Raw genomic sequence first — 56,311 nt, 5'->3', positions numbered from 1 at the left:
TCGACGACAACATCCACCAGGTGCTGCAGAACGTGGCCTTCTTCTCGTCGATGGCGAACACGCTGGTGGTGGCGGTCTCGACGACGCTGCTGGTGCTGTTCTTCGACTCGCTGGCGGCGTTCACGTTCGCGAAGTTCCGGTTCCCGGGGCGGAACGCGTTGTTCGTGATCCTGCTGGCGACGATGCTGCTGCCGGCGCAACTGGGCGCAGTGCCGCAGTTCCAGACGATGGCGGCGTTCGGCTGGGTGGGATCGCTGAAGGCGCTGGTCATTCCGGCCTCGGCCAACGCGTTCGGGATCTTCTGGTTGCGGCAGTACTTCCAGAACTCGATCCACGGCGAGCTGGTCGAGGCCGCGACGCTCGACGGGTGCAGCTTCTTCGGGATCTACCGGAACGTGGCGCTGCCGTCGGCGCGGCCGGCGCTGGCGTTCCTCGGGATCTTCACCTTCGTCGCGTCGTGGAACGACTACTTCTGGCCGTTGATCGTGCTGACGAATCCGGATCACCTGACGCTGCAGGTGGCGTTGTCGTCGCTGAACCGAAGCCACGGCGTCGACTTCAGCATGGTGATGACGGGCGCGCTGATGGCGATGGTGCCGCTGATCATCGTCTTCGTGATCTTCGCCCGGCAGTTCATCAAAGGCGCGACCGAGGGTGCGATCAGGGGTTGAGGTCCAACTGCGGTCAGAGCCTCGCGGCGAGCTGGTCGGCCCCTGCACCGGTCAGCTCGTCGCGGGAGGTCTTCCGGCCGTTGAGGATCCGCAGTACGGCGTCGCCTTGCGCATGTACCTCCGGACCTTGCCCGTACGACCAGTTGTAGCCGTCGGCAACCAGCCGTACGCCGGTGAGCCGCTTGCGCGCGCTGCCACCGACCGACACCGTCATCGGCCATTTCGTGCCGACCGAGAAGTCGGCGACCTGCTCGAAGGCTGCATCCGGTACCCGCCGACGGCTGTTGAGCGGATGCCGCATGTCGATCGCGTGGATCACCGCGTCGACCAGGCCGGCGACGAGCGGTACGCCGGTGGGCTTGGCGCCCGACTCGGCGTTGGCGCGGAGCTGGGTGAGGATCTCGGCCGGGCCGCGCCGGGCGTACTGCTTGGCGATGCCGGCACTCGCCTTGTTGATCCGGAAACCCGACTTGGCCAGCGGAACCATGATCTCCAGCGGGCCCATCACGGGAGCCCAGGCGATGTGCGCGGCAACCTCCTGCACGGTCCACTCACCGCACAACGACGGCGTCGCCCAGTCCGCCGGGCCGAGGGTCTCGAGAAACTCGATCAACGCCAGGCGCTCGGTCCTGATCAGCTGCGGCAGGTCGTTCATGGGTCGAGTCTGTCAGCTCGGGCTCTACGTCGGTAGAGGTTTCGGCCGCCGGGTTGCGACGCCGGTGATGACGAGCAGGTTGCCGAGCAGGCCGGTGAGCAGGGCGGCGACCGAGCCGCCTTCGGTCAGGGCGGGGACGACGGCGACCATGCTGATGAGCGCGTAGGTGATCGTGGTCGCGGTCAGCCAGAGCCTGGCGCGGAGGTCGGTGGCGGCGATGGCGAGCCAGCCGAGCGCGACGGTGACGACGGGTTCCAGCAAGGCCCACTTCGTGACGGTGAGGAAGGAGATCCCGTCACTGTGCTTGATCATCGCGCTGATCACCAACACGATGCCGCCGGCAACAACCAGCGCGGCGGAGGTGGGCGGTACGGGGCGTAGTACCGGGCGGGGTGGTTTGAGCGTCACCAGCAGGACAACGGTCAGTACGAAGACGATGAGCCCGGCCATCAACCACTCCGCCGTCTCCTCATCAGCCAGCCCACCAGCCAGAATCAGCAGCCCGTCCTCACCGATCGACCCGGTACACCCAAGCGCAACCCCCAACAAAACAAGGCTCCAGCGCCCCGCCCAGCGCCCAACCAACCCCGCCCCGAGCACCACCACCGACGCCACCATCTCCGGATCCCCCCAACTCCGGAAGGTCCGCCATCCGCTATCAGAGTCATCCGACCAAACCCGCCGAGACTGCACACCCCCCGGCCAGTTCACGATCACCAGCAGCACGCCCCCCACCACCAGTACCACCACCACCCACCACGGCACGACCGCCCCCAACCCCGAGCCCGGCCGAGCGCTCACCGACTCCCGCCCAGAAACAGCCCCCGGTACTACCGGGGCCGCCGCCACAGGCCGCGCGATCGACCCAGCCACACCCCGCTCCGACGCAACCCGGCCGGGCACCTCAGCCCCAACCCCCTCCAGCGCAACCCGCTCCACCTCCTCCGGCGCACCCCGGTCCGGCACCTCAGACGCAACAGCTGCCGGCGCAACCCCCTCTGGCGCAACCGCCTCAGGCGGGCTGGCCGCAGGAGCGGACTCGACCGCGGCCGGCTCGTGCGCAACCCGCCCGGGGAAGGCGGTCGTAGCCTTCGGCCCCACACCGTCGGGCACCTCGAGCGCTAGCTGCTCGGGCGCAACGCGGTTGGCCGCCTCGGGCGCTGGCCGCTCGGGCGCCTCGGGCGCGACCCGGTCTGGTGTTGCCGGTTCGGGTGCCGGGTCAGGTTGACGGAAGGGTGCGGGCTTCGGTTGCGGGCGGGCGGGCGCAGCGGGCAGGCGTTTCTGGTTGCGCTGGGGGGTCGTGTGCTGCTGGGCGGCGTACGAAGGTGGTGTTGCGGGCGGAGCGGCGTTGGGCTCGGTTGCCGGCTGGTCGGGCGCGTTGAGCTTGGCTGAGCCTCGTACGAGGTCTTGGAGACCGGGTGGGGCCGTGGCCAACGCGCGGCTGGCAGCATCGGAGACCTTGCGGCTGTCGTCGGTGGTCATCTGGGTGAGGGCTTGGTAGGCCGCGTAGGCGAGGCCCTGGTCTTCGCTGGTGAGGCGTTCGCGGAGATAGTCGACGACGCCGAAGCGGGCCGCTGGCAACGGACTTGCCATCGCTTCGAGCAACTCGGGCGCCAAGGCCCGCGGGGTGATCCGGTGGGAGCGAGCGATCAGCAGTTCGCCCTGGGAACCGAAGGTCCACATCTGGGGGTTCTGGTTGGGGGTGATCCGGTGGACCTGGTCCGTGACATAGCCGACCAGCTCAGTGAGGCCGACCCAACCATCGCCGTCCTTGTCTGCGTCGCCGGACTTGAGGCCGTCCACCACCGCACTGGTGAACACGGACGGTTTCGGCGTACCGGCTGAGGCCAACTGCCCCCCCTCGAACGCGTACTCCATCGCGCTCGACGCCGTCACCACCACCCGTCCGCGTCCCCCGCCCACGCCGTCCTGCCCGGCGAACGCATCGCGCACCTGCGCCTCACCCGCCGCTCGCACGACCAGCCCGCGCGGGAACGCACCGCCATAGCAACAGTCGAGGAACAACGCGATCCGCTGCGCCCGGCTGTCCGCCATCTGCCGATTGACGAAGTCCGCCGCGACCGCCGTCGAGGCCAGCCGGGTCGGCTTCGTATCAGCAACCGCCAGGAACAGCTCGCCGGCCGCGTTCTTCAACCCATGGCAGGAGAAGTGCAGCAACAGCAGGTCCTCCGGCGACCGGTCCGCGAAGAAGTCCTCGACGGCGAACCGGATCTGCTGCGCCGACTCGTTCTCCAGCACCCGCACGTCGAACCCGCCGACCTCCGGATCACCCAGTACTTCGGCCAGCGCCGTCGCATCACTGGCCGGCGCCGTCAGCCGGCTCAGCCCAGGATCCGTGTACTCCGCGTTGGCGATGACCAGAGCGACCCGAGACCCGTCCATCTCACGCGTCCGTCTCCGAATGCTTGCGCACCCACGCGTCGACCAGCCGCTGCTGCACCTCGTCGGTCGCGCCGGTCAGCTCGATCGTGTCACCGTCCATCGACAACTTGATCGTGCGCCCACCACCCGATCGACGCAGCCAGTCCCGTACGACGGCCACAACCGCGCCGACCACCTGGATGCCCGGAGCAAGCGAGACGCTCAACAGGCCGGCGACCGCGGCCAGCCCACCGCGCGTACCGGGCGGCGCGTCCCCATCGCGTACCTGCTCGACCGAGCGCACGTCGAGCGTCAGCAACTCCTGCCGCAGCAGGAGCGCCAACTCCTCCAGCCGAGCCTCGTCCGCCCCGTCCTCGAGAACCCGCACCTCAACCGCCATCGAACCTCCCCCACGCCCCCAGGCCGGCACCTCAACCATGCTCCTGCGCCACCCCCGACCACAAGGCGTGACGCCCTGACCGGTCCGGGCCGGCCGAGAACTAAGCTGCGGGAACCGTTTGGTGCAGGGGAAACGTCGGAGGGGCGTCATGGTTGGCAAGCGAGGACGCGTGATCGGCCGGATCGCACCGGGAATCGTCGGCGAGGTGATGCTGCCGGTCCGCGGTGCCACCGAGGCCTTCTACGCTTACCCCGCGGCCGACGAAGTGATCGAGGTCGGCACCCCGATCGTGGTGGTCGAGTACGACCCGCCACGCACGGTCTACGTCGCTCGCGCCATCTGAATTCATTTGTTCCCTGGAGGGGAAATGCTCTGGACGTACCTGATCACCGGCGCCGTCGCGCTGGTGGTCCTCCTGATCCTGTTCCGGATGGTCTGGCGGGTGGCCGAGCCGAACGAGGCCCTGATCATCTCCGGCCTCGGCGCGCACTCGAGCCAGGAGCAGATCAACGAGACGCTCGGCTTCAAGATCGTCGTCGGCCGCGGTACCGCCGTACTGCCCGGCTTCCAGACCGTCCGCCGGTTGCCGCTCGACATCCGGGCCACGCCGCTGACGGTCACCTGCGTGTCGAGTCAGGGCATTCCGCTGCACATCAAGGGCGTCACGGCGTACAAGGTCGGTGACGACTACGGCTCGATCGCGAACGCGGCCCGGCGGTTCCTGGAGCAGAGCGACGAGCAGGTGATGAGCACGATCCACGAGCTGTTCGCCGGTCATCTGCGGGCGATCGTCGGCTCGACCACGGTCGAGGAGATGCTGCACGACCGGGAGACGCTGACCACGAACATCCGCGGCTCGCTGGCCGGCGACATGGAGAAGCTCGGCCTGGTGGTCGACTCGCTGCAGATCCAGGAGATCGACGACGAGTCGGGCTACATCAAGAACCTCGGCCGTCCGCAGGCCGCCGCCGTCGAGGCCGCGGCCCGGATCGCGTGGGCCGAGCGGGACCGTGAGGCCACCGAGCGCGAGCAGGTCGCCGAGGCGGCCAAGGCCGCCGCGGTACGGCAGAGCTCGATCGCCCGGGCCGGGTACCAGGCCGAGGTCGACCAGGCGAACTCGAAGGCGTCCCAGTCCGGCCCGCTGGCCGAGGCGCTGGCCCGCCAGGAGGTCGTGGTCGCCGAGACGGAGACCGCGAAGCTGAACGCGTCGCTGGCCGAGAAGCAGCTGGAGTCGTCGGTGCTCAAGCCGGCCGACGCCGAGGCGTACCGGCAGCGCGCGCTGGCCGCGGCCGCCCGCGACGCCCAGATCGCCGCCGCCGAGGCGCAGGCCCGCGAGGTCACTCTGCGCGGTGAGGCGCAGGCGAAGGCGACCGAGCTGAACGGTAAGGCCGAGGCACTCGCCGTCCAGGCCAAGGCGATGGCCGAGGCCGCCGGTATCAAGGCGCGGGCCGAGGCGCTGGCCACCAACACCGATGCCGTCGTCGCCCAGCAGCTCGCCGAGGCGTACCCGGAGATCGTCCGCGCGGCCGCGTCGTCGTTCGAGAAGGTCGGCAACATGGTGGTGCTGAACGGTGCCCAGGGCATCGAGGACACCCTGGTCAAGACGATCACGATGGGCGGCTCGGGCTTCGCGCTGGCAAAGCAGCTGATCGAATCGCTGTCCAGCAACGGCAAGACGCCGACCCTGGAGGCAGTGCCGGACGACACCCCGGCCTGACTCGAAAGGGAAGCCTTTCCACCACAGGTTAATCACTAACGATTCACCCGAATGATCAGTTCCTAAGTCACGAGACCTGCGCTAGCTTGTGAGCACATCACTCCAAGCGTCACGGATCTCACCATCCGTGACCGGTCGCCCCGAAGGACTGATCACCGTGCCCATCAGACGAATACTCGCCGTTCTGGCCTCGCTCCTGGTCGGTGCCGCCACCTTGGTGGCGGTACCGACCGAGGCGATGGCCGCGCCGAACTTCAAGGCCCCGTTCCCCTGCGGTCAGCGCTGGACCTACCAGCATCACTCGGCCGAGGTCCGCCGCGCCCTCGACTTCGTCCGTGCCGACGGCGGGGTCACCAACGGCACCCCGGTGCTGGCCTCTGCGGCCGGCACCGCCCACCGGTTCTCACAGCCGAGTGGAGCAGGCAACTACATCGCCGTCGAGCACGGCGGCGGCTGGAAGACCTACTACTTCCACCTCTCCTCGTACTCCGTTGCCGAGGGCGCCCAGGTCTCCCAGGGCCAGCAGATCGGCGTGACCGGTGCCACCGGCAACGTGACCGGGCCGCACATCCACTACGAGCAGCTGTACAACGGCGTCGGCCAGAACATCGTCATCAACGGCTCCGGACTCGCGTACCCGGGCTCGTACAACCAGTACTACCTGACCAGCGACAACGGCTGTGGCAGCCAGCCCGGGAAGCCCTTCAACACCTGGGGTTCCGGAGTGCGGGTCCGCTCTGACGCGTACCTGAACTCTACGGTCGTCGCCACGCTGAGTGGGCCTACCGCGGTACGGGTGCTCTGCCAGAAGCAGGGCGACACGGTCAACGCGGAGGGCTACACCAACAACTGGTGGGCCAAGCTGGCCAGCCCGGCCGGGTTCGTCAGCAACATTTACATCGACGATCCGAACGCGGTACTACCAGGCGTTCCGGTCTGTTGAGTTGACGAGGGCCGGCCCACACCCTGGGGGTGGGCCGGCCTTCGTTCTGTTTCTAGGCGGTGTGCAGTGTGAGCCCGTAGGTGCTCAGGATCTCGTTGACCGGCTGGAACCAGGTCTCACCACCGCTGCTGCAGTTGCCCCAGCCACCAGAGGTCACGCCCTGGGCCTGGTCACCGGTGATGAAGGAGCCACCCGAGTCGCCGCCCTCGGCGCACACGTTGGTCTTGGTGGCGCCGTAGAAGAGCTGGCCGTTGCCGTAGTTGACGGTCTCGTTCTTACCGGTGACAGTGCCGCAGTGCCAGTGGGTGGTCGACCCGCTGCGGCAGACCGACGTACCGATCGGGGCTTCCCAGGAGCCGCGGACCAGCGCGTCGCTGACCTGCCCCCAGCCGAGCACTACCGGTACGGTCCACCAGCCGCTGTCGATCTGGACCCAGGAGTAGTCGTTGCCGGGGAACGATGCGCCTCGGAAGAAACCCTGGTTCGACCTGTCCCAGCCCCACGTCCTGGCGCCGACACCTGGCGAGCAGTGGCCGGCCGAGACGAATCCGCCGTACACGGAGAAGCCGATCGAGCAGCGGACGTTGCCGGTGTAGTACGGGTCTCCCCCGACCGTGCCGGCGGCGAAGGTACGTGGCGCCTGGGCCGCTACCTCCCGGACAGTGACCGCTCCGGCCTTGGCGTTGGCCAGCTTGGCCACGAAGGCGTTGACGGCCTGGGATCGCTTACCTGCTTGGACATTCACGACCACACTGCCTGTACGTGGGTCAGCGGCCCAGCCACTCACTGCGGCAGGTACGGCCTTCCCGGCCAGCTTGTCGACAGCAGCCTTGCGCTGGTCGAGCTGCTTGGCAGTAGCCGGTACTACGGCAACGTCGGCGCCAGTAGCCCGTACTGCGTCCGCTACGTCCGCGCTGGTCACTCCGACGACCAGTCGCTGCCGGGCGGCGTCGTACCAGGTACCACCGAAGGCTGCTCCGGCAGCGCGCTGGGCGATGGGGACGAGCTTGGTAGCCACTGACTCGGCCTTGAGCCGGTCCTTGGCCTGCTGCTCGGTCAGGCCGAGGTCAGCCTGCATGGCTGCCTGCTGCTGAGGTACTGCGAGTGGCTGGTCGGGTGTGGCCAGCGCTTGGGACGGTACGGCCACCGAGCTTGCGACAAGCACGGCGACAGCTAGAACCTTCATCTGACTCTCCTCACCTAGGGGCGGATCGGTGCGGTGAGAGCGCTCTCGTACCCGAGAGTGTCCTAGTGGCTACAAGTCGTCAAGGTGTTGACCGGAAGTGGTCAGAGGCCCAAGTGCGCCAGAACGGCGAGGACGCGGCGGTGGCCCGAGTCGGTTGGTGGCAGGTCGAGCTTGAGAAAGACGTTGCCGACGTGTTTGTGGACGGCGCCCTCGCTGATCACCAGCTTCTGCCCGATCGCGGTGTTGCCGAGGCCCTCGGCCATCAGGGCGAGCACCTCGCGCTCGCGCGGCGTCAGGCGCTCCAGCGGGTCGCTGCGCTTCACCATCAGCTGGCTGACGACCTCGGGGTCGAGGACCGTGCCGCCGGCAGCGACCCGGCGTACGGCCTCCATGAACTCGTCGACCCGGGAGACCCGGTCCTTGAGCAGGTAGCCGACTCCCTCGCTGCCTGCGGCCAGCAGCTCGGCGGCATACACCTCCTCGACGTACTGCGAGAAGACGAGCACCGGGAAGCCCGGTCGCAGCCGACGAGCCTCGATCGCTGCCCGCAGCCCCTCGTCGGTGAAGGTCGGTGGCAGCCGGACATCGACCACCGCGATGTCCGGCTCGTGCTCGGCGACCGCCGTGGCGAACTCGTCGGCGTCACCGGCGACAGCGGCCACCTCGAACCCGGAGTTGCCCAGCAGCAGGCCGAGCCCTTCGGCGAGGATCGGGTTGTCCTCGAGGATCACTACTCGCACGGCAGGATCACCTCGACCGTCGTCGGCCCACCGATCGGGCTCTGCAGTTCCATCCGTCCATCGATAGCTTCCACCCGGTGCACCATGCCATGCAGCCCGCTCCCCCGGCCCAGTAGGTCGGCCTGCTCACTGACTCGGGCACCGCCGATGCCGTCGTCGGTGACGGCCAGGTAGAGCTCAGGGCCGCGCCGCTCGAGCAGTACGTCGACATGGCCTGCAGCGGAGTGCTTGCTGATGTTGGTGAGGGACTCGGCGACTACGAAGTACGCGGCGGCCTCTACGGGCGCGGGGACCGTGCCGAGCTCGCCTACCCGTAGCTCCACTGGGATCGTGCTCCGGGCACACAGGGCCGAGACAGCACCGGCCAGGCCACGGTCGGCCAGGATCGGCGGGTACATGGTTCGCAGTACGCCGCGTAGCTCTGTCATGGCCTGCTCTGCGCCGTCCCTGGCGTCGTCGAGGATCTTGGCGGCCTTCTCCGGGTCATCCGCCATCGCCTGCTTGGCGATACCGATCCGCATGGCCAGGGAGACCAGCTGCGCCTGCGTACCGTCGTGAAGGTCCCGCTCGATCCGCCGCAGCTCGGCGCCGTGCGAGTCGACAGCACCGGCCCTGGTCCGCGTCAGCTCCTCCACCCGCTGGTTGAGCCGCGCTGTCTCCAGCTCCTGCGCGCTAGGCGCCAGCAGGCCGAGTACTGCGTTCGCATGGCCGCGGGCGACGGCGGGGGCGACCCAGCCGAGGAAGACGAGGCCGATGAGGATCTGCAGTGGCCCGAAGACCGAGGCCTTCCAGAAGGAGTCGATCGGGACGCCGAGGATGGAGATCTCGTTGTCGAGCGGCCACAGCACCATCGAGATGATCGCGGACGGCACGGAGAAGATCGCGAAGACCGCCACGAAGAGCTCGACCATCACGACCGGCGGCATCAGCAGGAGCCGCAGGCTGCGGACGAACGACTTGTCCTTGAAGAGAGTCACCAGGTCGCCGGGCTGACGCGGCTGGGCGTCGGGCAGCGGAACCGCGGGCGGTTGCTTCAGGTAGCGCGACGCCCGGTACCGCTCGCTGTTGGCCAGCTTGACCAGCCCGGCGGTGGCACCGGGGATGAACCAGCCCAGCAGCAGGCTGATCGGGAGTGCGGCCAGCAGCGTGATGCCCTTCAGGTACCGGATGAACAGGTAACCGCTGGCCGGGCCGCCGCGGGCCAGGATCTTCGTCAGCATCACAGGAGCCTTTCCGTCGTCGTCAGTATCGATCCTGACGCAACAGGGCGGCTCACGTCGGTACAGCAGGCTCTACTCTTCACCCGGGTGCCCGGGGCCGCATGGACCCCGGGCCCGGTTGCGCTACGGGCAGACCGGAACGCCGGGGAGCTTCGGGTTCGGGTCCTGGATGTAGATGTTGGACATGTAGCCGCCCTGGTCGCGCAGCTTGGCCCACCAGTTGTTGGTGGTGCCCTCCGCGTTGACCGTGTCGCCCTGCTTCTGGCAGGTGACGAACACCTGGGTCGGGCCGGGCAGCTCGGTGATGATCGCGGCGGTCAGCTTCGGCTCCGTACGGACCCGGACGCCGCTGCCGTAGGTGGTGAAGTTGTAGGTCGGCGGGTTGGGGTCCCCGCCGTTCACCAGTTGCATGTAATAGGTCCAGTTCCAGTTCGGACCGGGGTCCGTGTGGGTCTGGTTGGGCAGCTCGGAGTGACCCTTGATGTGGGCCCGGTCCTTCGGGATGCCCCGGCGCTCGGCGATGTTCCTGGTCACTGCGGCCGACGAGCGGTACATGGCATCGGTGAACCAGGACGGCTGGTCCACGAAGCCCTCGTGCTCGATACCGACCGTGTATGGATTCTCGGACCCGACATGCCAGGCGGTGTCCTTCTCGGCCACCATCTGGGTCACCTGGCCGTCGCTGGACCGGATCACGTAGTGCGCGCTCACCTGGGCCGCGGAGTTCTTGAACCAGCTGATCGTGCCGGCGTACGACCCCTGGGTGACGTGGATGACGATAGTCGTGATCGCCTTGGTCCGGCCGACCCGGTAGTTGCAGGTGCAGGCCGGGTTCCAGATCGCGCCCGGGTAGTCGACCGCCTGGATCGACGAGGCGCTCTTGGTGCCGAGCGGAGCCACCTTGGCGTAGGCGCCGCGGTCCGGGGTGACCTTCTTCGGCTGAGTCCCGACCGAGCCGACACCCGTACCGATGATCCGGTAGACCTCGTCGGTGTAGAGCCGACCGGTCGGGGCGTCGGCGGAGTGCGAGTACTTCGCGATGACCGTGTACCACTTGGCCAGGTCTGTGCGGGCATCCCCGCTCAGGCCGGTCTGGTCGGCGTACGAGTCGAGGACGGCGGCGGCGCCGGTGATGTTGGCTGCCGAGTCCTTGGACAGCTGCTCAACCGGCAGGCCGGTCAGCTTGGCCGCCTCGGACAGTGTCCGGTTCTGCGGGTTGCTGGCGAGGTGCATGAGGCCATAGCCGTTGTCCTGGCTGGGCAGGCCGTTGTGGCCGTCCAGGTGAGACTCGGCATAGCCGATGCTGACCAGTACCTCGCGCGGTACGTCGTATTTGGCGGCGGCTACATCGAAGGCCTTCGCCAGGTCGCCTGCCGTTCGCGGGCTTGGCTGGGAGCTGGTCGGTTCGGGCGCTGGTGCTGCGGTGCTGGGGAGCGCGCCGCTGAGGGCGATGGCTCCGGCGGCAGCTGCGGCGAGCAGCGCGGTCAGTCTGGGCACTCGGGCGGTCTTACCCATCGGGGTTCGTTCCTTCCCTTGCGACGTCCGTCGCGCCTCCCGCGACGGGCGTCCCACCGAGGGGCGTCGGCGGGTGCGACTCACGGTAGGGCAAAAAGTTCCGCAGATGCCAGTAGTTACGTGAATTTTTCCCGTCACAGCGTGAAATTGTTCGGTCACTCAGCTGTTCCGCCGTGATCCTGCCACTTTCAGGGGTCAAGGGCGGTAGATGCGGCCGCGCAGGACGATGCATTCGGGGTGGCTGAGGACGGCCGGGTTGGCGCGCGGGTCCTCGGCGTACACGACCAGGTCGGCCGGGCTGCCGGGGCTGAGGTCGGCCGGGGCGCCCAGCCAGGTCCGGGCCGACCAGGAGCCGGCTGCCAGGGCCTGCTCGCCGGACAGGCCGATGGTGGTGAGCGCCTGGATCTCCTGGGCGATCAGGCCATGGCCCAGTACGCCGCCTGCGTCGGTACCCGCGTAGACGGGCACGCCTGCCTCTACGGCGGAGCGCAGGGTGTCTTGGCGACGGGCGTACAGGTCGCGCATGTGGTCGGAGTACACGGGGAACTTGCTGGCGGCCTGGTCGGCGTACTGGGGGAAGTTCTCGAGCTGGATGAGGGTGGGGACGACGGCGACGCCGCGGGCGGCCATGTCGTCGAGCATGTCGGGCAGTAGGCCGGTGCCGTGCTCGATGCAGTCGATGCCGGCGGCGAGTAGGTCGGGCAGGGCGTGCTCACCGAAGACGTGCGCGGTGACCCGGGCGTTTAGCTCGTGGGCCCGGGTGATCGCGGCAGTGAGTGCCTCTAGCGGCCAGCAGGCGGTCAGGTCGCCCGCGTCGCGGTCGATCCAGTCCCCCACCAGTTTGACCCAGCCGTCGCCACGGCGGGCCTCCTGCTCGACGTACGCGACCAGCTCGTCCGGCTCGATCTCCCAGCCGTAGTTGCGGATGTAGCGCTTGGAGCGGGCGATGTGCCGGCCTGCCCGAATGATCTTGGGCAGGTCCTCCCGCTCGTCGATCCAGCGGGTGTCGGATGCCGAGCCGGCATCACGGACCAGCAGAGCGCCGGCGTCACGGTCGACGACCGCCTGCTGCTCCTGTACGTCCTTGTCGACCGGGCCATGCGTGTCCAGCCCGATGTGGCAGTGCGCGTCCACCAGGCCGGGCACGATCCAGCCGCCCGTGTGGATGGTGGTGACGTCCGCAGTGGCGGGCCTGTCGACGACCAGCCCGCCACTGAGGTGAAGCTCCTGCTGCTCGCCACCCGGCAAAACCACCCCGGCAAGCCGTAGTACACCGGTCTCCATCGTCATACCGCGACCGTAACCGGAACGCCGCCCCACCCATAACTCGCCAATAGCTAGCGGTGCTGGGTGCGGTAGCTCGGCGTGCTGGGGCGAAGGCCTCGATGCCCTTCCATCGTGGCCTTTGCCCCAGTGCGGCGAGGTGCCGTGCCCGGTGCTGTTAGCCGTGGGTGCCGCTGCCTTCGGTGCAGGGCGTTGGGTTCGTCTCGGCGGCACACGGTGAGCCGGACGGGGTCCCGGTCGGCGTCGGGGTGTCGGTCGGGGTGGGCGTGGGGGTCGGCGTCGGCGTGGGGGTCGGCGTCGGCGTCGGGGTGTCCGAGGTCGGCGGCGGCGTCGGCTTGGTCGGCGGGTGCGTCGGACGGGTCGGGCGACCGGTCGGCGTGGCGATCGGGTCCGGGATCGTCGGCGGCTTCTCGGTCGATACCGGCACGCTCGGCTTGGCGGTCGGCGGCACGGTGGTGCCCGGGTCGTCCGGCACCTCCGGCACCTCGCGCGGATCCACGTTGGTCTCCACGTTGCCGGTCGTCTTGGGCGTGGCCAGTTTGCCGGTGAGGTTCGGCACCAGGACCGCGCTCTTGCTGTAGACGCGCATCCAGCGCAGGACGGTGGCGACGAAGTCCTTGGAGTGCTGGTAGCGCAGCAGCGAGGCGACCAGGTCGCGCGGGCGCTTCAGGTCGTCGCCCTCGGAGCACAGGTAGACCGCGACGGTGGTGACCGCGTCGTACACGTTGTTCGGGTTGCGGAAGCCGTCGCCGTTGCCGTCGGCGCCGAACTCGTTCCAGACGCCCGGCACGATCTGCATCGGGCCGACCGCGCGGTCCCAGACCAGGTCGGCGTCGTACCGGCCCTTGTCGGTGTCCTTGATCCGGCCGGTGCCGCGCTTGCCGTTCAGCACCGGGCCGAGCAGCTTGCCACGGGTGGTGCCGGCCACGTCGACCTTGCCACCGGACGCGTGGTCGGACTCGACCTTGCCGATCCCGGCGAGCAGCGGCCAGGTGAGACCGCAGTTGGGGCGGACCACGGCGAGATTCGCGGTGGCGCGACGGTAGGCGGGGAAGACCCCGCGAGGGATGCCGTTGACGGCACCGGGACGTCCCGGCCGGACCACGGACCGGCCGTCGGTGGCTCCCTGGACGGGCACGTCGGCCCGGGCAGGTTTGTCAGATCCGATCCGGCCGTCCACTCCTGGACGCTGCGGGACGATCATGGTCAGTTCGTCGAATTCACCGCTGTTCAGACCGGCCCCAGGCGAAGGGGCGACCGGGCTGTCCGCCGCGAGCTGGCCGGAGGCACCGGCTCCGCCCGAGGCGACTGTCACGATCGCCCCTACCAGCAGGGGGGCCGTGCACAGTGAAGCGATGATTATTTTGACCCGACGGTTTCCACTACGGGTTAGGCGCATAGTTCCCCCAACGACCCACGCGCCAGAAAGTTACCGAGGAACGACGGAAAGTTACCTGAGCCGATAGCCCAGCGGTCCGAGATCTGCGCCGAACGGCAGCCGGTCACGCTTAGCAGGACCCTGTCGGCCCGCTCCGATCAACCCCGGCGATGGGAAATCTTAACGTTCACGACCCGATTTCAGGTCTCACCGACCGGTCAGCAGGCCGTTTCAGGGGCGCTCGCTGGGCCATCGCGGGGCAGCTCAGCGGGTTGTTTCAGGGCGGCGCGGAGGCAGTGAGCCAGCCTAGGTCGGGGGGCTCGATCGGGCCGGGTCAGGGTGCTCGGTCAGGCCGGCGTGGAGCTCAGCGAGGCAGCCGGGGTGCCCGTCTCCTGCGGCGCCGCGGTCGTTTCCTGGGGCACCGTCGGCGGCACCGTGCACGTCGGGTTCGGTTCGTTGGGCGCCGGGACCGTCTCACCTGGCTGGCAGGCCGTCGGCTCCGGGTTCGGCGTCGGGGTAGGAGTCGGCGTCGGGGTGGGAGTCGGCGTCGGGGTAGGAGTCGGCGTCGGCGTCGGAGTGGGCGTCGGCGTCGGGGTCGGGGTCGGGGTCGGGGTAGGAGTCGGCGTCGGCGTCGGGGTGGGAGTCGGCGTCGACTTGGGCGGCACGGTCGTTGGCCGGCTCGGCGTACCGTTCGGCCCCTTGGTATTGGTGGGGCTCGGCTTCGGGGTCGGTGTCAGCGTCGGGGTCTTGCTGGGCGTCGTGGCCGGAGTGGTCGGCGCGGTGGTCGGCGGCGTCGTCACCGGCGTGTTCGGCGGCGGGGTCGGGTCGTTCTGCACGTTGCCGTTGTCGTCCGGCGGGCTGATCGGGTCGGTGCTGTCCGGGATCGTCACGGTGGTGTTGCTGTAGGTCTGCATCCAGCGCAGCACGGTGGACACGTAGTCCATCGAGTGGTTGTAGCGCAGTACCGCTTGGACCAGGCCTGCCGGGTCCTTCAGGTTCGCGCCGCCGGCGCAGAGGTAGTCACCGGCCGCGCGGGCCGCGTCGAAGATGTTGTGCGGGTCCTTCACGCCGTCGCCGTTGCCGTCGGCGCCGAAGGACTTCCAGGTGCCGGGGATGAACTGCATCGGGCCGACCGCGCGGTCCCACTTGGCGTCGCCGTCGTACACGCCCTGGTCGGTGTCGGCGATCGCCGCCATCCCCGGGCCGCCGTCGAGTACCGGGCCGAGGATCTTGCCGCGGGTGACACCGTTCGCGTCGACGCGTCCACCACTCGCATGGGCGGACTCGACCTTGCCAATGCCGGCCAGCAGTGGCCAGGTGATCCCACAGTTCGGCTGCGCCACGGCCAGATCGTTCGCGGCCTTCTGGTACGCCGCCAGCACGGTGCCCGGGATGCCCGACACGTCGCCCGGCAGACCGGTGGTCGGCTGCTGGGGGCTGTCGACGGCGCCGGTGACCGGAACCTCGATCTGGGACCTCTGCTCGGTCGGGATGCTGCCGTCGACGCCGGGGCCGGACGGAAGCTCACCGGCCAGCTCGTCGAAGACGGTGTCCTGGCGCGGCTGACTGAGCGCCTGGGCGTCGACGATGAACGTGTTCGAGGTGACCCCACCGGCCACGAACACGACGACCAGGGCCGTCGGCGGCGCAATGCAGACCCAGACAGCGGTCAGCTTGCCCCGCCACGTGTCCAGGTTCTTGAACTGCTGCCTCATCCAGACCGTCCCTCACGACGTAGTCCGCAGTACCTGAGTGCTTCGGGCGTAGTGACGATCTTAGCCGTCGGCAGGCCATGGGCAACCGGGGACGAACGGGTCCGTGTTGCTGCCCGATGGGAGACTTGCGCTCAGTGACCGATCCATGTAGAGGGATCGGTCGGCTACCTGGTGTGGTGGCCTGTCAGTTCCCGCCGAGCATCTTCTTGAGGTCGTCCGGCAGCTCGAAGTCCCCGCCCGTACCGCCGCCGAAGGCTGCCGGGAGCTGACCCGCCGCGGGGGCGGCCGGCTCGCTGGAGCCCTGGTTGGCGCGCTTGGCCGGGTTGCCCGAACCGCGCTTGGGCTTGCCCTTCTTGGCCTGCTGCTTTGCCTTCCGGCCGCCCGCACCCGCTCCCGGCATGCCAGGCATACCGGGCATTCCTGGCATTCCCTTGCCGGATGCCATCGCGGACATCATCTTGCGTGCCTCGAAGAACCGCTCGACCAGGCCGCTGACGGTGGCCACCTCGGTGCCCGAACCGTTCGCGATCCGGAGCCGGCGGGAGCCGTTGATGATGTTCGGGTCGTTGCGCTCGGCCGGGGTCATCGAGTGGATGACCGCCTCGATCCGGTCGATCTCGCGCTCGTCGAAGTTCTCCAGCTGGTCCTTGAACTGGGCCGCGCCGGGCAGCATGCCGAAGATCTTGGTCAGCGGGCCCATCTTGCGGACCGACTGCATCTGGGCGAGGAAGTCGTCCAGGGTGAAGTCCTTGCCACCCTTCTTCTGCAGCTTGGCGGCGGTCTTGGCCGCCTCCTCGGCGTCGAACGACTTCTCCGCCTGCTCGATCAGGCTCATCACGTCGCCCATGCCGAGGATGCGCGACGCCATCCGGTCGGGGTGGAAGACGTCGAAGTCGTCGAGCTTCTCGCCGTTGCTGGCGAACATCACCTGCCGGCCGGTGACCTGCGCGATCGACAGCGCGGCGCCACCACGGGCGTCGCCGTCGAGCTTGGACAGCACGACCCCGTCGAAGCCGACACCGTCGAGGAAGGCCTGCGCGGTGGTGACCGCGTCCTGGCCGATCATCGCGTCGACGACGAACAGGATCTCGTCCGGCGTGACCGCGTCGCGGATGTCCGCGGCCTGCTTCATCAGCTCCTCGTCGACACCCAGCCGGCCGGCCGTGTCGACGATGACGACGCTGTACTGCTTGCTCTTCGCCTCCGCCATCGCCTGCCGGGCGACGTCGACCGGGTCACCGACGCCGTTACCCGGTTCGGGCGCGAACACCGGTACGCCGGCCCGCTCGCCGACCACCTGGAGCTGGGTCACCGCGTTCGGCCGCTGAAGGTCGGCGGCGACCAGCATCGGCGTCTGGTGCTTGGTCTCCTTCAGCCACTTCGCGAGCTTGCCGGCCAGCGTCGTCTTACCGGCGCCCTGCAGACCCGCGAGCATGATCACCGTCGGCGGCCGCTTGGCCATCCGCAGCTCACGCGTCTCACCACCGAGGATCGTGACGAGCTCCTCGTTCACGATCTTGATCACCTGCTGCGCCGGGTTCAGCCCGCCGCGCACGTCGGCGCCGCTGGCCCGCTCCTTGACCGCCGCGATGAAGTCCTTCACCACCGGCAGCGCGACATCGGCCTCCAGCAACGCGATCCGGATCTCCCGGGCGGTGGCGTCGATGTCGGCGTCGGTCAGCTTGCCCTTGCCGCGCAGATTCTTGAACGCGGCGGACAGGCGATCAGAAAGCGTGTCGAACACGAGAACACAGTCCGTTTCTTCCGGTGGAGCAGACAGTCACCCCAACCCCCAGGCAACTCCCCAAGTCTACCGGCCCCCCAACCCTGTGGATAACTCCCACCACACCCCCACCCCACTAGCTATCGTCTTCCCCATGCCCCTGGACCTGCACGCCTTCAACAATGCGTTCCTGCGTGCCCGCGACAGGATTCGCGAGCAAGGCGCCGACATCGCCGCGGAGCAGCAGAAGCTCCGAGCCCTCATCCCCGAGGATGCCTCCGCGGACGACCTCGCCTTCGCACTCGGGATGGCCGAGGACCTGGCCAAGCCCGAGCCGCCACCACGCCAGTGGAGTGCCCTCTACCACGAGGCCGGCCAGATCCACGCCGACTCCTACCCCGCCGACGGCACCACCGAGGAAAAGATCGCCGCCCTCGAAGAAGCCCGCCGCAAGATCTGGGCCATCGCCGATCGCGCGGCGCCGGACGAGGCCCCGCACATTCGCGCGATGACACGAGCACTGGAGCACATCGAGAACGAGCTGCGCGATCCGACCTTTCCGCTGGACGGCTACACACCGCCAACGGACTGATCCATGGCCGACCGCCTCGTCCCCCGCGATTCGGCTGTCTACCAGGAACTCTCGCGGCTCTACCGACTCGCGCGGAGCCTGCGGCCGACGTCGGTCGATCGCTGGAACGGGAACCTCTACGCCACGGACTCTGAGCGCTTGGGCGCATTCGATCCGAGATCCGGCGACATCCGCCTGTCCGCAGACCGAACCCTGCTCCATCTGACCGGCTCGTCGCCCACAGAGCCGGCGGACCGGGCCCAGGCGCTGGCCACCGTGCTGCACGAGGCGACTCATGCGGGGATGGCGACCGACGCGCCGAACGAACCGAACGCCGTCCGGTCGGAGCACTCGCTGGGGTTGATGGAGGGTTTCGCCGAGGTGCGAGCACTGCAGGACTTCGGTGCATTCGCACGCGGCGCCGGATATCCGGAACTCGAACTGCCCACGCCGTCCTACCCCGGCGCGTACACGGCGACCGATGGCCTTCTTCAACAGGCCTCGGGGCCCGCCAAGGGCCGCCTCGACATCATCGATGAGGCAACCCACGGGCCAGGGGTGATGCATTTCGATCAACTCGGGGATGGCGTGCTGCGGAATCGGCTGGCCGAGGTCGTGCCGTTTCATGAGGAGCACCGCAGGCAGGTACGGGCGGCGTTGATCGGGGCGATGGCGCACCGGGCATGGCCGATGCTCAAGGACCTGTCCGCCGAGACCGGGGTGACCGTCGCGGCGGAGATTCGGCAGAAGCTGAATTCGAAGGTTGATGAGATTCGGCGGCACTACTACGCGATGCCGAATGAAGTGTTTCCGGTGGACTCTCCGAATGCGCATGCTGGGCGGGAGCCGCGGCGGCAGGTGGGTGAGGCGGGGCGGTCTGGGGGCGGGAAGACGGGGCCCGGGAAGACGAGCCCTGGGAACGCGCATCCGGAGATGCGGTTTTTGGGTGGGCAGGCCGGGGCGGCGGGGGCTGTTCGGTGGCAGCCGGTGTTGGGGGATGGGGCTCGGGGGCGGGGAGCGGGTGAGGGACACGGGCAGGCACCGGGGCGGGATGTTGGGCCTGGGAATGGGCGGAGTGCTGGGCCTGGGAAGGGGCGGAGTGGGCCAGGGCGGGAGTAGGGTCGGCTAACCGGGAGATTGTGGTTAGCGGTTAGGGAGGGTGGCATGGGGCGGGGCAGAGTTGTGGTGGATGGGCCTTCTAATTTGGGGTTGCGGCCGCCGGTGGTGGGGGCGGTGCCGGGGTGTTACAAGTTGGCGGGGGCGGTCAGGGATCAGGGGTTTTTGAAGCGGATCGGGGCTGGGGATGCGGGGTGTGTGACGCCGCCTCGGTATGACCGGGGGGATTGGCAGCCTGGGGACGGGGTGTTCAACGCGGCGGCGATGGCTTCGTATTCGGTCAGGTTGGCCGATCGGGTCGGTGCGTTGGTTGATGAGGGCAAGTTCGTGGTGCTGCTTGGTGGGGAGTGCAGCAACTTGCTCGGGCCGGCGCTGGCGTTGCGGCGGCGGGGGCGGTACGGGGTGGTTTATCTCGACGGGCATTCGGATTTCCGTACCGTCGACAACGACGCGTATGTCGGGGCGGCCGGTGGCGAGGCGCTCGCGTTGGTGACCGGGCGCGGGCAGGACGATCTCACCGATCTGGAGGGGCTGAAGCCGTACGTCCGCGACACCGACGCCGTGATGCTCGGCTACCGCGAGGACGAGGCCTACCTGGACAGCCTCAAAGCAGCGGGCATCCCCGACTGGTCGGCGCTCACCGTCATCGACAACCCGTCAGCCGCCGCTACCGGCGTACTGCAACACCTCGAGCGCGACGACCTCGACGGCTTCTGGGTCCACCTCGACGTCGACATCCTGGACGCCGAGGTGATGCCGGCGGTCGACAGCCCGGACCCCGGCGGCCTGCAACATGAACACCTGCGCGAGCTCCTGAAGCCGATCCTCGCGTCACCCAAATGCGTCGGCTTCGACATCGGCATCTTCGACCCGGACCTCGACCCCGACGGCCGGTACGCCGCCGAGCTCACCGACACCCTCGTCGCAGCCCTCACCGACTGACCACCGCACCCCTCTCCACCACCTGATGAGTTAACCCCTCAGAGGCGTCGCCAACAGCTGCAGGATCGCGCGGCGTGCTGAGGGAGGGTCTCATTCCCAGCGAACCGGTAGCCCGTGCGCGCCCGAGCTGCCCAGGATCTGGCGCGAACCGCCCGGCCAGGTCTCCAGGACGACCAGGAACTCGAGTTCCGAGTCCGGTGTACGCCGGTCGGGTTCGAGCCGTAGATGCGCAAGCGGCGCCGATTCGGTGGTCCGCTCCCCCAGCGCTGCGATCAGTGCCGTGGCCTCTGCCTGCTCGTCCGGCTTCAGGTAGAACCACATGACCGAGTGCCAGATGACCGTGACGTGCCCCTCGGACAGTTCCACGTTGCGCAGGAACGACACCGCGTCCTCACGCCGTACGTCCGCCGGTACCGACCGGGCGATCGCCAGAGCACCCCGCAGCCGCTCCAGCCGGCCAAGCTGATCCGGCCACACATAGGAGGTCAGCGTGAGCGCACCGCCCTCACTCAACGCGTCCACCGGAGCAACGTCGCTACCGACCCGCTCCGCGATCCGCAACCCCGGGGCGGCCACCACCGGCCGCCCCGACCAGGCATCCTCGAACACCACCGGACTGTCTGCCCGCCCGAAGCTCGCCCCGTCCGCCAAGTAGCGGTACTGGTCCGCCCGCAGGTTGAGCCCAGCACTGGACCCGATCTCCAGCAGTCGCACCGGCAACGGCACATCCTCGAGCAGCCGGAGCAGCCCACCGTAGAGAGCGATAGACCGCCCGACCTCGTTAGTCTGTGGCACCTGCGAAAGCAGACTGCGCAGCTCCGGCACCCGCGCGGACAGCAACTGCTCGAACGCCTCCCAGCCGAGCACTGGGTCCCACTCGCCCCCGACGCTCGGATAGAACACGGCAAGCTCGGGGGCCTCCCCTGCCAGCACCATGCGATGCACGGCGCCCAGCAGCGGCAGCGCGACCACATAGTCCTGTGGCAGGTCCTCGCAGCCGGCCAGGATCCGGCTGGACACGCCACCGAGCTCATAGTCGTCCACGACCCGCCGGAGCAGGTCGGCGTACATGGGCGAGCCGAGCTCTTCGAACTGCTCGATCTGCCGCTGGAAGTTCGCTACTAGGTCCACCTGGACGAGATTAGAAGCTCAAGCGATCCAGAACCGACTTAGCCGTCGTACGCGCGTCCTCATCCTCCAGTGGCGAGCCATCGCGGTCAGTCAGGTAGAAGACGTCCACACACTCCGCACCCAGCGTGCTCACATGCGCCGACCTCACGTCCGCCCCTGTCGCCGCAATGGCAGCAGTGACGTCGTAGAGCAGCCCCGGCCGGTCATGCGCCCGAACCTGCAGCACAGTCGCCGTCTCGGATGCCCCTGGCAACAAGTCGACTCGCGACGCCGCACTCTTGCCCCGCGATGCGTCGCGCGCGGCCAACCGGCGTACGAGGTCGCTGTCGTCGCGCAGTGCCACCGCAAGCCGGTCCCGCAGCCGCACTGGGTCAGGTGCCGCCCCAGCGACGGACCACTGCGAGATCCCCAGCCCGTCAACCGACGTAACAACAGCAGACCGTACTGCGAGACGCTCCACCGCAAGCACCCCCGCCACGGTCGCCAAAGTCCCCACCTGGTCGGGTACGGCGACGTTGACTCGAACATCCCCCCGATGCTCCGACACCGTCACGCCCAGGCGTCCCACACCGACCACCTGGTGCAACTCGGGCACCGGGATCGGCGGAGCGTCGGTCCACAGCCCGGCCCCTCCTCCGGACAACTCACCACGCACGCGCCGGGCCAACTCGCCCACCAACCGCATCCGCCACGGCGAAGCAGCCGCCGGCCCGGCAGCCCGCGCATCTGCGTACGTGAGTGCCTCCAGCAGGTCCAGCGTCTCGGTGTCGCCCACGATGCCCGCGACGAGCTCCACCGTCATCGGGTCGTCGAGGTCGCGTCGAGTGGCCACTTGCGCGAGCACCAGGTGCTGCCGGACAAGCAGCGTGATCGTGTCGACGTCCGCCTCGGCAAACCCCAGCCGGCGAGCGACTGTAGTAGCAATGACCGCCCCGGTGACGCTGTGGTCACCCTCGACCGCCTTGCCGAGGTCATGGACCAATGCGGCGATCAGCAACAGGTCAGGCCGCCGTACATCCCGGACCATCTTCGAAGCCTCGACACAGGTCTCCAGCAAGTGCCGATCGACCGTGTAACGATGCACCGCCGACTGCGGCGGCCGGAAGCGAACCAGGTCCCACTCAGGGAAGATCCGCGTGATGTACCCAGCCTGGTCCAGCGCCTCCCACACCTCCAGGAGACCCGACCCGGCTCCGATCAGCGCACAGAGCAGCCGACGAGCCTCAGCAGGCCAAGGCTCCGGCAACAGAGCAGCGGTGCCCGCCAGCCGATCACACACGGCTGGGGAGAGTACGAGGTCCCTGTCCGCGGCCACAGCCGCAGCCCGCAGTCCAAGAGCCGCATCCCGCTCAGGCCGGGCATCCGGCATCAGGACGACCTCGCCCTCGTGTTGCCCCACTCCCTCGTCCAGTGCCAGCAGCAACGGTCCACCGGTGCGGTTACGCCGCCGCGAGCGAGGCGGCCGGGCCATCAGGCTCTCGATCCGCCGCCACGACACGTCGCACACGTGTGCCAGCGTCCTGCCGGTCGCATAGATGTGCCGCAGCAGCGCGTCCCGATCCGGCAGCCCAAGCCCAGCAGCGACCTCACCGGCCACATCAGCGACCACACGGTCGGTTGCCCGGCCGGCGACGGTGTGCAGCTCGTCCCTGATGTTCAGCAGGTCCAGCCGGGCCCGCTCGACCACTGGATGCGGTACGTCGATAAGCCAGGAGGCAACCAATGCGCGCAGCACGACCGCGTCCCGCAGCCCGCCGTAGGCTTCCTTCAAGTCAGGCTCTGCGAGGTGTGCGAGCTCCCCGACCGTGTTGGCCCGGTCCCGGCACGCCTCCGCCAGCGCGGGCAGCCGTGTCTTCGCAGTACGACGCCAATCGGCCATCAACCGCGACCGGAGCTGCAGCGTGAGGTGTGAGTCCCCAGCGACATGCCTGGCGTCCAGCAGCCCCAGCGCGACCCGTACATCGTCCGCTGCGGCCGACGACGCCTCCGCAATGGTCCGCACGCTGTGGTCCAGCTTGGTCCGCGAGTCCCACAGCGGGTACCAGATCTGGGCGGCCAGTTCGTCGATCCGCGGGTATCCCTCGGTGTGCAGGAGCATCACGTCGAGATCGCTGTACGGCGAGAGCTCCTCCCGGCCGTAGCCGCCGACCGCGACCAGGGCGACGCCCTCGGCAGGAGTGCCGAGGGCGTCGCAAGCCTTGGAGAGGAGCAGGTACAGCAGCGCGTCGGCCTCTTCGGCACGCGCGCGCCGCTGTGCTGCTCGATCCACCATCTAGAGGGCGTCTCCGTCCAGCTCACCGGTACGGACCCGGACGATCGTCTCGACCGGGGTCACCCAGACCTTGCCGTCACCGATCTTGCCGGTCTGCGCGGCCTTCACGATCACGTCCACCACGTCGGCGCCGTCACCGTCCTCGACGACCACCTCGAGCCGGACCTTCGGGACCAGGTCCACCTCGTACTCCGCGCCGCGGTAGACCTCGGTGTGACCCTTCTGCCGGCCGTAGCCGCTCGCCTCGGTGACCGTCATGCCGGTCACCCCGAACGTCTCCAGCGCGGCCCGGACGTCTTCCAGCTTGTGCGGCTTGACCACCGCGGTGATCAGCTTCATGCGTTCGCACCTTCCTTGTCGGCCGTTTCGACCTCATCCTGCACGGCAGTCGTCCGTACGACGGTGCTGTGACCCCGCAGGCCCGAACCAGCGGCCAGGAAGTCGTACGCCGTCTCCGCGTGCTCGACCTGGTCGACACCGGTGACCTCGTCGTCCTCGCTGAGCCGGAAGCCGATCGTCTTGTCGATCACCTTGCCGAGGATGAACGCCACCACGAACGAGTAGACACCGACGGCCAGGTTGGCCAGCGCCTGCTTGCCGAGCTGGCTCGCGCCACCACCGTAGAACAGACCGTCGACCGCGGACGGCGCGGCCGCGCTGCCCAGGAAGCCGATCGCCAGCGAGCCGAACAGACCGCCGACCAGGTGCACGCCGACCACGTCGAGCGAGTCGTCGAAGCCCAGCTTGTACTTGAGCGAGACCGCGAAGGCGCAGATCGCACCGGCGAGCACGCCCAGGATGATCGCGCCGACCGGCGTGACCGCACCACAGGACGGGGTGATCGCGACCAGACCTGCCACAGCACCGGACGCCATCCCCAGAGTGGTCGCCTTGCCGTGCCGGATCCGTTCCACGATCAGCCAGCCGATCACGGCGGCGGCCGTGGCGACCTGCGTGTTGACGAAGGTGACCGCGGCCGTCGTACCGGCGCTCAGCGCGGAACCGGCGTTGAAGCCGAACCAGCCGAACCACAGCAGACCGGCGCCAAGGATGACCAGCGGCAGGCTGTGCGGCCGCATCGGGTCCTTGCGCCACCCCACCCGGCGCCCGAGGACCAGGGCCAGGGCGAGTGCCGCGGCACCGGCGTTGACGTGCACCGCGGTACCACCGGCGAAGTCGATCGCCTTCAGCTTGTCACCGATCCAGCCGCCGTTGCCGTCGTCCAGGAACCAGACGGAGTGCGCGACCGGGAAGTACACCAGGCAGGTCCAGCCCGCGACGAAGGCGATCCAGCCCCGGAAGGTGGCCCGGTCGGCGATGGCGCCCGAGATCAGCGCCGGGGTGATGATCGCGAACATCAGCTGGAAGGCGACGAAGGCGAGCGTCGGAATCGTGCCGCTGACCGCGTCGGGAGCGATCAGGCCCTTCAGGCCGACCGCCGAGAAGTCACCGATCACGTGCCCGTTGTCACCGGTGAAGGTCAGCGAGAAGCCGACCACCACCCACAAGATGGTGACGACGGCGATGGTGATGGCACTCATCATCATCATGTTCAGCACGCTCTTGACGCGCACCATGCCGCCGTAGAAGAAAGCCAGGCCCGGTGTCATCAAGAACACCAGGGCGGCACTGACCAAGACCCAGGCGGTATCGCCGGCGTTGATCTCCATCAACGTCATCCCTTCCATCGATCTGGGGGTGGCCCGCGTCCTCATTCGGGGAGCTTCACAACGCCGGGAAGCTCAGCAGCACGGCCACACCGCAAACGGTGTCGGCGCGCCGTTTCAGAAGATCGGTCCGGATGTTTCAGGCATGTGACAAAGCGGCTTCCCAAGTGACATCGGCGTGACATCGGCCGTCTTGTGGCACTCTGGCCTGACCACACGGCCCGCAGCCGCGCCACTGCGACCGTCCGAGCTGGGGAAGTACGAAATGGGGATCAACAGCGGGGAGAGGCCACGTCGAGGCAGGCCGCGGGACCCGGACGCCGAACCGAGGATCCGCCGGTACGCCGTGCAGCTGCTGCTCGAGCGCGGGTTCGACGGGATGACGGTCGACGACGTCGCCGAGGCGGCCGGCGTGGGCAAGGCGACGATCTACCGGCGGTGGGCGAGCAAGGAGCTCCTCGCCAACGACGCGATGGCCGAACTGTTCGACATCGAGATCCCGGATGCCGACACCGGGTCGATCGCGGGTGACCTGCGCCAGGTCTACCGCGACGCGCTGATGTTCGTGAACACCAAGGAAGGCGTCGCGCTGATCCGGCTCGCCGTCACCGAGATGAACCGCGACGAGCAGTTCACCGCGTTCTACCGGGGCTTCCTGCAGCGCCGGATCGCCTTGACGGCGGCCGCTCTGGAGCGGGCCCGGCAGCGCGGTGAGCCGATCCGGGCCGGCGCGGATCCGGTCCTGATGGTGCAGTGGCTGGCCGGCGTCCTGATCCTGCGGGCGCTGACCGGCGAGCCGATGCCTGCCGTCGACGACACCGACCACCTGGTGGAGATGACGATGAGGTCGATCGTGGACGGCTAGCGCGGGTCAGCCCCGGATGCCCGGTCCGAGAGCGAGGCCGTCGACGTCGAGTTCGGCGACCCGGCGGACCTTGCCGGTCTGCAGGTTCCAGGCCAGCAGCCAGTCGGTGACCTGGAACAACGCCGTCTGACTGTCGTACCAGCCGAGCAGGAAGCAGCAGCCCGGCTCCCGGATCCGGTCCGGGCTGGTCCGGCCAGGGGTCGGCGTCGCGGCCGGCGTCTCACCCAGGACGAGCAGCCGGTCGTCGCGCGGCTCCAGCGTCGAGATCGCCGCCAGCGCCTGGGCAGCGGAGGCGACCGTCGGCACCTGCGGCAGCCGGGCCGCGACGAACATCCGCCCGACCAAGTTGCCTGCAGCAAACGTTTGACCGATCCACCGGTCCACCGGCAGCCGCGGGCTGCTGACCTCGACCCAGCCGTTGTTCCCGGCGTACTGGCGCAGCGCGACCTGCCCCGCCACGCCGTCCAGCCGGTACGGCGCGGTCGCGTCCTCCGCGTCGTTGCTCACGGCAACCCCGCCGACGACGGGCTGCTTGGCCGTCTCCAGGTCTACGTTCAGCTGGTACGCCGTACCGGGTCCGCTGACCAGTAGGCGGGTGCTGTTGGCCAGCCAGGACACGCTGCGGATGTCCTCCACGGGCAGGGCGATCTGCCGCGCTTGCGAAGTACTGGCGTCGATCACGTACACCCCACTGGGTTGCGGGAACGCGACCAGCTTGCCGTTCGGGGCGATCGAGCCGGAGCTGAGCGGCCAGCCGGTGACGATCGGATGCAACTCGCGGGACGCCCGGGCCCAGTGCCCTTCAGCACCGAGGAACAGCGGCACATAGCCGCTCCCTTGCGCCGCGAGCGTCACGGCGGCGATCCGGTCCACCGGGTTGGTCTTGAGATCTCCCGCATCGGTCGGCAGTTGCAGCAGCTCCCCGAGCGGCGTGGTGACCCGGTCGAGGAAGCGCTCGCTGCCGGCGGGCGGCGCGTTCCAGTAGGCGATGCCCGAGATCTGGCCGGCCGGCGGCACATAGCCGGGCGGAGTCGGTGTGGTGACCGGTGGCGTGATGGCGCCCTTGCCGCCGCCCAGTGTCATCACGAGGACGCCGGTGACAACTACCAGGAGCAAGGCGATCAGGCCGGCGATGATGCTGCGCCGCTGGCGACGGCGGTGGGCGACTCCTGCTGCCCAAGCCGCGTCGGCCAGTTCGGGTTCGGGGAGCCGGTCGGAGGCCTGCCTGAGCAGGAAGGGCACGTCCTCGCGCTTCACCGCGGGTCCCGTCCGGTGACGTCGCGCCAGTCCGGCGTACCGAGCTCCAGCCGGAACCGGCTGAGAGAGGACATGCCGGCGGTGTGCACGGCGGAGCTGGACATGCTCAGTACTTCGGCGACCTCGAACTCAGTGAGCTCTTCCAGGTGCAGCAGCACCAGTACTGCGCGATCCTTCGGGGCGAGCGCCGCCAGTGCGATCTTGACCGGGTCCTCTTCGTCCTCGAACGCCTTGACGCTGCGGGACCACCGCGACATGGCCGCGTCGTACAGGTGGCTGAGCACGAAGGCGTCCGGGTCGTCCACCTTGCCCCACCGCAACGACAGCCGGGTGAAGGCGTGCAGCAGTTGCTCCTCGGCCCGCTCGAGCTCGCCGTACACGAGGTACGCCGCACGAAGCCATCTACCTTGCCGCGCATCGACGTACGCAGCGAACTCTGGGTCGACTGTGTCGCGCATCCACCCTCCCTAGGTCATTCAATACCCAATCGGGACGGTTGTGACCGCACTAGACGCCGGAGCTTCGGTTGGAGAGTTGCCAGTAGGCAGGCGGCGGCTCCACAGCCAAGCCATAAACCGGTTGGACCCACTACTGAGAGGAGTTGGGTGCCGAGCAGTGGGGCGACTGCAGTGGCTACTCCCCAGCTAAGACCGTAGGTAGCGAGGTAGCGGCCGCGGGCGTGCTCTGGGGCTAGCTCGGCGACTACTGAGAGGGCTCGGCCGATCAGGATCAGGTCGCCGAGGCTCCAGACGACAGCAGCCGCTACGAACGTGGGGAGACTGTGGGCGAGGCCATTGGCGATCAGGCCGGCGCCTAGCAACACGTAGCCCATCGTCAGCGCTTGGAAGTCGTCGAGCGCCTGCAGTCGACGGGTTCGGAGTACCGGCTGTACTGCGACCTGCGCGATCGCCGAGACCGCCAGGATGACCCCGACGCCCGACACCGACAGGCCCCGGTCGAGCAGGGTGAGAGGTAGCCCGAACACGAGCACCATGGCCAGTACTGCGAAGACAGTGCCCGACCCCAGCACCCACAGCAGCCGCCGATCCCTCCAGACCGCCGCAGCCACGGGCGCCGCCTGCACTCCGCCCGGCAACGCAACAGCCACCAGCACCGCACAAGCCAGACAACTGCCCGCATCAGCAACAAACAGCCACCGCAAGTCCCACTGCCCCAACCAGGCGGCTAATAGCCCGGCAACCACAGCGGCCACCGCCATCACCGCACCCAGCAATCCGTACGCCGCCGGCCGGTCCGCCGGCTCCGTCACATCCGCGATGATCGCCTGGCTCGGCGGCTCATAGATCTCAAAGGCCAACCCCAGCACGATCACGGCCGGTACGGCAGACCACAAGCTCCCCGACGCCGCGATCCACACCTGCCCCACCGCGCACCCGACCAGCCCGGCGACGATCGTCCACCGCCGCCCCAACCGGTCAGCCAGATGGCCACCGAAGACCCTCGACGGCAAGGTCGCCAGGCCGAAGACCGTCAGCACCAGCCCGGCCTCCGCGACGCTCGCGCCCAACTCCACTGTCAGCACCACCGCCAGGAACGGCAGCGTGAAAGCTCCGAGCCGATTGACTCCCCGCGCGATGACCAGCACCCAGACGGCGGCGGGCAATCGGTGATGACTGGCTAAACGAGTATGGTTGGTCACGACACCGGACCCTACGAACCCCGGAGTGACCGGTCAAGTGAACTTCGATAGTCACATCCTCAACACACTGACGGCTGCCGTGGCCCTGGTCAACCGACTGACCCCTGGCCAATCCGGTGGATCGCCGTACGCAGCGCCGGAAGACCTCGCGGAAGCCACAGCCGACGCACTAGGCGACGACGGCCGCCGCCGACCCGCGGTGACCCCAGCCGACGCGAAGCAGCTGACAGCAGTGGCGGGCAGGATGCGGATCATCTTCGAGGCCGCGCATGGAGGCGACACCGACCGCGCCGCCAAGGAGGTCAACGCGCTGCTGCTCGACACCAACGCCCGGCCCCAACTGGACCGCAGCGGCTCCCCCGGCTGGAACCTGCATTTCCACGGCGCCGACGACACCTTGGCCAATGGCTGGGCCGCCGGCTGCGCGGCCGGACTGGCCATGGCCCTAGGCAGCGACCTCGCAGGCCGGCTCGGAGTCTGCTCCGCGCCGGCCTGCGACCGGGTGTTCGTCGATGCCTCCCGCAACAGCGCACGGCGATTCTGCTCACCGCAATGCCAGAGCCGGGTGAAGGCAGCCGCCCACAGGGCTAGACAGAAGTAGCGGCAGCGCTGCGGTAGGCCGCTACTGCCCGGCGGGTGTCGTCCGCGATCAGATCGCCGTTGATAGCAGCACCAGCCATCAGGCCAGCGGCGGCTGAGGTGACGACCTGCCCCATGGGGTCAGTGACGTTGCCTGCTACCCAGACGCCGGGGACGTCAGTGGCCCCGGTGGGGTCGGCATCGATGGCAGTGCCGACTACTACTCCGCGGCCCTCGCGTGTAGCCGTCTTGAGGCCGAGGTCGGTCAGGAAGTCAGCGCGAGCTTCCAGCCGGGTCTGTACGGCCAGCGCTTGGCGTGGGATGACTCGGCCGCCTTCCAGCCGGACGCCGGTGAGCTTGTCGTCGGTTACCTCGAGCGAGGTGACCTTCTCCTGCACCACAGAGATCCCGCGGGCAGCGAACTCCTCCCATTGCTCATCACTGGGCTCCAGTACGTCGTTGAGAAACAGCGTCACGTCATCACTCAACTGCCGGAACAGCAGCGTCTGGTGCCCAGCCATCGGGTTGGTAGCCAGTACGCCGATCGCCCGGTCGCGTACCTCCCACCCGTGGCAGTACGGGCAGTGCAGCACGTCCCGGCCGAATCGCTCAGCCAACCCAGCTACCTCGGGCAGCACGTCCACCACCCCAGTAGTGACCAGCAACCGCCGAGCCTCCACCGCCTCCCGCCCTGCCAGCTCCACCACGAACCCGTACTCCGAATCGCCCCGCCGCACGCCCGTCGCGGTGTCGATCACGAGCTCCCCGCCGTAGCCGGCGACCTCGGCGCGCCCGATCGAATAGAGCTCGGCAGGCGGCACTCCATCCCGGCTCAGGTAGTTGTGCACGTGCTCCGCCGGGGCGTTGCGAGGTGTGCCGTTGTCGACCACCAGCACCGACCTGCGCGACCGGACCAGCGCCAGTGCGCCGCTCAGCCCGGCAGCTCCCCCGCCGATCACCACCACGTCGTACCGCTTCACGATGAACTCCTTCGTCGTCGATCTCCTGCCCCGACCATCGGCCGCTCGGTCGAAAATGACAAACTTCTTTGCCAGAATGGCAAGATGGAACCTGATCTCGGCGACGTCCTCGAAGCAGTCGGCCCCCGCCTCCGCGCCCTCCGGATCGAGCGCGACACCACGCTCACTCAGCTCTCCGAGACGACCGGCATCTCGGTCAGCACGCTGTCCCGGCTGGAGTCCGGCCAGCGCCGCCCGACCCTGGAGCTGTTGTTGCCGCTGGCCCGCGCCCACCAGGTTCAGCTGGACGAGTTGGTCGACGCTCCGCCGACCGGCGACCCGCGCGTGCACGCCAAGGCGTTCAAGCACAACGGCGCGACGATGATCCCGCTGACCCGCCGGCCCGGAGGCCTGCAGGCGTTCAAGCAGATCGTCCCGGAAGGCTGGCCGGGCGGTGAGGTCCAGCAGCGCGTCCACGAGGGCTATGACTGGCTCTATGTGCTCTCCGGCCGGATCCGCCTGGTCCTCGGCGAGCAGGACTTCGTACTCCGTGAAGGCGAGGTGGCCGAGTTCGACACCCGCGTCCCGCACTGGTTCAGCAACCCTGGACCGGGCCCGGCCGAGATGCTCTGCCTCTTCGGCCCGCAAGGCGAAAGGATGCACGTCCGCGCCCGCTCCAAATAGGTAGTACTCTTCCGCGGTCTTGACCTACGAGAGGACCAGGTCCGTGAGCGTTGCGTTGTTCACCCTCGGCGGCACCATCTCGATGGCGGGCCGGACGGCCGATGGCGTGGCCCGCTTGACCGGCGCCGACCTGACCGAGGCAGTACCCGGCCTCGCCGGCCTGCCGGTACCACTGGAGATCCAGGACATCGAGGCGGTACCGAGCGCCAACCTCACCCTCGCCAAGATGCTCGACGTCGTCGACGCGGCCTCGAAGGCGGTCAGCAACGGCGCTACCGGCGTCGTCGTCACCCAGGGCTCGGACACCTTGGAGGAGACGGCCTTCCTGGTCGACCAGGTCTGGCCGCACTCGCATCCGTTCGTCCTCACCGGCGCCATGCGCAACCCGACTCTGGCCGGCCCCGACGGCCCGGCGAACCTGTTGGCAGCGGCCCGGGTCGCCTGCTCCCCCGCTGCACGCGACCTGGGAGCACTGGTCGTCTTCAACGATCAGATCCACGCAGCACGTTGGGTGCGCAAGACCCACAGCACCAGTACTGCGACCTTCGCGTCCCCCAACGCAGGACCCATCGGCCAGCTCGTCGAGGGGCAGGTGCGCATCCTGACGCGCCCGGGCCGACAGGACGGAGTACCGGGTCGGGCTGAGCCGTCGGATCTCGATGCTGCGCAGGTGGCGCTCTACACCGTCACGCTGGACGACGACGGTCTACTGCTCAAGGGGCTGGCCGACACGCACCAGGGGTTGGTCGTAGCGGCGTATGGCGTCGGCCATGTCCCAGCAGCGTTGGCACCGGTGCTCGGGGAGCTGGCTGAGCGCATCCCCGTCGTACTGACGTCGCGCACCGGCGGTGGGTCAGTGCTGCGCAACACCTACAGCTCACCCGGCTCCGAGTCGGACCTGCTGGCTCGTGGCCTCATCGACGGCGGTTTCCTCGACCCCTACAAGGCACGAGTACTGCTGCGGTTGCTGCTGGCAACAGGTGAGGGGCAGGACGAGATCATCGGCGCTTTCGCGCAGCATCACTGACCTGCGCCGCCTTGGTGGTCAGGTAGTTCTGCTCCGGTGTGCTGGTGGTCCGCCGGGCCGCCGCGGTGAAGTGGGTCGCGGCGGTCTCGTACTGCCCGAGCATCTCGTACAGATGCCCGCGTACTGCGTCCAGCCGGTAGTGCCCGTCCAGCTTCTCGTCCAGCGGTCGCAGCAGCGCCAGCCCTGCCTGAGGACCGGACACCATCGCCTGGGCGATCGCACGGTTCAGCGTCACCATCGGATTGCCCGACAGGTCCTCCAGTAGTCCGTAGAGCCCGAGGATCTGCGGCCAGTCGGTGTCCTCCGGCCGCGCCGCCTCGTCGTGCAGGGCAGCGATCGCGGCCTGCAACTGGTACTCCCCCAGTGGCGGCTGGTTGAACGCCTCGACGGCCAGCGCGACCCCTTCGTCGATGAACTCCTTGTTCCACAAGGTGCGGTCCTGCTCGGTCAACGGGATCAGCTCACCGGCCGTACCGGTCCGGGCCAGCCGCCGGGCGTCGTTGAGCAGCATGAGCGCCAGGAGGCCGGTGACCTGGGCATTGTCGGGCAGTAACTGATGCACCATCCGGGTGAGCCGGATGGCCTCGCCCGACAGGTCGGTGCGCTGCAGGTCGGCGCCACTGCTGGTCGTGTAGCCCTCGTTGAACACCAGGTAGAGCACATGCAGCACCTGCGCCAGGCGTTCCTCGTCCTGCGCCAGCTCGAACGGCAGCCCCTTGAGCTTCTGCTTGGCCCGGCTGATCCGCTGCGCCATCGTTGCCTCAGGCACCAAGTACGCGGTCGCGATCTCCGCCGTCGTCAGTCCGCCGACCGCACGTAGCGTCAGCGCGATCGCGGAGGCCGCGGTGAGCGCCGGGTGGCAGCACAGGAACAGCAACCGCAGTGTGTCGTCGTGTTCCTCCACCTCCTCCACCGGCACCTCGCGGTGCGCCGCCAGCTCTTCGCGCTTGCGCCGCGCCTGCTCCTGCCGGATCTCGTCGATGAACCGCCGCGACGCCGCCTGGATCAACCACCCGCGGGGGTTGTCCGGTACCCCGTCCACAGGCCAGGTCCGAGCCGCTGCGATCAGCGCCTCCTGCACGGCATCCTCAGCCGCGGTGAAGTCCCCGGTACGCCGTACCACCGCGCCGAGCACCTGCGGCGTCAACTCCCGCAACAGGTCCTCGAGTCTGGTCTCCTGGGCAGTCATCTCACTCCGGATATGCTCGCGGCTATGGCTGGGGACAAGGTACGCGCATTGACGTTCGGCGAGGTCGCCGAGGAGTACGACCGAGTGCGTCCGGGCTATCCACCCGAGCTGTTCGAAGACATCCTCGGCTACTCGTCACCGAGCACGGCACTGGAGATCGGGGCCGGCACGGGCAAAGCGACGCTGGTGTTCGCGTCCCGCGGTGTACAGGTCGTGGCACTGGAGCCTGACCCCGGCATGGCTCTGGTACTGCGGCAGCACGTGGCTGCGTTGCCGGTGACGATCGCCATGGGATCGCTGGAGTCGTACGAGCCGGAGAAGCCGGTCGACCTCGTCTACAGCGCCCAAGCGTTCCACTGGACAGCCCCGGAGACCCGCTGGAACCGTACTGCGGCCGCCCTGCGCCCGGGCGGCTCGCTGGCCCTCTTCTGGAACGTCGAGCGGGTGGCCGACTCCGAGCAGCGGAGACAGGTCGAGACGATCCTGAGCGAGTACGAGCTGAAGTGGCCCGGCGAGTGGCCGGAGTCGGATCACCTGGAGCCGTACGCGGAGATGGCGGAGCTGCCGGAGTTCGGAGAACTCCGGCAGGAGATCTACCGGTGGGAGCGCACGCTGGCGACGGCTGACTACCTGGCGCACCTGGGCACCCAGTCGGCGTACCTGATGCTGGAGGACGAGGAGCGCGACGAGTTGCTCGATCGGCTGCGCGCAGTACTGCCCGAGCCGGTCACCTTGGAGATGGCGACGATCCTCTACCTCGCCAAGCGGGTCTAGCTAGTCGAGCAGGGCGTCGACGAACTGTTCGGCGTCGAAGGGGGCCAGGTCGTCGGCGCCTTCGCCGAGGCCGACCAGCTTGACCGGGACACCGAGCTCGCGCTGGACGGCGATCACGATGCCGCCCTTCGCCGTACCGTCCAGCTTGGTCAGCACCAGGCCGGTCACGTTGATCACCTCGGCGAACACGCGGGCCTGGGTGAGACCGTTCTGCCCGGTGGTGGCGTCGATGACGAGCAGCACCTCGTCCACCTCGGCGGTCTTCTCGATCACCCGCTTGACCTTGCCCAGCTCGTCCATCAGCCCGGTCTTGGTGTGCAGCCGGCCGGCGGTGTCGATCAGGACGACGTCGGCGTTCTCCTCGATACCCTGCTTGACCGCGTCGAACGCGATGCTGGCCGGGTCGCCGCCCTCGGGTCCACGGACGGTACGAGCGCCGACGCGCTCGCCCCAGGTCTGCAGTTGGTCGGCGGCCGCTGCCCGGAAGGTGTCCGCCGCGCCCAGTACGACGTGCTTGTCCTCGGCAATCAGCACCCGGGCGAGCCGGCCGACCGTGGTGGTCTTGCCGGTGCCGTTGACGCCGACCATCAAGACGACGGCGGGCTGGCCGTCAGTGCGGTCGACCTTCAGCGAGCGGTCGAGGGTCGGGTCGACGAGCGCGATCAGCTCCTCGCGCAGGATCGTCCGCGCCTGGTCGGCGGTGACGCCCTCGACGCGGACCCGGGTGCGCAGCTTCTCGACCAGCTCCTGGGTCGGCGCGACGCCGACGTCGGCCGTGATCAGGGTGGTCTCGATGTCCTCCCACGCCTCGTCATCCAGCTTGTCGCGGGACAGTAGCGCGAGCAGGCCCTTGCCGAGCGACCCCTGCGACCTGGCCAACCGAGCCCGCAGGCGGACCAGGCGGCCCTGTGCCGACTCGGGCTTCTCCAGCGTCGCCGTGGCCGACTCGGGGAGCTCGGTGTCCTCCAGGGTCCGGGTCGGTGTGTCCCGTGGCTCCTCGGCGTCGTCACCGACCTTGGGCTCGGTCAGCTCCGGGGCCGGCTGTGCGGCGGGCAGTTCCGCCTTACGGCGCCTGGAGACGACCAGACCGGTCGTACCGGCGACCAGGACGACGGCGATCACGGCGATGATCGCGATCAGGGCCTGGTCGGTGAGCAGGGTGACTAGCTGAGGGGTCGACACGGTCACCCATCTTCGCAGACGCGCGGACCGATCACGGGAGCGCCAGCGCAGGTTGCGTTGCGTGAGGAGCCAGTTCCGGACGGTGGGTCAGCAAGATGACCGTACGACGGCCTGCCGCGGCGTACAGGTCGTCGAGCAGTCTGCGAGCCGTCTCCTCGTCCAGGTGCTCGGTGGGCTCGTCCAGGACCAGTACGTCGTGGTCCGCGAGCATCAACCGGGCGAAGGCGAGCCGCTGCCGCTCGCCACCGGACAGCCGTGCCCCATGCTCGCCGACCATCGTGTCGAGGCCGTCGGGCAGGCTGGCGACGAATTCGCCCAGGCGGGCTTGGTAGAGGGCCCGCCAGAGTCGGAGGTCGCTGGCGCCGGGTTGGGCGAGCAGGAGGTTCTCCCGGATGCTCGTATCGAACACATGGCTCTCCTGGGTCAGCAGGCCGATCGCTGAGCGCACGTCGTCGCCCTTGAGGTCGGTGATCCGCGTGCCGCCCAGTGCGACTTCACCGGCGGTGGGCTCGAGGAAGCGGAGCAGCACCGCGGCCAAGGTGCTCTTGCCGGAGCCGCTCGGGCCGGTCACCACTACTCGGCTGCCGGCGGCCACGGTTAGCGTGACGTCTCGTAGTACGGGGTGGTTGTCGTAGCCCGCGTCGAGGTGGCTGATGACGAGGTCGCGGCCCACTGGTAGTTCCGACGGGGTGGTGGGCTCGGTGACTGGGGTGGGGGTGTTCAGGAGTTCCTGCACTCTGGTGAGGGAGGCTTTGACGCGAGTGGCGATCTGGGCCATCGCGGGGATGCCGCCCAGCGCGTCTGCGAGGGCGAGCGGGGTCAGTACCAGCACTGCGAACACCGGACCCGAGATGTCGGCCTGGCTGCCCAGCACCAATCCGGCGATGCTCGCCCCGCCGACACACAGCACCAGCAGTGCATTCCCTAGCCCCGCGCTCCAAGCCGACCGCCGCTCTGCCGCCGCCAGCCTCGCGTCCGCCGCCTCAAACTCCGCCAGTACGGCGTCTGTCGCGTTGAAGGCCACCACGTCGGCAGCAGTCAGCAACGTCTCCGTCGCGCCGGCCGCAACCTCTCCTCTGTCCCCCGCAATCGCCTGCTCGGCCCGCCGAGCACTACGAGCGGTCACCCAAGGCACCACCGTGCAAGCAACCGCCACCGCCACACCCACTGCCGCCCCCGCTGTCGGCAGCAACACCACCAACAATCCCACCGTCGCTGTGGCAGTCACTGCCGCCACCAGCACCGGCAACACAACCCGCAACCACAGGTCCAGCACCGCATCCACATCAAGCAACAACCGAGCCAGCATGTCCCCACTACGCACCGAGCTGAGCCCTGCCGGCGCCAACTCCTCCAACCGCCCGGTGATCCGCGCCCGGGTCACCCCCAACACCCGATAAGCAGCATCATGCGCCGCCAACCGCTCGACATACCGAAAGAACCCCCGCCCCACCCCGAACGCCCGCACAGCCACAATCGCCACCAACAGAATGAGCACCGGCGGCTGCGCGGCGGCTGTGGTGATCAGCCAGGCAGAGGTCGCCAACAACCCAACCGCCGCCCCCGACGCCAACACCCCCGCCCCCACGGCCAATCCCAGCCGCCACCGAGCCCCCCGCTCCGGCCTAACCAAGTCCAACAAACTCACTCCCCCACCGCTCCGCCCCCGGCCCACCCCGTCCCGCTCCGCCAAACCACTCACACCCGCGGTCATCGCGACGCCCCCGCAGTTGATCTGAGGCTCGGCCGAAGGCCGAGCGAGGTCTGGGGGTTGGTCTGGCTGACCTCGACCACCCGGTCAGCGGCAGCGAGGAGGGCAGGCCTGTGAGCAACCAACAGGACGGTGCGACCAGATGCGCGCAGGTGGCTGACTACCTCCGCCTCGGCTTCGGCATCGAGCCCTGCGGTCGGCTCGTCCAGCAGCAGGACCGGGGCTTCTGTGACGAGTGCCCGGGCGAGGGCGACCCGCCTTCGCTGGCCACCCGACAGCAGTTGTCCGGCCTCGCCGACTGCCTGTCCCGGATCCAGCTCCAACGCGCCTGCGTCGGCTAGAGCGCGTAGTACCTGGGAATCGGTGGCTGTGGGTCGACCCAGGCGGATGTTGTCGGCGATGGTGCCGGTGCGGAGACCGGGACGTTGTGGGACCCAGGCGAACTGCCGACGCCAGCACTCAGGGGTGAACTCGTCAGCGGCGCTCCCGCCCGCGATCACCACCCCGCGCTCAGGTACGACGAAGCCCAGCACCGCAGCAAGGACAGTCGACTTCCCAGCACCACTAGGGCCGGCAAGAGCAACCACCTCCCCCGGCCACAGGTCTAGGTCGAAGCCCTCCAAAGCAGGCTCGTCTCGACCGGGATACCGCACGGTGACGTCATGCAGGTGCAGCGGGGTCACCCGCAGATCCGGTACGTCGGTACGCTCGCCCCTCCCCGGCAGCGGCGTCTCCAACACCCGGAACACCTCTTCGCTCGCCGCCACCCCATCCGCGCTCGCATGGAAGTGCGCACCGACCTGCCGCAAAGGCAGGTAAGCCTCCGGCGCCAGGATCAGCACCAGCAGCGCCGTCTCCAGCCCCAGCTTGCCGTCGATGAGCCGCAGCCCGACACCGACCGCGACGAGCGCCACCGAGATGCTCGCGAGCAGTTCGAGCACGAACGACGACAAGAACGCCAGCCGCAGACTCTTCATCGACGCCACCCGATGCCGGTCCGTCACCTCCCGGACAGCGCGCACCTGCCCCTTCGCCCGCCCGAACAGCTTCAGCGTCGGCAACCCCGCGACGACATCAGAGAAGTGATGAGCCAGTACTGCGAGCGCATGCTGTCGCCGACGACTGTGAGCCTGCGTAGCCCAGCCCACCAACGCCATGAACACCGGGATGAGCGGCAGAGTCACCACCACCGTCCCGGCCGCGATCAGATCGCCAGTAGCCATCCACCCGACCACACCGGCCGGCACTGTCGCGGCAAGTACCAACTGCGGGAGGTACCGGGCGAAGTACGGGTCCAGATCGTCTAGTCCCTTGGTGAGCAAGGTGGTCAGCGCACTGCTCCGCTCACCGCTCAACCAGGCCGGCCCGAGCTTCAGCGAGTGCTCCAGCACCTGCCGCCGCAACGTCGACTTCACCGCGGCGGCCGCCCGCTGAGCCACCACCTCCTGCACCCACACCAACACCGCCCGCGCCCCCACGACGCCCACCAACAGCCAAGCAACCTGCCCAACCCCGTCGCCCCGCAGCACCACCCCCGCGATCGCATGAGCCAACAACACCGCCTGCACCACGATCAGGAACCCAGTAGCCACCCCGATCACCACCGACCCGACCAGGAACACCCGGGCAGCCTTGGCCCGCCGCAACAACCGCGGATCCAACGGCTTCACGAAACTGCCACCCGCTCGACACTGATCCGCTTCTTGAACACCCAGTAGGTCCACCCCTGATAAAGCATCACCAACGGCAAGAAGATCGCCGCGATCACCGTCAGCACCTTCAACGTGTACGGCGTAGAACTAGCGTTGGCAACCGTCAAACTCCACCCCGCATCAAGCGTGGACGCCATCACCGCGGGGAACATCGCCATGAACAACGAAGCAACCCCCAAGGCCACCGCCAGCGCGGTGCCGGCGAACGCCCACCCCTCCCTGCGGGAGGGGTGGGCGGAGGCAGCCGCCCCCGGAGCCTTCGCTTCGCTCGGCTGACCTGCTGGCTGCGCCAGCGGTCGGAGGTGGATCGGCCGATTGGCCGCTAGGCCTGCGAGCAGCACGATTGCCGCCAGGGCGGCGACCATCGTCGAGGCGAGGTTGCCTCGCATCGCCTGTGCCCAGGCCAGGAAGCTCGCCACCAGCACTGCTGCAGCCAGGCCTGCTATCGATGCAAGGCGGTTGGCGCGGTCTCGGAGGTCGTCGGTGGTTCTCAGGGCCAGGAAGATGGCGCCGTGGGCTACGAACAACGCGGTGAAGGCGACCCCGCCCAGCAAGGCGAACGGGTTGAGCAGGGTGCCCAGGTTGCCGACGAACTCGTGGGAGGCGTCCAGGGGCAGGCCTCGGACGAGGTTCGCGAAGGCGATGCCCCACAGCAGCGGGAGCAGCAGCGAGCTGACCGTGATGATCGTGTCCATCCGGTTCCGCCACGGAAGGTCGTCGCGTTTGCCGCGGTACTCCAGGGCCACCCCGCGCAGGATCAGGGCGACCAGGATGGCGAACAGCGGGAGGTAGAAGGCGCTGAAGAGGGTCGCGTACCACTCGGGGAAGGCGGCGAACGTCATCGCCCCGGCGACGATCAGCCAGACCTCGTTGCCGTCCCAGACCGGGCCGATCGTGGTGATCACCGCGCGCCGCTCGGGCTCGTCGCGACCGAGCACGCGGAGCAGGATGCCGACCCCGAAGTCGAAGCCCTCGAGCACGAAGTACCCGATCCAAAGCCCCGCGATGACGAGGAACCAGACCGTCGTGAGTTCCATGAAGACCAACCCCTAGTACGCGAAGGAGAGCGGTTTGGCGGCATCGTCCGGCGCATCGCCGGTAGGATCACCCGGCAACGGCGACGTGCCGGCCAGACCGGCCCGGATCGACTTGAGCATCAGCTTGACCTCGACCACAGCCAGTACGCCGTACAGCGCAGTGAACCCGATCAGCGAGATCAGCACCTCCGACATCGTGGTCCCCGGGGACACCCCGGCCGACGTCGGCAGCAACCCGAACACCAGCCACGGTTGCCGTCCCGTCTCGGTGAACACCCACCCGAAGACGTTCGCCAGCAGAGGCAGCAGCGGCAACGGCACGGCCAGCCACAGCAGCAGCCGATGCGGCGCCCGCCCCTTCCTAGTTGCCCAGAGCAACAAGACCGCGAGCCCGGCGGCGGTCATCCCGACCCCGATCATCAGCCGGAAGGTCCAGTACGTCAGCGGCACGTTCGGCTTGTACGAGCCCGGCCCGTAGAGCTTCTCGTAGGACTCCTGCAGGTTGTTGATGCCCTTGACCTCGCCGTCGAAGTGCCCGGTCGCGAGGAAGGAGAGCAGGTACGGAACCTTGACCGAGTAAATTTCGCGAGACCCATCCAAAGTTCCCACGGTAAAGATCGAGAACGAGGCAGGTTTTTCCGACTCGTACAACGCCTCCGCCGCGGCCATCTTCATCGGCTGCACCTCGGTCATCACCTTGCCCTGCTGGTCACCACTCAAGGCGACCCCCGCGCCGGCCACGATCAGCATCACCGCGCCGAGCCGCAGCGCGGTCCGGAAGGCACCGGTGTCGACACCCGGCCGGCGGATCAGATGCCACAGCGCCACCGCCGCGACGAACGCGCCGCCCACCATGAAGGCCGCGAAGATCGTGTGCGGATAGGTGACCAGGACGACCTTGTTGGTCAGCACCGCCCCGATGTCGGTCAGCTCGGCCCGGCCGCGCTCGGCGTTGTACCGGAAGCCGACCGGGTTCTGCATCCACGAGTTGGCGGCCAGGATGAAGTACGCCGACAGCTGGGTGCCGAGCACCACCATCCAGATGCAGGCCAGGTGCACCTTCTTCGGCAGCCGGTCCCAGCCGAAGATCCACAACCCGATGAAGGTCGACTCGAGGAAGAACGCGAGCAGCCCCTCGAGCGCGAGCGGCGCCCCGAAGACGTCGCCGACGAACCGCGAGTAGTCGCTCCAGTTCATCCCGAACTGGAACTCCTGGACCAGTCCGGTGACGACCCCCATCGCGATGTTGATCAGGAACAACTTGCCGTAGAACTTGGTCAGCCGCAGGTACTTGTCCTTGCCGGTCCGGTACCACGCGGTCTGCAGGCCGGCCGTGACGGCGACCAGCGACAGCGTCACCGGGACGAAGAAGAAGTGGTAGACGGTGGTGATCGCGAACTGCCAGCGAGCCAGGTCGAGCGTGTCCATCGGAGCCCTCCCGGGCGATCTACGACGTTACGTAGTAGATCCTAGCGCAGATCTACTACAACGCGTAGTTATACTGGCCACATGACCGCCGACGAGAAGGCTCCCCGCCGCCTTGGAGACCTCGAGCGGCTGGTGATGGAGCAACTCTGGGCCACCGACGGCGCACTCACCGTGCGCGAGGTCCACGAACGGCTGTCCGGCACCCGTGAGCTCGCCTACACCACGGTGATGACCGTGCTGGACCGGCTGGCGAAGAAGCAGCTGACCGAGCGCGAGCGCGATGGCAAGGCCTGGCGCTACAAGGCGGCCGCACCCCGGGAGGAGCTGGCCGCCGACCTCATGCGGGACGCACTCGACCGAGCCGGCGACAGGCGCGAGGCGCTGGTCCGGTTCGTCGGACAGGTCAGCGACGAGGAAGCAGCGCTGCTCCGCGACGCGCTGGCCCGACTGGAGGAGCGGGAGGGGTGATCACCCCGTTCCTGCTCGCTGCGCTGGCTCTGGTGCTGACCGGGCCGGTGCCGGCGTTCATGGCTCGCGCCAGTTGGCCGTACCGGATCCCCCGGGCTGCAGTCGCCCTCTGGCAGGCGATCGCGCTGGCCGCCGTACTGGCTGCCTTCGGGGCTGGGATCGCGCTGTCGTACTCGACCGCCGGAGAGCCTGGCGAGCCGCGGTTCGACCCGTCCTCGCCCAGAGACCTGGCAGCGGCACTAGTACTCGCCCTGACGGCCCTGGTCGGCATCCGGCTGCTCTGGGCGGTCGGACGCGTCGCCGTCGGGACCAGAGCGCGGAGGAAGCGTCACCGCGAACTGGTCGACGTGCTGGCGACACCCGACGGGCTAATCCCGGGCCTGCGTGTCCTGGCCGAGGAGACTCCGCTGGCCTACTGCCTACCGGCCCTACGCGGCGCGCGGGTGATCGTGTCGGTGGGTGCTCTCGACAGGCTCAACGACGGCGAGCTTCGGGCGGTACTAGCCCACGAGCAAGCGCACCTGCGGGCGCGACACGACCTGGTGCTCGAGGCCTTCACAGCACTCCATATGGCCTTCCCCCGTTTCGTTCGGAGCGACGTCGCACTCGACCAGGCACGCACCCTGGTCGAATTGCTCGCAGACGACGACGCCCGCCGCCGCAACGGCCCCCTGCCGCTAGCGCGAGCGCTGGTCGCGCTAGCGGGCTCCCCAGCACCAGAGGCCGGCCTGGCCGCTGCCAAGTCCTCCACCGTGCTCAGGGTCCAGCGACTGGCCGACCCGGCGCCCAACGCGACCCTGCTCTCGGTCGCCGCCTACACCGCGGCCGCACTCCTCCTGGTCGTCCCCACCCTCACCGTCGCGGCACCGATCGTGAAGGCTGTCGTCCACGCGGTCAGCTAGCTGCATACCGAAGCAAGACCCCGTTGGTCGCCCAGGGCCCAGCCTCGATCAGCTCCAGCGAGAACTGGCCACTGGGGAACACACTCTTGCCGCTGCCCACCACAACCGGGCAGACGCGCAACTGCACCTCGTCGACGAGTCCAGCCGTCAGCAAGCTGTGGAAGAGCGAGATGCTCCCCCACAACACGATGTCCTTGCCCTCCTCCGCCTTCAATGCAGTCACCGCGGCCACTGCGTCAACAACGACCTCACCCGGCTCCCAGTCACCCCACGGCGCCGCGCCGAGGGTCGACGAAGCGACCACCTTGCGCAGCTCGTTCAGCCGCGGCGCAAGCCGATCCGTTGCCGTCGGCCAGTAATCGACGAACAGCCGGTAGGTCGTCGCACCGAGCAGCATGGTGTCGACGCTCTCGAGCAGCGCGAGGTTGTCGTCGTCACTCTGATCGGTGACGGTGGTGAAGAAGTCGAGCGAGTCGCCCGGCCCGGCGGCGTACCCGTCGAGCGTGACGAATTCCTGGAAGATGAGTCGTCTCATCAGGCCAATCTAGAGGCCTATCTTCTTGCCCTCACCTCGTGCAACCGCCAGCAGGACGAGACCTGACAGGACGAGCAGGATGACCATGGTGAACACGAACGTCAGCACTTGCTACTTCTCCCCATTGCGTTGCGATCCCCGAACCCTCACAACAGGTGGACGTCCCTACCCGCCGAGAAGTTCCCCGAAACCTTTACTGACTTCATCAATTCGCCACTGCAGAGTCCCCGGCATCACGACCAGCTCAACCCAAGACCAGCCCGGTACGTCCGCCGCCTGCCAGGTATAGGAGAGCGACTCACGAGTCGCCTCCATCCGCAGTACGGCGGCAAGCTCCATCTCTTGAGCCGGTCGCGGCGCATAGACCCGGAACGAGTTCGTGTGCGGCGGCTCCGGGAACACCCGGAAACCCGTTCCCTGCAAGGCCTCCGCCAACTCGACCGCCCGCTGGTGAAGCTCACCCATCCGCGGCAGCACCGTCCGCAGACCCTCGCGCGCGGACACGGCGTACGGGAAGAGCGTGTAGACGTTCCCACCGAGCCGGCGCTGCCAGCGGCGTACCTCTGCGATCACGTCCTCGGGCCCGGCGAGCGCTGCTCCACTCAAGCCACCCAGTCCCTTGTAGAAGGAGACATAGACAGAAGTAGCGAGTGCAGCGACCTCTGCCAGGCTGTGCTCCAAGTACGGCGTGCTCTCCCACAGGCGAGCGCCGTCCAAGTGCAGTGGAACGCCACGCTCCTCGCAAGCCGCGGCAAACACCACCAGCTCGTCCCAGGTCGGCAGTACGAACCCGCCGTCGCGCAGCGGCAGCTCCACCGTCACCGCAGCCAGCTTCCCCGGGATGGCCGACAGCTCGTCCGGCCGAGGCTGCCGAGGCTCAGATGTCATCCGCTCCAGCCGGAGGTGGTGCACCTCCTCCAGCGCGTTCAACTCATGCACCAGCAGATGAGACAACCCGTGTACTGCGATACGCCCAGTCCCTGCCCGATCCGCGAACACCCGGAGCGCGCTCTGCTGGGCGAGGATCCCACTGGGCAGGAAGACCGCAGCAGGCTTGCCGAGCAGCTCGGCGACCTCCTGCTCCAGCAACTCGACCTCACCGCCGGTGCCGTACCCGTCCCGCTCATCCGAGGTTGCCGCGTCCGCGAGCGCCCGGAGCGCATCGGCCGGGGCAGCCCGCTGCCCGGACAGCCAACGGGTGCAGTCAGCGGCCGCTGCCTTGCGCCGCGCTCGGAGGTCCTCGGATGCATCGGTGGTCGCGTAGTTCACGCTATCCATCCTCCCGGACGAGGCAACCGAATTCAGACCGGTGTGGTGGCTACGTGCTCGCCCTCGACGGTCTTGATCTCCACCGACTTCACCTGGTCGATCGGCACCAGCACACCTCCGCCGAAGCGGCTGCCTTCCTTGGCTGCCTTCTCCGAGACGACCCAACTGCCGGCCACGTAGACCTTGCCCGTCTTGTCGGTGACGAGCATCTCGCACTTGTCACCGGCCTTCAGGTTCGTCAGGTTGACGTTGATCCAGCTCCAGCCGGCCCGCGGCTCGACAGTGGTCGCCATCTTCACCTTGGTGGCCGCGTCGGTCACCGTGACCTGCTTGGTGCCCACAGGCGTAGTACCGGCCTCATCGGTGTCCGCCGTCTGGCGGCCGATCAGTACGCCGCCACCAAGCGCTCCGGCCACCACTACGACCGCAGCGGCGACCAGTAGCCACGGACCCCGCTTGCGCGAGCCACCAGCGGCATGCTCGGCAACATGGTGTCCAACAGGCTCAGCCTCAGCGCGCACCTGCCGCAGCGTGCGCTGCAGCAGCAGGTCACCGTCGTCCGGCGGGCCGTCCAGGAACGCCTCAGGCGGCACCTCGCCGAGGAACTCCTTCATCTCCTCGAACTCGGCCAGCTCCTCGCGCGCCTCGGCGCAGCCGGCCAGGTGCTCGTCGACCTCGCGGACCTCGTCCGGCTCCAGCCCGCCCAGGACGTAGGCGCCGAGCTGCGAGTGATCGTGCTCGCTCATCGGGCCACCTCCGCTTCCGGTCCTGCCATCACCGCGCGCAGTGCTCGGAGGGCGTAATACGATCTCGATTTCACGGTACCGGGCGGCACGCCCAGTTCCTTCGCGGCCTCCGTCACGGAGCGGCCGCGGTAGTACAGCTGGACCAGTACTTCGCGATGCTCGGGCGACACCTGGTCGAGGGCGTCCATCACCACCATGGTGTTCACCACCGACTCGGAGTGATCACCCTCCACCGGCGGCCGGTCCTCAACCTCTGCCACCTCGGCAGGCCGCACGGCCCGCGCCCTGGCCCGGTCGGTGACCAGGTTGCGCGCCACCGTCAGCAGCCAGCCCCGCACCGACCCCTTGCCGTCCAGCAGGTCGTCGGCATGCTTCCACGCCCGGACCAGAGTCTCCTGTACGACGTCCTCCGCGGCTGCCCGATCACCGGTCAGCCGAGTCGCGTAGGCCAGCAGGCTGCGGCCGTGTTCGGCGTACAGCGTGCGGATCAACGCCTCGGCCGTCTCCGGACGGCGGTCCGTGTCAGCCACCGCTGTCCTCCCGGCCTCGATCGACGTGGTCGATCGTACGATAGGGGATCGCGCAGCAGGACCCCAGACGGGGCCCTGTACTACGCAGCAGTCGGCGGTGGTCATCGCGGTAGAGGTCAGTAGCCGTCGCCGGAGCCGGACGAGGCCTGGGTGGTGATCTTCTTGCCGTCCGGGCCGACGACCCACCAGATGCCGCCGACGGCCTGACCCTTGGCTTCGCCGGCCTTGGAGTCCTTGGCGAACTGGTACAGCGGCAGCCCGGCCAGCGTCACCTGCTTGCTGCCGTCGCTGCGTGCGACCGTACCGACGAGGGATGCGTCCACCCCATCTACCTGCGGCGTACCGGATCCGGCCAGCACTGGCGGCCACATCGCCGCGCAGTCGCCGTCGCAGTTCGACTTCGACGGGTCGGCGGTGTCCTTGTCGAACACGTACAGCGTCCGGCCGCTGCCGTCGACGACAACCTTGCCGAAGTCGCCGACGTCCGCTGTCGCCAGCTTGGCCGGTGCACCCGCGCTGATCGTGTTGTTGGGGACCGCCGCGGGCTTGTCGTCGCCACCACCGCACGCGGTGAGGGCGGACAGGCCGAGGACTGCCGTTCCGATGACGATGGCAAAGCGCTTCATGGTCCTGCTCCCTTGGATTGTCTGTCTGTTCGACACCATCCACACGGACGGTCGGGCGAACCGGTTCAAGGGAGAACCCCTGGTTATCTTTACGTTATGACCACTCAGGAGAATCTGCCGGCCGCTGTCCGGCGAGTACTGGCCGCCGTCGACGCCCTCGACGCCGACGCATTCGTCGCGGCGTTCGCACCGGACGGCTTCGTCGACGACTGGGGCCGGCAGTTCCGCGGCCCGGAGCGGATCCGGTCCTGGAGCGACGGCGAGTTCATCGGCAAGAACGTCACCTTCACCGGCACGCAGGTGTCGACGCCCGGAAACCCGGTCACCGTCGCCACCCAGGTGGGTGGCGACGGCTTCAACGGGCCCTCACACTTCACTTTCGACGTACGCGACGATCAGATCGCGTCGATGACGATCACGGCCTGAAGACGATCTTCCCGGTACGACCGGGCTGCCGGTGGTGGTCGAGCGCCTTGCGGTACTCGGCCACCGGGTAGGTCGCCTCGACCTCCGCGCTGAGCACGCCCTGGGCAACCAGTTCGGCCAGTTCCCCGTAGGTCGAGGCGATCTCCTCCGCCGTGGAGTTCTGCAGCCAGTTGACGATCCAGATCCCCCGCAGCTTCAGCTGCCGGTAGATCGAGTCGCCCAGCCCGACCGGCACCGGCTGGCCGGTGACGGACGAGTAGCTGACCACGGTGCCCTCGAACTCCAGGGCCGATGCCAGCGCGCCAGTCGTCGCGTCGCCGGCCCCGTCGAGCACCAGGTTGAGCTCCTGTCCACCGAGCTCCGCCTTGATCCGCTCGGCCAGGTCGTTGCCATCGACAACCACCAGGCCGGCGCCCTGACGGCGGAGCCGATCCGCCGCCGCTTCATTGCGCACCACGCTGAGCACCTTCAACCCGGCCCGCTTCGCCAGGCCGAGCACGTACTGTGCGACGGTCGAGCTGCCCAGGTTCTGGCCGATCCAGTCCCCCGGCTGCAGATCGACGTACTGGGTGAGCATGAGGTGCGCAGTCAACGGATTGGTGGAGACCATCGCGAGTTGCGCGGGATCACCCTCGTCCGTGACCGGTACTACGTTGCTCGCGGCCACCACCACCTCGTCGGCCCACGTGCCCTGCTGGTAGTTCGGCAGGATGACCACCCGGCGGCCGACCAGCGCCTGGTCGACCGACGCCCCCGCGGCGGTCACCCGGCCGACCCCCTCGGTACCGAGCGCGAACGGCGGCTTGGCCTGGAAGCCATAGATGCCGGCGGCAATCATCAGGTCGACCGGGTTGATCACCGCGGCCTCGATCGCGACCAGCACCTGGTCGCTGCCGACGGTCAGATCGGGATCAGTGACCAGGGTGATGTCTTTGTCGATGTCACCGATTGCCTTGAGAATCAGCTGGCTCATATCTGTAAACCCCTCTTGGATTGTCAGTTCTTGATGCTGAGGACCATCCGGAAGCGCGCCGCGCCGGACAGCATCCGGGCGTACGCGTCGGCCGCGTCCTCCAGTCCGACCGGCTCGACCATCGGCCGGACGTCGTGGGCGAGGCTGAACGCGAGGTTCTCCTCGTTCTCGATCGGGGTGCCGGTCAGCGACCCCGTGATGGTCTTGCCGCCGAACAGCAACTGCACGGTGGGGACCTCGATCGGGTCCATCGCCGCGCCGACGACCATCAGCGTGCCGCCGCGGGCGAGCCCGTCGACCAGCGGCGTCATCGAGGCGCCGCTGGACGCGGTCGGGATGATCACCTTGGCGCCGCCGAGCGCCTGCAGCGCGGCGGCCTGGTCGACGGCCGAGCTGTCGATGTACTCGGTCGCGCCGAGCTTCAGGGCCAGCTCGCGCTTGTCCTCACCGCGAGCGATGGCGACGACGCGGAGTCCGAGCTTGGCGGCGTACTGGATGGCCAGGTGGCCGAGTCCGCCGATCCCCTGGATGGCGACCAGGTCGCCGGGCCAGAGGTTCGACTTGCGGAGCGCGTTGTAGACGGTGATACCGGCGCACAGCAGCGGTGCGGCCTCGACCGCGTCGAACTCCTCCGGTACGGCGACCAGCCCGCTGGCCCTGGTCGTCACGTACTCCGCATAGCCGCCGTCGGTCGAGTCGCCGAGGATCTGCTGGTCGGTGCAGTAGCCGAACTCGCCACGCCTGCAGGACTCGCAGACGCCGCAGTGGCCGCCGAAGTACCCGACGCCGACCCGCTGGCCGACGGTCCAGGTGGTGACACCGGCGCCGAGCGCCTCGACCCGGCCGACCACCTCGTGGCCCGGGACGATCGGGGTGCCGACCGGGTGGTGCTGGAACATGTTCTCGACCCCGCCGACGTCGCTGTGGCAGATGCCGCAGGCCTCGACGGCGATCCGGACCTGGCCCGGTCCCGGGTCGGTGAGTTCACGCTCGGCCAGGCTGAAGACGCCCTCGGTGGCGTGCACCGCGCGATAGGTGGTCATCCCATTGCTCCTAAGACGGTCGGTCATCTTGAAGTGGTCAAAAAGGAACCCCTCGGCGTCCGAGGGGTTCTGGGTCAGCCCTTGAACAGGCTGGCGAAGGTGATGCTGAAGAAGCTCTCGAAGGGCTCGGTTGACTTGTACGCGCGGGCCTGGATCAGAGTGCCCTCCCAGGCGCTGAGCAGGTAGCGCGCGGTCTGGTCGGCATTCAGGTCCTTGCGGATACCGCCGGCCTCCTGCCCCTCGGTGATCGCACCGGCGAGCAGACCGCTCCACATCTCCAGTCCGGTCCGTACGCCGATCCGGATCGGCTCACTGTGATCGACGATCTCGGTCCCGAAGTTGCCCAGCAGGCACCCCCGGGTGATTCCGAAACTGATCACTTCATCCCGCAGGAACTCGAAGTGCTTGCGGATCCGGGCCACCGGCTCGACCGACTTGTCGGCCAGATCCCCCAGTCGCCGGCCGTCGCCATAACGCTCCAGCGCCACGATCGCGAGCGCTTCCTTGCTCTCGAAGTGGTTGTAGAACGATCCCTTCGGTACTCCCGCCCGATCGGTGATGTCCTTCACCGCCGCCGCGTTGAACCCTCGCTCGTGGAACTGGGCCAGCGCCGCCTCGACGATCTCTTCCCGCATACTCCGCCGTGCCATGGACTCAATATGACCGACCGTCTTGGAATTGTCAAGGTAAGGTCCCCGACCATGACTTATGGGTGGGGACCCGGCGAGGGTGACGAGGGGGCCGGCCAGTGGTGGTCGGACCAGGGCGTCAACCTCCTGATGGGCATCGGCCGGTACGACAAGGCCAAGGCGGCGATCTCCGAAGTACTGGCCAAGGACCACACCGACGTCCGGGCGCTGTGCGTGCTGATGCGCTGCCAGTACGCCCTGGACGAGCCGTCGCTGGAAACGTCGATCGAGATCACCCGGCTCGACCCGCTGCACGGCTGCGCCTGGATCCATCGCGCGCTCGTCTACGAGGACCTCGAGCAATGGGCCGATGCCGAGCAGAACGCCCGCGAGGCGGTCCGGCTCGACCCACAGCGCGTCGACGCGGTGACCACGCTGGCGGCGGTACTCGCGGCCCAGCCGGATCGGAGTCCGGAGGGGCTGGAGATCGCGCGGGAGGCCGTCCGGCTGGAGCCCGAGAGCGTGAAGGCGCAGTCGATCCTCTGCCACGCAGCGATGGCAGCCGGCAAGTACAAGGAAGCCCAGAAGTCGATCCGCATCGTCCTCGCCCTGGATCCCGAGAACGGCTGGGCAATGCAACGCCTGGCCGCGATCCACGCGTTACGCGGCCACTACGCCGAGGCCCGCCGCCTGCTCAAGGCCAGCCTGGCCACCGACCCAACCGACGAGGATCTACGCCAAGCCTACGAATCCTATGAGGAAATGATGTACGGCACTCCCCTGCGCGAGGCCCGGACGAAGATGACCGAACAGTCCTGGTTCGGCCCGCTGTCCTACCCAGAAGCCCGCAAGGCCCTCAGAGCCGACCTGACGAGAACCGTGGCGAAGCTTCGCGGGCTGTTCGGTTAGGCGGGCTCGGGTTCGCGGATTCGCTGGCTGATGACCGCGGAGACGCCGTCACCTCGCATCGTGACGCCGTAGAGGGCGTCGGCCACCTCCATCGTGCGCTTCTGGTGGGTGATGACCAGCAGCTGGCTGTTCTCGCGGAGCTCTTCGTAGATCTCCAGGAGCCGGCCGAGGTTGGTGTCGTCGAGGGCTGCCTCGACCTCGTCGAGGATGTAGAACGGCGACGGCCTGGCCTTGAACAGGGCCACCAGGAAGGCGACCGCCACCAGCGAGCGCTCACCACCGGACAGCAGTGAGAGGCGCTTGACCTTCTTGCCGGGCGGGCGGGCCTCGACGTCGATGCCGGTGTTCAGCATGTCGTCGGGGTCGGTCAGGACCAACCGGCCCTCACCGCCGGGGAACAACCGGCTGAAGACGTGTTCGAAGGCGACCTCGACGTCGCGGTAGGCCTCGGTGAAGACCTGCTCGACCCGGTCGTCGACCTCCTTGACGATGTCCATCAGGTCGCGGCGGGACTTTTTCAGGTCCTCGAGCTGCTCGGCGAGGAAGCGGTGCCGCTCCTCCATCGCGTCGAACTCCTCCAGCGCGAGCGGGTTGATCCGCCCCAGCTGGCCGAGCGCGCGCTCCGCCGTCTTGAGCCGCTTCTGCACCTTGGCCCGGTCGAACGGCTCGCCCTCGAGCTCGAGGGTGTTCTCGTCCCCGTCCTTGACCAGCGGCGGTACCAGCTGGTCCGGCCCGTACTCCGCGACCAGCGCCTCGACCTCGGTGCCCAGCTCGCTCAGCGCTTTCTCGTACAGGGCTTCCAAGCGCATCTTCTGCTCGGCCCGGGCCAGCGCGTCGCGGTGGACGGTGTTGGTGAGCTGCTCCAGCTCGCTGCTCAGGTTGCGGGTCGCGGAGCGGGCCTGTGCCAGCGCCGTCTCCCGCTCGGCCCGCTGAGCCTGGATGGCCGACCGCTCGGTCGCCGCAAGCTTCAGTGAGTTCTCCAGGCGAGCCAGTACGTGACCAGCGGCCAAGTGGACCGCCTGCGCGGCCTGGGACTGCCGGGCCCGCCGGGTCGCCCTGGCGATCGCGCGAGCCCGGGCCTCCCGCTCCTGGCGAGCTGCGCGCTCCAGTGAGTCGGCCCGGCCGGACAGGGCCCGCGCACGCTCCTCAGTGGTCCGCAGTGCGAGCCGTGCTTCCATCTCTGCCGCACGGCCTGCCTTGGCCGCCTCGGCGAGCCGGTCGCGCTCGGTGGGGTCGGGCTCGTCGCCCTCGTCGTCGCCATACTGCTCGACGTCGCTGAGCCGCTTCTCCAGGTCGGCGAGGCCGGACAGGTTCTTGTCGCGCTCCTCCGCTGCCGCAGCGATTGCCTCAGCCATCCGCTGGGCCTCACCGCGGGAGGCCTTCGCCAGCGACCCGAACTGGGCCAACTGCTCGGCCACTGCCGCCATCGACGCGTCCGACTCGTGCAGACGAGCCAGGGCGATCTCGACGGTCTGCTTCTGGGCTTCCCGCTCGCGCTCCATGGCGGCCAACTCGAACCGCAGCCGCTCACTGCGAGCCGTCGCCTCGACCAGCTTCTCGCTGGCCTCGTCGACGGCCGACTGCACCTCGATCAGGCTCGGCGCGGCGTCAGACCCGCCGTACGCGAAGTGCGCGCCCAGTACGTCGCCCGCGCGGGTGGCCGTGGTGACATCAGGCAGGTGCTGCACCAGCGAGCGCGCAGCCGGTACGTCCTCGACGACGGCCACCTTGCGGAGCAGTCGGCGGAGTGCCGGGCGCAGGGTCTCGGGGCAGTCGACCACGTCGACCGCGTACGTCGCGCCGTACGGCAGTGAGGGCCAACTGGGGTAGTCGTCGGCCGGAGCGTCTCCGAGGAGCAGGCCGGCTCGGCCGAGGTCGTGCTCCTTGAGGTGCCCGACAGCGTCCAGCGCGGCCTGCGTGTGGGTCACCGCGACGGCATCAGCCGCCTCCCCCAGCGCTGCGGCGATAGCGGTCTCGTAGCCGGCACGGACGCTCAGCAGGGCCGCCACGGAGCCCATCAGGCCGGTGACCTGCTCAGAGGCCGCCAGCAGGGCGCCGGCGCCGTCCTTGCGGTTGAGGCCCATCTCCAGGGCGTCCTTGCGGGCGGTCAGCCCGGCACGCTCCCGCTCGGCGTCGCGCTCCTCGGCGCGGAGCTTGGTGAGGCGCTCCTCCAGCTCGTCCAGGACGCTCTGGGCTGCCTCGTATTCCTCGTCCAGACCGCGCTCACCGGCGTCGAGCCCGGCGACCTGGGTCTCCAAAGCAGTGAAGTCGTGTTGCGCCTTGGCGGCTCGCGCCTCGGCTTCGCGCTGATTGGTGGCAAGTCGGCCGATCTCGGACTCCGCGGCGGCCGCGCGGCTCTTCAGCGCGTTCACCTGGCCGGTCAGCCGGGCCAGGCCCTCGCGGCGGTCCGCGGCGGCCCGGATCAGCGCCGCGATCCGGCGCTCCTCCTCGGCGTGCTGGGCCTCCAGCTGCTGCCGGCGCTCGATCGCCTGCTGGAGCAGCTCGGAATGCGCCTCGACCTCGGCCTCGATCTGCGCCTCGGTCTCGCGGACCCGGGCAGCCTCCAGCTCGAGCTCCTCGGGGTCGCGTCCGCTGCGGGACTCCTCGGCCTCGTCGTTGAGCGAGCGGATCCGGTCGGCCGCGATCCGGGCGGTGCCCTTGATCTTCTCGCCGAAGCCGGACAGCGAGTACCAGGTGTCCTGGGCGGCCTGCAGGGCCGGCGCGTCGGTGCGCAACGCGTCTTCGAGCTCGGCCTCCATCTCGCGGGCCTCGCGCAACGCCGCCTCGATCTGGGCGCGCTTCTCGGTCAGCGCCGCCTCGTCCTTCAGCTCGGCCTCGAGCGCGGACTGGGCCTGCACGATGTCGTCGGCGAGCAGCCGGGAGCGGCCGTCGCGAACCTCGGCCTGGATCGTCACCGCCCGGCGCGCCACCTCCGCCTGGCGCCCGAGCGGCTTCAGCTGGCGACGGATCTCGGCGATCAGGTCGCCGAGGCGGTGCACGTTGCCCTCGGTCGACTCCAGTTTGCGGAGCGCCTTCTCCTTGCGCTTGCGGTGCTTGAGCACACCGGCGGCCTCCTCGACGAAGCCGCGGCGGCCCTCCGGGGTGGCGCGCAGGATCGAGTCGAGCTGGCCCTGGCCGACGATGACGTGCATCTCGCGGCCGATACCGGAGTCGCTGAGCAGTTCCTGGACGTCCAGCAGCCGGCAGTTCTGGCCGTTGATCTGGTAGTCCGAGCCGCCGTTGCGGAACATCGTCCGCGAGATGGTGACCTCGGTGTAGTCGATCGGCAGCGCGCCGTCGGTGTTGTCGATGGTCAGCACGACCTCGGCGCGGCCCAGCGGGGCCCGGCCGGAGGTGCCGGCGAAGATGACGTCCTCCATCTTGCCGCCGCGCAGCGACTTGACGCCCTGCTCGCCCATCACCCAGGCGAGACCGTCGACGACGTTGGACTTGCCGGAACCGTTGGGCCCGACGATGCAGGTGATCCCCGGTTCGAAGTTCATCGTCGTGGCCGACGCGAACGACTTGAAGCCTCGGAGCGTCATGCTCTTGAGGTACAAAGCGATTGCTCCCAACCCGTGAAAGGACAGACGATACCGAAAGGAACCGTCATAACCGCAATCGCGCCACTTGACGCCGTGTGACGCTGCCGCTACCGGGGGAAGTAGTTCCACTCATCACTGTACCCAGAGCGGACGCGAAACCGGCGGAGGCCCGGACGGGGGCCGCCGCCGGGTGTGGTGCGGTCGGTAAGGGTGGTGCGGCTTCGGCTGTGTCAGACCGAAGCGGGCTCGCGCAGAGCCTCGTCTACCGTGAGCAGACGCCCGTCGTGTACGGCTGCGACCAAATGGTCGTTCTCAGCCTGCAGGCGCATCACGTGCGCCTCCAGATCGGCGACACGCCGGTTGAGCAGACGTACCTGCTCGAGCATGCGCGGGTCAGTGCCTCCAAGGTGCCCTAAAAGAGCCTTGGCCATTGTGCTGTCCTCCGGAAGGGTTCTGGCAGGTTTGGCGCCCCTGGGGTCCGCGGAGCGCAGAATTGTGTGCCGTCTTTCAGAGTGACACCGGGATCGGGTTGGGTCAACCTGGGCTACTGGAATTAACCATTTCCCGCTCACCACCGGGCGTGTCGCGGTACCGGCTGGCACTTCGGGCAGCGGAACGAGGAACGGTTCATGAACGGTTCGCGACGAATCGGGCGGCCGTCGCGGGGGCACGGCGAATCCTCTTGCCCGTAGACCGCGAGACCCCGCTCGAAGTAGCCGGATTCCCCGTTCACGTTGACATACAGGGCATCGAAGCTGGTCCCGCCGACGGCCAGCGCCTCTCCCATCACGGCCTTGGCATGACCGAGGATTTCCCTTGCCTGCAAGGGTTTCATCGTCTCGGTCGCCTTGGCGTAGTGCAGCTTGGCGCGCCACAAAGCCTCGTCCGCATAGATGTTTCCGATCCCGCTGACCAGCGTCTGGTCGAGCAACGCCCGCTTCAGACCGGTCTTCTTCCGGCGCAGCGAGCTGACGAAAAGCGCCTCGTCGAACAAAGGATCGAACGGGTCGCGGGCGATGTGCGCAATCTCCGCGGGCAGTTCGGCGCCGCCCTCGGAGTACGACAGACCACCGAACATCCGCTGGTCCAGAAAACGGACCTCTCCGCCGTCGTCGGCGAACCGGAAACGGATCCGCAGGTGCTTCTCGTCCGGCGCGCCGACCGGCTGCACCCGGAACTGCCCGCTCATCCCCAGATGCGCCAGGACGGCGTCCCCGGACTCCAGCGGGAGCCACAGGTACTTCCCGCGCCTGGCCGGGGCCGCGAACGTCTGCCCCTTGAGCAGCGCGACGAAATCGTCCGCCCCGGCGAGATGCCGCCGGACCGGCCGTGGATGCAGTACTTCGACGGCGTCGATCGTCCGCCCGGCGGTGAAATCCGCGAGTCCGCGGCGGACGACCTCTACCTCGGGAAGCTCGGGCACCTGGAGCTAGGGCTGGGTCGAGGGGTCGATGCTGTCGGGATGCGCCGCGCGCAGAGCCTTCCAGGCGGTCTCGGCAGCCTGCTGCTCGGCTTCCTTCTTGCTCCGGCCGATGCCGTGCCCGTAGGTGTCCGAACCGATCCGCACCCGCGCCTCGAAGGTCTTGGCGTGGTCGGGACCGGACTCGGCGATCACGTACTCCGGTACGCCGACGCCCAGCTGGGCCACCAGCTCTTGCAAGCTGGTCTTCCAGTCCAGGCCGGCGCCCAGCCGCGCCGACGACTCCATCAGCTCGTCGAACAGCGTGTGCACGACCCCGCCGGCCACCTCGAAACCACGATCGAGGTAGACCGCCCCGATCAGTGCCTCGACGCAGTCGGCCAGGATCGACGACTTGTCCCGGCCACCGGTGGCTTCCTCGCCACGGCCGAGCCGAAGGTACTTACCCAGCTTCAGCTCGCGGGCAACCCCCGCCAGCGCGCGCATGTTGACGACTGCCGCGCGCAGCTTGGCGAGCCGGCCCTCGGAGAGGTCCGGATGGTTGCGGAACAGCGACTCCGTGACGATGACGCCGAGCACGGAGTCCCCGAGGAACTCCAGCCGCTCATTGGTCGGCAACCCACCGTTCTCGTACGCGAACGAACGGTGGGTGAAGGCGTGCTCCAGTAAATTGTCAGCCAGCGACACGCCGAGCCGCTGGTTCAGCTCGGCGTAGAGCCCCCCGCTGGGGATTGACTCGGTGTTGGCAGAGTTCACTGGGTCTTGCCGTTTAGCTCTCGACGACCTGGCGACGCTCACCCTTGGCGCCGTACTGGCCGCAGGTGGGGCACACGGTGTGCTGCAGGTGCTTCGCGCGGCAGGCGGGGTTCACGCAGGTGACCAGCGAAGGCGCGGTGGCCTTCCACTGGGCCCGGCGGTTCCGGGTGTTGCTGCGCGACATCTTCCGCTTCGGAACGGCCACGGTTATGACTCCTCGGTTCGGCCGGGGGCTTGCGACC

54 protein-coding genes (1 of these 54 running past the window's edge) are annotated in these 56,311 nt (G+C 68.5%); 17 read left to right on the top strand and 37 right to left on the bottom strand.

What is annotated here, in order from left to right; all coding sequences use genetic code 11:
- A protein-coding gene (locus tag ACIA12_RS36065; protein WP_396371833.1) for a carbohydrate ABC transporter permease crosses the window boundary here: on the top strand, positions 1–671 show its 3' portion. The gene continues 160 nt to the left of window position 1, outside the view; 671 of the gene's 831 nt are visible here — the last part of the coding sequence; its start codon lies off the left edge, out of view; the stop codon is at positions 669–671.
- 13 nt (positions 672–684) lie between these two features.
- Here ACIA12_RS36065 and ACIA12_RS36060 read toward each other — a convergent pair whose 3' ends face one another.
- From ACIA12_RS36060 to ACIA12_RS36050, 3 genes are read right to left on the bottom strand one after another with little or no spacing between them, the layout of a single operon-like run.
- Entirely contained in the window at positions 685–1,326 is a 642-nt protein-coding gene (locus ACIA12_RS36060; RefSeq protein ID WP_396371832.1) for a maleylpyruvate isomerase family mycothiol-dependent enzyme, read from the bottom strand.
- A gap of 24 nt (positions 1,327–1,350) precedes the next feature.
- Positions 1,351–3,729, bottom strand: coding sequence for a caspase family protein (locus ACIA12_RS36055; protein WP_396371831.1), 2,379 nt, complete (start codon positions 3,727–3,729; stop codon positions 1,351–1,353).
- A gap of 1 nt (position 3,730) precedes the next feature.
- On the bottom strand, positions 3,731–4,108 hold the full coding sequence (locus ACIA12_RS36050) for a hypothetical protein (RefSeq protein ID WP_396371830.1): 378 nt from the start codon (positions 4,106–4,108) through the stop codon (positions 3,731–3,733).
- Between the two features lie 148 nt (positions 4,109–4,256).
- Here ACIA12_RS36050 and ACIA12_RS36045 point away from each other — a divergent pair, with 148 nt between their 5' ends.
- The 3 genes from ACIA12_RS36045 to ACIA12_RS36035 all read left to right on the top strand — a co-directional run bounded on the left by ACIA12_RS36045 (position 4,257) and on the right by ACIA12_RS36035 (position 6,768).
- The gene (locus ACIA12_RS36045; RefSeq protein ID WP_343963408.1) at positions 4,257–4,451 is read left to right on the top strand and encodes a hypothetical protein; all 195 of its coding nucleotides are present in this window, start codon (positions 4,257–4,259) and stop codon (positions 4,449–4,451) included.
- 24 nt (positions 4,452–4,475) lie between these two features.
- Positions 4,476–5,825, top strand: coding sequence for a flotillin family protein (locus tag ACIA12_RS36040; protein WP_396371829.1), 1,350 nt, complete (start codon positions 4,476–4,478; stop codon positions 5,823–5,825).
- A gap of 157 nt (positions 5,826–5,982) precedes the next feature.
- Complete coding sequence (locus tag ACIA12_RS36035; RefSeq protein WP_396371828.1) at positions 5,983–6,768, top strand: M23 family metallopeptidase; 786 nt, start codon at positions 5,983–5,985, stop codon at positions 6,766–6,768.
- 52 nt (positions 6,769–6,820) lie between these two features.
- On the opposite strand, the gene ACIA12_RS36030 is transcribed toward ACIA12_RS36035, so the two are convergent.
- The 8 genes from ACIA12_RS36030 to ffh all read right to left on the bottom strand — a co-directional run bounded on the left by ACIA12_RS36030 (position 6,821) and on the right by ffh (position 17,550).
- The gene (locus ACIA12_RS36030; RefSeq protein WP_396371827.1) at positions 6,821–7,954 is read right to left on the bottom strand and encodes a S1 family peptidase; all 1,134 of its coding nucleotides are present in this window, start codon (positions 7,952–7,954) and stop codon (positions 6,821–6,823) included.
- 101 nt (positions 7,955–8,055) lie between these two features.
- Positions 8,056–8,694 carry a response regulator gene (locus tag ACIA12_RS36025; RefSeq protein WP_396371826.1) on the bottom strand — a complete coding sequence of 213 codons (639 nt, stop codon included), beginning with the start codon at positions 8,692–8,694 and terminating at the stop codon, positions 8,056–8,058.
- Entirely contained in the window at positions 8,685–9,914 is a 1,230-nt protein-coding gene (locus ACIA12_RS36020) for a histidine kinase (protein WP_396371825.1), read from the bottom strand. The genes ACIA12_RS36025 and ACIA12_RS36020 overlap by 10 nt, the downstream gene beginning before the upstream one ends.
- Positions 9,915–10,037: 123 nt before the next feature.
- Positions 10,038–11,429, bottom strand: coding sequence for an N-acetylmuramoyl-L-alanine amidase (locus ACIA12_RS36015; protein WP_396371824.1), 1,392 nt, complete (start codon positions 11,427–11,429; stop codon positions 10,038–10,040).
- Positions 11,430–11,624: 195 nt separating this feature from the next.
- Complete coding sequence (locus tag ACIA12_RS36010) at positions 11,625–12,719, bottom strand: amidohydrolase family protein (RefSeq protein WP_396371823.1); 1,095 nt, start codon at positions 12,717–12,719, stop codon at positions 11,625–11,627.
- A gap of 151 nt (positions 12,720–12,870) precedes the next feature.
- The gene (locus ACIA12_RS36005) at positions 12,871–14,028 is read right to left on the bottom strand and encodes a lytic transglycosylase domain-containing protein (protein ID WP_396371822.1); all 1,158 of its coding nucleotides are present in this window, start codon (positions 14,026–14,028) and stop codon (positions 12,871–12,873) included.
- 410 nt (positions 14,029–14,438) lie between these two features.
- Positions 14,439–15,806 carry a lytic transglycosylase domain-containing protein gene (locus ACIA12_RS36000; protein WP_396371821.1) on the bottom strand — a complete coding sequence of 456 codons (1,368 nt, stop codon included), beginning with the start codon at positions 15,804–15,806 and terminating at the stop codon, positions 14,439–14,441.
- Between the two features lie 184 nt (positions 15,807–15,990).
- Positions 15,991–17,550, bottom strand: a complete 1,560-nt coding sequence (ffh, locus tag ACIA12_RS35995) for a signal recognition particle protein (protein ID WP_396371820.1) — start codon at positions 17,548–17,550, stop codon at positions 15,991–15,993.
- Between the two features lie 133 nt (positions 17,551–17,683).
- Here ffh and ACIA12_RS35990 point away from each other — a divergent pair, with 133 nt between their 5' ends.
- From ACIA12_RS35990 to ACIA12_RS35980, 3 genes are all read left to right on the top strand, one after another.
- Positions 17,684–18,121: a hypothetical protein gene (locus ACIA12_RS35990; protein WP_396371819.1), complete on the top strand. Its 438-nt coding sequence runs from the start codon at positions 17,684–17,686 to the stop codon at positions 18,119–18,121.
- A 3-nt stretch (positions 18,122–18,124) separates the two neighbouring features.
- A complete protein-coding gene (locus tag ACIA12_RS35985; RefSeq protein ID WP_396371818.1) occupies positions 18,125–19,219 on the top strand; it encodes a hypothetical protein in 1,095 nt (364 codons plus the stop codon).
- Positions 19,220–19,480: 261 nt separating this feature from the next.
- Positions 19,481–20,158 carry an arginase family protein gene (locus tag ACIA12_RS35980; protein WP_396371817.1) on the top strand — a complete coding sequence of 226 codons (678 nt, stop codon included), beginning with the start codon at positions 19,481–19,483 and terminating at the stop codon, positions 20,156–20,158.
- Between the two features lie 90 nt (positions 20,159–20,248).
- On the opposite strand, the gene ACIA12_RS35975 is transcribed toward ACIA12_RS35980, so the two are convergent.
- The 4 genes from ACIA12_RS35975 to ACIA12_RS35960 are packed head-to-tail and all read right to left on the bottom strand — an operon-like array spanning position 20,249 to position 25,276.
- A complete protein-coding gene (locus tag ACIA12_RS35975) occupies positions 20,249–21,289 on the bottom strand; it encodes a DUF2332 domain-containing protein (protein WP_396371816.1) in 1,041 nt (346 codons plus the stop codon).
- A gap of 10 nt (positions 21,290–21,299) precedes the next feature.
- Entirely contained in the window at positions 21,300–23,561 is a 2,262-nt protein-coding gene (locus tag ACIA12_RS35970; RefSeq protein WP_396371815.1) for a [protein-PII] uridylyltransferase, read from the bottom strand.
- Positions 23,562–23,900, bottom strand: a complete 339-nt coding sequence (locus ACIA12_RS35965; RefSeq protein ID WP_325036050.1) for a P-II family nitrogen regulator — start codon at positions 23,898–23,900, stop codon at positions 23,562–23,564.
- A complete protein-coding gene (locus ACIA12_RS35960) occupies positions 23,897–25,276 on the bottom strand; it encodes an ammonium transporter (RefSeq protein ID WP_396371814.1) in 1,380 nt (459 codons plus the stop codon). The genes ACIA12_RS35965 and ACIA12_RS35960 overlap by 4 nt, the downstream gene beginning before the upstream one ends.
- Before the next feature lie 298 nt (positions 25,277–25,574).
- Between ACIA12_RS35960 and ACIA12_RS35955 the strand changes: the two genes are divergently transcribed.
- Positions 25,575–26,093 (top strand): TetR/AcrR family transcriptional regulator, encoded by a 519-nt coding sequence (locus ACIA12_RS35955; RefSeq protein WP_396371813.1) that lies wholly within the window; start codon positions 25,575–25,577, stop codon positions 26,091–26,093.
- Positions 26,094–26,099: 6 nt separating this feature from the next.
- On the opposite strand, the gene ACIA12_RS35950 is transcribed toward ACIA12_RS35955, so the two are convergent.
- From ACIA12_RS35950 to ACIA12_RS35940, 3 genes are read right to left on the bottom strand one after another with little or no spacing between them, the layout of a single operon-like run.
- Complete coding sequence (locus tag ACIA12_RS35950; RefSeq protein WP_396371812.1) at positions 26,100–27,350, bottom strand: hypothetical protein; 1,251 nt, start codon at positions 27,348–27,350, stop codon at positions 26,100–26,102.
- The gene (locus ACIA12_RS35945) at positions 27,347–27,808 is read right to left on the bottom strand and encodes a sigma factor-like helix-turn-helix DNA-binding protein (RefSeq protein ID WP_396371811.1); all 462 of its coding nucleotides are present in this window, start codon (positions 27,806–27,808) and stop codon (positions 27,347–27,349) included. The genes ACIA12_RS35950 and ACIA12_RS35945 overlap by 4 nt, the downstream gene beginning before the upstream one ends.
- A 14-nt stretch (positions 27,809–27,822) precedes the next feature.
- A complete protein-coding gene (locus ACIA12_RS35940; protein ID WP_396371810.1) occupies positions 27,823–29,010 on the bottom strand; it encodes an MFS transporter in 1,188 nt (395 codons plus the stop codon).
- A 25-nt stretch (positions 29,011–29,035) separates the two neighbouring features.
- Between ACIA12_RS35940 and ACIA12_RS35935 the strand changes: the two genes are divergently transcribed.
- Positions 29,036–29,611, top strand: coding sequence for a CGNR zinc finger domain-containing protein (locus tag ACIA12_RS35935; RefSeq protein ID WP_396371809.1), 576 nt, complete (start codon positions 29,036–29,038; stop codon positions 29,609–29,611).
- Here the strand turns inward: ACIA12_RS35935 and ACIA12_RS35930 are convergent.
- Positions 29,598–30,569, bottom strand: a complete 972-nt coding sequence (locus ACIA12_RS35930; RefSeq protein ID WP_396371808.1) for an NAD(P)/FAD-dependent oxidoreductase — start codon at positions 30,567–30,569, stop codon at positions 29,598–29,600. The two genes, ACIA12_RS35935 and ACIA12_RS35930, sit on opposite strands and share 14 nt — an antisense overlap.
- Positions 30,570–30,653: 84 nt before the next feature.
- On the opposite strand from ACIA12_RS35930, the gene ACIA12_RS35925 reads away from it, so the two are divergent.
- Positions 30,654–31,232, top strand: coding sequence for a helix-turn-helix domain-containing protein (locus ACIA12_RS35925; protein ID WP_396371807.1), 579 nt, complete (start codon positions 30,654–30,656; stop codon positions 31,230–31,232).
- A 43-nt stretch (positions 31,233–31,275) separates the two neighbouring features.
- Positions 31,276–32,259: an asparaginase gene (locus ACIA12_RS35920; protein WP_396371806.1), complete on the top strand. Its 984-nt coding sequence runs from the start codon at positions 31,276–31,278 to the stop codon at positions 32,257–32,259.
- On the opposite strand, the gene ACIA12_RS35915 is transcribed toward ACIA12_RS35920, so the two are convergent.
- Positions 32,231–33,448, bottom strand: a complete 1,218-nt coding sequence (locus tag ACIA12_RS35915) for an RNA polymerase sigma factor (protein ID WP_396371805.1) — start codon at positions 33,446–33,448, stop codon at positions 32,231–32,233. The genes ACIA12_RS35920 and ACIA12_RS35915 overlap by 29 nt on opposite strands.
- Before the next feature lie 24 nt (positions 33,449–33,472).
- On the opposite strand from ACIA12_RS35915, the gene ACIA12_RS35910 reads away from it, so the two are divergent.
- Positions 33,473–34,222 (top strand): class I SAM-dependent methyltransferase, encoded by a 750-nt coding sequence (locus tag ACIA12_RS35910; RefSeq protein WP_396371804.1) that lies wholly within the window; start codon positions 33,473–33,475, stop codon positions 34,220–34,222.
- Here the strand turns inward: ACIA12_RS35910 and ftsY are convergent, their stop codons facing one another.
- The 5 genes from ftsY to ACIA12_RS35885 all read right to left on the bottom strand — a co-directional run bounded on the left by ftsY (position 34,223) and on the right by ACIA12_RS35885 (position 41,292).
- Positions 34,223–35,404 (bottom strand): signal recognition particle-docking protein FtsY, encoded by a 1,182-nt coding sequence (gene ftsY, locus ACIA12_RS35905; protein ID WP_396371803.1) that lies wholly within the window; start codon positions 35,402–35,404, stop codon positions 34,223–34,225. It abuts the gene before it with no gap.
- 31 nt (positions 35,405–35,435) lie between these two features.
- Positions 35,436–37,052: a thiol reductant ABC exporter subunit CydC gene (gene cydC, locus ACIA12_RS35900; RefSeq protein ID WP_396371802.1), complete on the bottom strand. Its 1,617-nt coding sequence runs from the start codon at positions 37,050–37,052 to the stop codon at positions 35,436–35,438.
- Between the two features lie 62 nt (positions 37,053–37,114).
- A complete protein-coding gene (gene cydD / locus ACIA12_RS35895) occupies positions 37,115–38,785 on the bottom strand; it encodes a thiol reductant ABC exporter subunit CydD (protein ID WP_396371801.1) in 1,671 nt (556 codons plus the stop codon).
- Complete coding sequence (gene cydB / locus ACIA12_RS35890) at positions 38,782–39,864, bottom strand: cytochrome d ubiquinol oxidase subunit II (protein ID WP_396371800.1); 1,083 nt, start codon at positions 39,862–39,864, stop codon at positions 38,782–38,784. The genes cydD and cydB overlap by 4 nt, the downstream gene beginning before the upstream one ends.
- Before the next feature lie 12 nt (positions 39,865–39,876).
- Positions 39,877–41,292, bottom strand: coding sequence for a cytochrome ubiquinol oxidase subunit I (locus ACIA12_RS35885; RefSeq protein ID WP_396371799.1), 1,416 nt, complete (start codon positions 41,290–41,292; stop codon positions 39,877–39,879).
- Positions 41,293–41,373: 81 nt separating this feature from the next.
- Here ACIA12_RS35885 and ACIA12_RS35880 point away from each other — a divergent pair, with 81 nt between their 5' ends.
- Entirely contained in the window at positions 41,374–41,760 is a 387-nt protein-coding gene (locus tag ACIA12_RS35880) for a BlaI/MecI/CopY family transcriptional regulator (protein ID WP_396371798.1), read from the top strand.
- Entirely contained in the window at positions 41,757–42,662 is a 906-nt protein-coding gene (locus ACIA12_RS35875) for a M56 family metallopeptidase (RefSeq protein ID WP_396371797.1), read from the top strand. The genes ACIA12_RS35880 and ACIA12_RS35875 overlap by 4 nt, the downstream gene beginning before the upstream one ends.
- Here ACIA12_RS35875 and ACIA12_RS35870 read toward each other — a convergent pair.
- From ACIA12_RS35870 to ACIA12_RS35850, 5 genes are all read right to left on the bottom strand, one after another.
- Positions 42,655–43,197 carry a dihydrofolate reductase family protein gene (locus ACIA12_RS35870; protein WP_396371796.1) on the bottom strand — a complete coding sequence of 181 codons (543 nt, stop codon included), beginning with the start codon at positions 43,195–43,197 and terminating at the stop codon, positions 42,655–42,657. The genes ACIA12_RS35875 and ACIA12_RS35870 overlap by 8 nt on opposite strands.
- A gap of 165 nt (positions 43,198–43,362) precedes the next feature.
- Positions 43,363–44,475, bottom strand: a complete 1,113-nt coding sequence (locus ACIA12_RS35865) for a threonine aldolase family protein (RefSeq protein WP_396371794.1) — start codon at positions 44,473–44,475, stop codon at positions 43,363–43,365.
- A 23-nt stretch (positions 44,476–44,498) separates the two neighbouring features.
- Positions 44,499–45,212 (bottom strand): anti-sigma factor family protein, encoded by a 714-nt coding sequence (locus ACIA12_RS35860; RefSeq protein ID WP_396371792.1) that lies wholly within the window; start codon positions 45,210–45,212, stop codon positions 44,499–44,501.
- On the bottom strand, positions 45,209–45,742 hold the full coding sequence (locus ACIA12_RS35855; protein WP_396371790.1) for a sigma-70 family RNA polymerase sigma factor: 534 nt from the start codon (positions 45,740–45,742) through the stop codon (positions 45,209–45,211). Before ACIA12_RS35855 ends, ACIA12_RS35860 begins: the two co-directional genes overlap by 4 nt.
- A gap of 116 nt (positions 45,743–45,858) precedes the next feature.
- A complete protein-coding gene (locus ACIA12_RS35850; RefSeq protein ID WP_396371788.1) occupies positions 45,859–46,368 on the bottom strand; it encodes a hypothetical protein in 510 nt (169 codons plus the stop codon).
- Positions 46,369–46,464: 96 nt separating this feature from the next.
- On the opposite strand from ACIA12_RS35850, the gene ACIA12_RS35845 reads away from it, so the two are divergent.
- Positions 46,465–46,794 carry a nuclear transport factor 2 family protein gene (locus ACIA12_RS35845; protein ID WP_396371787.1) on the top strand — a complete coding sequence of 110 codons (330 nt, stop codon included), beginning with the start codon at positions 46,465–46,467 and terminating at the stop codon, positions 46,792–46,794.
- Here ACIA12_RS35845 and ACIA12_RS35840 read toward each other — a convergent pair.
- The 3 genes from ACIA12_RS35840 to ACIA12_RS35830 all read right to left on the bottom strand — a co-directional run bounded on the left by ACIA12_RS35840 (position 46,784) and on the right by ACIA12_RS35830 (position 49,460).
- On the bottom strand, positions 46,784–47,767 hold the full coding sequence (locus ACIA12_RS35840) for a zinc-dependent alcohol dehydrogenase family protein (protein WP_396371785.1): 984 nt from the start codon (positions 47,765–47,767) through the stop codon (positions 46,784–46,786). The two genes, ACIA12_RS35845 and ACIA12_RS35840, sit on opposite strands and share 11 nt — an antisense overlap.
- A gap of 23 nt (positions 47,768–47,790) precedes the next feature.
- A complete protein-coding gene (locus ACIA12_RS35835) occupies positions 47,791–48,810 on the bottom strand; it encodes an alcohol dehydrogenase catalytic domain-containing protein (RefSeq protein ID WP_396371784.1) in 1,020 nt (339 codons plus the stop codon).
- A gap of 74 nt (positions 48,811–48,884) precedes the next feature.
- A complete protein-coding gene (locus tag ACIA12_RS35830) occupies positions 48,885–49,460 on the bottom strand; it encodes a TetR family transcriptional regulator C-terminal domain-containing protein (protein ID WP_396371782.1) in 576 nt (191 codons plus the stop codon).
- Positions 49,461–49,511: 51 nt separating this feature from the next.
- Here ACIA12_RS35830 and ACIA12_RS35825 point away from each other — a divergent pair, with 51 nt between their 5' ends.
- On the top strand, positions 49,512–50,348 hold the full coding sequence (locus ACIA12_RS35825) for a tetratricopeptide repeat protein (RefSeq protein ID WP_396371780.1): 837 nt from the start codon (positions 49,512–49,514) through the stop codon (positions 50,346–50,348).
- On the opposite strand, the gene smc is transcribed toward ACIA12_RS35825, so the two are convergent.
- Positions 50,345–53,908, bottom strand: a complete 3,564-nt coding sequence (gene smc, locus ACIA12_RS35820; protein ID WP_396371779.1) for a chromosome segregation protein SMC — start codon at positions 53,906–53,908, stop codon at positions 50,345–50,347. The genes ACIA12_RS35825 and smc overlap by 4 nt on opposite strands.
- A gap of 212 nt (positions 53,909–54,120) precedes the next feature.
- Between smc and ACIA12_RS35815 the strand changes: the two genes are divergently transcribed.
- Positions 54,121–54,309 (top strand): hypothetical protein, encoded by a 189-nt coding sequence (locus ACIA12_RS35815; RefSeq protein WP_396371778.1) that lies wholly within the window; start codon positions 54,121–54,123, stop codon positions 54,307–54,309.
- A gap of 152 nt (positions 54,310–54,461) precedes the next feature.
- Here ACIA12_RS35815 and mutM read toward each other — a convergent pair whose 3' ends face one another.
- From mutM to rpmF, 3 genes are read right to left on the bottom strand one after another with little or no spacing between them, the layout of a single operon-like run.
- The gene (gene mutM, locus ACIA12_RS35810) at positions 54,462–55,316 is read right to left on the bottom strand and encodes a bifunctional DNA-formamidopyrimidine glycosylase/DNA-(apurinic or apyrimidinic site) lyase (protein ID WP_396371777.1); all 855 of its coding nucleotides are present in this window, start codon (positions 55,314–55,316) and stop codon (positions 54,462–54,464) included.
- A gap of 6 nt (positions 55,317–55,322) precedes the next feature.
- Positions 55,323–56,069 (bottom strand): ribonuclease III, encoded by a 747-nt coding sequence (gene rnc, locus ACIA12_RS35805; RefSeq protein WP_396371776.1) that lies wholly within the window; start codon positions 56,067–56,069, stop codon positions 55,323–55,325.
- 13 nt (positions 56,070–56,082) lie between these two features.
- On the bottom strand, positions 56,083–56,274 hold the full coding sequence (gene rpmF / locus ACIA12_RS35800) for a 50S ribosomal protein L32 (RefSeq protein ID WP_270137530.1): 192 nt from the start codon (positions 56,272–56,274) through the stop codon (positions 56,083–56,085).
- Positions 56,275–56,311 lie beyond the last annotated feature (37 nt).

The sequence above is a fragment of the Kribbella sp. NPDC051620 genome (assembly GCF_044453825.1).
GTDB lineage: Bacteria > Actinomycetota > Actinomycetes > Propionibacteriales > Kribbellaceae > Kribbella.
The sequence above is the reverse complement of the archived record's forward strand: the minus strand, read 5'-3'. Positions and strand labels throughout refer to the sequence as shown.

What these genes read in the sequence shown, in the direction of transcription:
- ACIA12_RS36060 (WP_396371832.1), bottom strand. Translation starts at nt 1,326, where the DNA reads ATGAACGACCTGCCGCAGCTGATCAGGACCGAGCGCCTGGCGTTGATC.
- ACIA12_RS36055 (WP_396371831.1), bottom strand. Translation starts at nt 3,729, where the DNA reads ATGGACGGGTCTCGGGTCGCTCTGGTCATCGCCAACGCGGAGTACACG.
- ACIA12_RS36050 (WP_396371830.1), bottom strand. Translation starts at nt 4,108, where the DNA reads ATGGCGGTTGAGGTGCGGGTTCTCGAGGACGGGGCGGACGAGGCTCGG.
- ACIA12_RS36045 (WP_343963408.1), top strand. Translation starts at nt 4,257, where the DNA reads ATGGTTGGCAAGCGAGGACGCGTGATCGGCCGGATCGCACCGGGAATC.
- ACIA12_RS36040 (WP_396371829.1), top strand. Translation starts at nt 4,476, where the DNA reads ATGCTCTGGACGTACCTGATCACCGGCGCCGTCGCGCTGGTGGTCCTC.
- ACIA12_RS36030 (WP_396371827.1), bottom strand. Translation starts at nt 7,954, where the DNA reads ATGAAGGTTCTAGCTGTCGCCGTGCTTGTCGCAAGCTCGGTGGCCGTA.
- ACIA12_RS36020 (WP_396371825.1), bottom strand. Translation starts at nt 9,914, where the DNA reads ATGCTGACGAAGATCCTGGCCCGCGGCGGCCCGGCCAGCGGTTACCTG.
- ACIA12_RS36015 (WP_396371824.1), bottom strand. Translation starts at nt 11,429, where the DNA reads ATGGGTAAGACCGCCCGAGTGCCCAGACTGACCGCGCTGCTCGCCGCA.
- ACIA12_RS36010 (WP_396371823.1), bottom strand. Translation starts at nt 12,719, where the DNA reads ATGACGATGGAGACCGGTGTACTACGGCTTGCCGGGGTGGTTTTGCCG.
- ACIA12_RS36000 (WP_396371821.1), bottom strand. Translation starts at nt 15,806, where the DNA reads ATGAGGCAGCAGTTCAAGAACCTGGACACGTGGCGGGGCAAGCTGACC.
- ACIA12_RS35990 (WP_396371819.1), top strand. Translation starts at nt 17,684, where the DNA reads ATGCCCCTGGACCTGCACGCCTTCAACAATGCGTTCCTGCGTGCCCGC.
- ACIA12_RS35985 (WP_396371818.1), top strand. Translation starts at nt 18,125, where the DNA reads ATGGCCGACCGCCTCGTCCCCCGCGATTCGGCTGTCTACCAGGAACTC.
- ACIA12_RS35980 (WP_396371817.1), top strand. Translation starts at nt 19,481, where the DNA reads ATGGCTTCGTATTCGGTCAGGTTGGCCGATCGGGTCGGTGCGTTGGTT.
- ACIA12_RS35970 (WP_396371815.1), bottom strand. Translation starts at nt 23,561, where the DNA reads ATGGTGGATCGAGCAGCACAGCGGCGCGCGCGTGCCGAAGAGGCCGAC.
- ACIA12_RS35965 (WP_325036050.1), bottom strand. Translation starts at nt 23,900, where the DNA reads ATGAAGCTGATCACCGCGGTGGTCAAGCCGCACAAGCTGGAAGACGTC.
- ACIA12_RS35960 (WP_396371814.1), bottom strand. Translation starts at nt 25,276, where the DNA reads ATGAGGACGCGGGCCACCCCCAGATCGATGGAAGGGATGACGTTGATG.
- ACIA12_RS35945 (WP_396371811.1), bottom strand. Translation starts at nt 27,808, where the DNA reads ATGCGCGACACAGTCGACCCAGAGTTCGCTGCGTACGTCGATGCGCGG.
- ACIA12_RS35925 (WP_396371807.1), top strand. Translation starts at nt 30,654, where the DNA reads ATGGAACCTGATCTCGGCGACGTCCTCGAAGCAGTCGGCCCCCGCCTC.
- ACIA12_RS35915 (WP_396371805.1), bottom strand. Translation starts at nt 33,448, where the DNA reads ATGACTGCCCAGGAGACCAGACTCGAGGACCTGTTGCGGGAGTTGACG.
- ACIA12_RS35910 (WP_396371804.1), top strand. Translation starts at nt 33,473, where the DNA reads ATGGCTGGGGACAAGGTACGCGCATTGACGTTCGGCGAGGTCGCCGAG.
- cydB (WP_396371800.1), bottom strand. Translation starts at nt 39,864, where the DNA reads ATGGAACTCACGACGGTCTGGTTCCTCGTCATCGCGGGGCTTTGGATC.
- ACIA12_RS35885 (WP_396371799.1), bottom strand. Translation starts at nt 41,292, where the DNA reads ATGGACACGCTCGACCTGGCTCGCTGGCAGTTCGCGATCACCACCGTC.
- ACIA12_RS35880 (WP_396371798.1), top strand. Translation starts at nt 41,374, where the DNA reads ATGACCGCCGACGAGAAGGCTCCCCGCCGCCTTGGAGACCTCGAGCGG.
- ACIA12_RS35870 (WP_396371796.1), bottom strand. Translation starts at nt 43,197, where the DNA reads ATGAGACGACTCATCTTCCAGGAATTCGTCACGCTCGACGGGTACGCC.
- ACIA12_RS35865 (WP_396371794.1), bottom strand. Translation starts at nt 44,475, where the DNA reads ATGGATAGCGTGAACTACGCGACCACCGATGCATCCGAGGACCTCCGA.
- ACIA12_RS35860 (WP_396371792.1), bottom strand. Translation starts at nt 45,212, where the DNA reads ATGAGCGAGCACGATCACTCGCAGCTCGGCGCCTACGTCCTGGGCGGG.
- ACIA12_RS35850 (WP_396371788.1), bottom strand. Translation starts at nt 46,368, where the DNA reads ATGAAGCGCTTTGCCATCGTCATCGGAACGGCAGTCCTCGGCCTGTCC.
- ACIA12_RS35845 (WP_396371787.1), top strand. Translation starts at nt 46,465, where the DNA reads ATGACCACTCAGGAGAATCTGCCGGCCGCTGTCCGGCGAGTACTGGCC.
- ACIA12_RS35840 (WP_396371785.1), bottom strand. Translation starts at nt 47,767, where the DNA reads ATGAGCCAGCTGATTCTCAAGGCAATCGGTGACATCGACAAAGACATC.
- ACIA12_RS35835 (WP_396371784.1), bottom strand. Translation starts at nt 48,810, where the DNA reads ATGACCACCTATCGCGCGGTGCACGCCACCGAGGGCGTCTTCAGCCTG.
- ACIA12_RS35830 (WP_396371782.1), bottom strand. Translation starts at nt 49,460, where the DNA reads ATGGCACGGCGGAGTATGCGGGAAGAGATCGTCGAGGCGGCGCTGGCC.
- ACIA12_RS35825 (WP_396371780.1), top strand. Translation starts at nt 49,512, where the DNA reads ATGACTTATGGGTGGGGACCCGGCGAGGGTGACGAGGGGGCCGGCCAG.